Annotated in this window: 34 protein-coding genes; 6 read left to right on the top strand and 28 right to left on the bottom strand. The window is 32.3% G+C overall.

The genetic code is table 11. From position 1 onward, the window contains the following. Positions 1-70: 70 nt before the first annotated feature. A complete protein-coding gene (locus tag K8M07_RS07745; RefSeq protein ID WP_223377450.1) occupies positions 71-766 on the top strand; it encodes a cyclase family protein in 696 nt (231 codons plus the stop codon). A gap of 77 nt (positions 767-843) precedes the next feature. Here the strand turns inward: K8M07_RS07745 and K8M07_RS07740 are convergent, their stop codons facing one another. The 3 genes from K8M07_RS07740 to K8M07_RS07730 all read right to left on the bottom strand — a co-directional run bounded on the left by K8M07_RS07740 (position 844) and on the right by K8M07_RS07730 (position 4,969). Then, positions 844-2,511, bottom strand: coding sequence for a PucR family transcriptional regulator (locus K8M07_RS07740; protein WP_223377448.1), 1,668 nt, complete (start codon positions 2,509-2,511; stop codon positions 844-846). Between the two features lie 62 nt (positions 2,512-2,573). Next, positions 2,574-3,848: an amidohydrolase family protein gene (locus tag K8M07_RS07735; RefSeq protein WP_223377446.1), complete on the bottom strand. Its 1,275-nt coding sequence runs from the start codon at positions 3,846-3,848 to the stop codon at positions 2,574-2,576. Between the two features lie 134 nt (positions 3,849-3,982). Further along, positions 3,983-4,969: a copper amine oxidase N-terminal domain-containing protein gene (locus K8M07_RS07730; protein WP_223377445.1), complete on the bottom strand. Its 987-nt coding sequence runs from the start codon at positions 4,967-4,969 to the stop codon at positions 3,983-3,985. A gap of 186 nt (positions 4,970-5,155) precedes the next feature. Here K8M07_RS07730 and K8M07_RS07725 point away from each other — a divergent pair, with 186 nt between their 5' ends. Then, positions 5,156-6,514 carry a GTP pyrophosphokinase family protein gene (locus K8M07_RS07725; protein ID WP_223377443.1) on the top strand — a complete coding sequence of 453 codons (1,359 nt, stop codon included), beginning with the start codon at positions 5,156-5,158 and terminating at the stop codon, positions 6,512-6,514. Positions 6,515-6,560: 46 nt separating this feature from the next. Here K8M07_RS07725 and K8M07_RS07720 read toward each other — a convergent pair whose 3' ends face one another. Continuing rightward, on the bottom strand, positions 6,561-7,859 hold the full coding sequence (locus tag K8M07_RS07720) for a Na+/H+ antiporter family protein (protein WP_223377441.1): 1,299 nt from the start codon (positions 7,857-7,859) through the stop codon (positions 6,561-6,563). A gap of 320 nt (positions 7,860-8,179) precedes the next feature. On the opposite strand from K8M07_RS07720, the gene K8M07_RS07715 reads away from it, so the two are divergent. Further along, the gene (locus K8M07_RS07715) at positions 8,180-9,001 is read left to right on the top strand and encodes a diaminopimelate epimerase (RefSeq protein ID WP_223377440.1); all 822 of its coding nucleotides are present in this window, start codon (positions 8,180-8,182) and stop codon (positions 8,999-9,001) included. 284 nt (positions 9,002-9,285) lie between these two features. Further along, on the top strand, positions 9,286-10,665 hold the full coding sequence (locus K8M07_RS07710; protein ID WP_223377438.1) for a sodium/glutamate symporter: 1,380 nt from the start codon (positions 9,286-9,288) through the stop codon (positions 10,663-10,665). 103 nt (positions 10,666-10,768) lie between these two features. Here the strand turns inward: K8M07_RS07710 and K8M07_RS07705 are convergent, their stop codons facing one another. From K8M07_RS07705 to K8M07_RS07690, 4 genes are all read right to left on the bottom strand, one after another. Beyond that, entirely contained in the window at positions 10,769-12,100 is a 1,332-nt protein-coding gene (locus K8M07_RS07705; protein ID WP_223377436.1) for a M14 family zinc carboxypeptidase, read from the bottom strand. Positions 12,101-12,309: 209 nt separating this feature from the next. After that, positions 12,310-13,197, bottom strand: a complete 888-nt coding sequence (locus K8M07_RS07700) for a cell division protein FtsX (protein ID WP_223377434.1) — start codon at positions 13,195-13,197, stop codon at positions 12,310-12,312. Then, a complete protein-coding gene (locus K8M07_RS07695; protein ID WP_223377432.1) occupies positions 13,178-13,873 on the bottom strand; it encodes a cell division ATP-binding protein FtsE in 696 nt (231 codons plus the stop codon). The genes K8M07_RS07700 and K8M07_RS07695 overlap by 20 nt, the downstream gene beginning before the upstream one ends. Before the next feature lie 24 nt (positions 13,874-13,897). After that, positions 13,898-15,016, bottom strand: coding sequence for a coiled-coil domain-containing protein (locus K8M07_RS07690; protein WP_223377430.1), 1,119 nt, complete (start codon positions 15,014-15,016; stop codon positions 13,898-13,900). Positions 15,017-15,264: 248 nt separating this feature from the next. On the opposite strand from K8M07_RS07690, the gene K8M07_RS07685 reads away from it, so the two are divergent. Then, positions 15,265-16,692 (top strand): aminopeptidase, encoded by a 1,428-nt coding sequence (locus K8M07_RS07685; RefSeq protein ID WP_223377428.1) that lies wholly within the window; start codon positions 15,265-15,267, stop codon positions 16,690-16,692. Positions 16,693-16,779: 87 nt separating this feature from the next. Here the strand turns inward: K8M07_RS07685 and K8M07_RS07680 are convergent, their stop codons facing one another. From K8M07_RS07680 to K8M07_RS07590, 19 genes are all read right to left on the bottom strand, one after another. Then, positions 16,780-17,364: a glycoside hydrolase family 73 protein gene (locus K8M07_RS07680; RefSeq protein ID WP_223377427.1), complete on the bottom strand. Its 585-nt coding sequence runs from the start codon at positions 17,362-17,364 to the stop codon at positions 16,780-16,782. A gap of 55 nt (positions 17,365-17,419) precedes the next feature. Then, the gene (htpG, locus tag K8M07_RS07675) at positions 17,420-19,300 is read right to left on the bottom strand and encodes a molecular chaperone HtpG (protein WP_223377425.1); all 1,881 of its coding nucleotides are present in this window, start codon (positions 19,298-19,300) and stop codon (positions 17,420-17,422) included. Between the two features lie 233 nt (positions 19,301-19,533). Beyond that, positions 19,534-20,088, bottom strand: coding sequence for a protein disulfide oxidoreductase (pdo, locus tag K8M07_RS07670; RefSeq protein ID WP_223377424.1), 555 nt, complete (start codon positions 20,086-20,088; stop codon positions 19,534-19,536). Beyond that, on the bottom strand, positions 20,037-20,180 hold the full coding sequence (locus K8M07_RS07665) for a hypothetical protein (protein ID WP_223377422.1): 144 nt from the start codon (positions 20,178-20,180) through the stop codon (positions 20,037-20,039). The genes pdo and K8M07_RS07665 overlap by 52 nt, the downstream gene beginning before the upstream one ends. 24 nt (positions 20,181-20,204) lie before the next feature. After that, positions 20,205-21,188: an FAD-dependent oxidoreductase gene (locus K8M07_RS07660; RefSeq protein ID WP_223377420.1), complete on the bottom strand. Its 984-nt coding sequence runs from the start codon at positions 21,186-21,188 to the stop codon at positions 20,205-20,207. 99 nt (positions 21,189-21,287) lie between these two features. Further along, the gene (locus K8M07_RS07655) at positions 21,288-22,004 is read right to left on the bottom strand and encodes a transposase (RefSeq protein WP_223377418.1); all 717 of its coding nucleotides are present in this window, start codon (positions 22,002-22,004) and stop codon (positions 21,288-21,290) included. 128 nt (positions 22,005-22,132) lie between these two features. Continuing rightward, the gene (locus K8M07_RS07650) at positions 22,133-27,610 is read right to left on the bottom strand and encodes a S8 family serine peptidase (RefSeq protein WP_223377416.1); all 5,478 of its coding nucleotides are present in this window, start codon (positions 27,608-27,610) and stop codon (positions 22,133-22,135) included. A 338-nt stretch (positions 27,611-27,948) separates the two neighbouring features. Then, the gene (locus tag K8M07_RS07645; protein ID WP_223377414.1) at positions 27,949-31,056 is read right to left on the bottom strand and encodes an efflux RND transporter permease subunit; all 3,108 of its coding nucleotides are present in this window, start codon (positions 31,054-31,056) and stop codon (positions 27,949-27,951) included. Next, positions 31,056-32,339, bottom strand: coding sequence for an efflux RND transporter periplasmic adaptor subunit (locus tag K8M07_RS07640; protein WP_223377412.1), 1,284 nt, complete (start codon positions 32,337-32,339; stop codon positions 31,056-31,058). The genes K8M07_RS07645 and K8M07_RS07640 overlap by 1 nt, the downstream gene beginning before the upstream one ends. Before the next feature lie 262 nt (positions 32,340-32,601). Then, on the bottom strand, positions 32,602-34,479 hold the full coding sequence (locus tag K8M07_RS07635) for a polysaccharide biosynthesis protein (RefSeq protein ID WP_223377410.1): 1,878 nt from the start codon (positions 34,477-34,479) through the stop codon (positions 32,602-32,604). 19 nt (positions 34,480-34,498) lie between these two features. After that, positions 34,499-35,707 carry a GumC family protein gene (locus K8M07_RS07630; protein ID WP_223377408.1) on the bottom strand — a complete coding sequence of 403 codons (1,209 nt, stop codon included), beginning with the start codon at positions 35,705-35,707 and terminating at the stop codon, positions 34,499-34,501. A 100-nt stretch (positions 35,708-35,807) separates the two neighbouring features. Beyond that, the gene (locus K8M07_RS07625) at positions 35,808-37,622 is read right to left on the bottom strand and encodes an O-antigen ligase family protein (protein ID WP_223377407.1); all 1,815 of its coding nucleotides are present in this window, start codon (positions 37,620-37,622) and stop codon (positions 35,808-35,810) included. Between the two features lie 314 nt (positions 37,623-37,936). Continuing rightward, entirely contained in the window at positions 37,937-38,956 is a 1,020-nt protein-coding gene (locus K8M07_RS07620; protein WP_223377405.1) for a stalk domain-containing protein, read from the bottom strand. A 177-nt stretch (positions 38,957-39,133) separates the two neighbouring features. Then, positions 39,134-41,554 (bottom strand): Ig-like domain-containing protein, encoded by a 2,421-nt coding sequence (locus K8M07_RS07615; protein ID WP_223377403.1) that lies wholly within the window; start codon positions 41,552-41,554, stop codon positions 39,134-39,136. 311 nt (positions 41,555-41,865) lie between these two features. Beyond that, the gene (locus K8M07_RS07610) at positions 41,866-42,993 is read right to left on the bottom strand and encodes a S41 family peptidase (RefSeq protein ID WP_223377401.1); all 1,128 of its coding nucleotides are present in this window, start codon (positions 42,991-42,993) and stop codon (positions 41,866-41,868) included. Beyond that, the gene (locus K8M07_RS07605; protein WP_223377399.1) at positions 42,990-45,950 is read right to left on the bottom strand and encodes an FG-GAP repeat domain-containing protein; all 2,961 of its coding nucleotides are present in this window, start codon (positions 45,948-45,950) and stop codon (positions 42,990-42,992) included. The genes K8M07_RS07610 and K8M07_RS07605 overlap by 4 nt, the downstream gene beginning before the upstream one ends. A 14-nt stretch (positions 45,951-45,964) precedes the next feature. Beyond that, a complete protein-coding gene (locus K8M07_RS07600) occupies positions 45,965-47,440 on the bottom strand; it encodes an S-layer homology domain-containing protein (protein WP_223377397.1) in 1,476 nt (491 codons plus the stop codon). A gap of 75 nt (positions 47,441-47,515) precedes the next feature. Continuing rightward, positions 47,516-49,264 (bottom strand): hypothetical protein, encoded by a 1,749-nt coding sequence (locus tag K8M07_RS07595; protein ID WP_223377396.1) that lies wholly within the window; start codon positions 49,262-49,264, stop codon positions 47,516-47,518. A gap of 20 nt (positions 49,265-49,284) precedes the next feature. Then, positions 49,285-55,548, bottom strand: a complete 6,264-nt coding sequence (locus K8M07_RS07590; protein ID WP_223377394.1) for an IPT/TIG domain-containing protein — start codon at positions 55,546-55,548, stop codon at positions 49,285-49,287. 99 nt (positions 55,549-55,647) lie between these two features. Here K8M07_RS07590 and K8M07_RS07585 point away from each other — a divergent pair, with 99 nt between their 5' ends. After that, positions 55,648-56,817 carry a hypothetical protein gene (locus K8M07_RS07585; protein ID WP_223377392.1) on the top strand — a complete coding sequence of 390 codons (1,170 nt, stop codon included), beginning with the start codon at positions 55,648-55,650 and terminating at the stop codon, positions 56,815-56,817. Positions 56,818-57,092: 275 nt separating this feature from the next. Here the strand turns inward: K8M07_RS07585 and K8M07_RS07580 are convergent. Then, on the bottom strand, positions 57,093-57,671 hold a 579-nt coding region (locus K8M07_RS07580), incomplete at its 5' end, for an LTA synthase family protein (protein ID WP_223377391.1).

Raw genomic sequence — 57,671 nt, 5'->3', positions numbered from 1 at the left:
TATATATAGAAATTTCTCATACCAAATATATAATAAAACTAATAGTATTATGAATGAGGGGGGACGCAAAATGGCACTTAAATTAATCGATTTATCACAGGAAATATTTCAAGGCATGTCCATATTTCCAATGCATCAAAGAACATTCATTATGACAAATATGAGCCATGAGGAAAATATGAAAATGACAGGTAGTCCTACTGTAGGCTTTTCAGCTAGAAACTTGCTTATGAGCGAACATTGTGGAACTCATAGCGATGGAGTATCGGAATTCAAACCAGGAGGACCTACTATAGACACCATGCCAATAGAGTATTTTTGGGGTAGTGCAATATGTATTGATGTAAGCCACATAAGATATCCTAATTATATAAAGCCTAAAGATTTGGAAAGCGCTGTACAACATTCTGGACAAGATATAAAGGAAGGGGATATAGTCCTATTATATACTGGTCATCATGACAGAGCCTATGGCACAGATAAATTTCAAACGGATTATACAGGTTTAAGCTATGAAGGTGCAAAATGGTTAGCAGAAAAAGGAGTAGTAAATATAGGAGTAGATGCTCCCGCCATAGATCAAACTCCAGACGATATCAAATTTTCTGGGCATATGATTTGTGGAGAATATAATATAACTAATACTGAAAATTTGTGTAATTTAGATAAATTAATAAATAAAAGGTTTCTATACATTGGACTGCCACTAAAGATAAGAGATGGTTCAGGTTCACCGATAAGAGCAGTAGCACTTATAGAAGAGTGACAAATTGAAAATCATAGGGCAATTATAATTGCCCTATGATTTTATACTCCAAATCGTAACCAATAATTGTAAATTACCTAAAGTAGTTGACTTATTTTTAATGCTATCTCTAAATTTAATCTATCATTTTCATCATCTAACTTCATACCTGTTATTTCTTCTATTCTATTGACCCTATACAAGATGGTATTATAATGAGTGAATAGATGCTCTGACATTCTTGTTAGATTTCCATTATATTTAAAGTAAGCTTTTAATGTCTTTACTAATTCTGTGGATTTTTTAATATCATAATCCGATAGAGGTTTTAATGTAATATTGTAGAAATCCTCTAACTCATCAGTTAAAAAGTCTTGACATAAAATCTTGAATATACCAAGTTCTTCAAAGGTTATTACCTTTTTATCAGTTAGTTCCTTTCCCGTTCTTATAGTCTTTAAAGCATCAGAAAAGCTTTTATTCACCTTGTCTAACCCTTCATATATTCTTCCCACGCCAATCCTGACATCCATGTTTTTAAATTTCTCTTCCAATGAATCAATTATACAACTATTAAATTCATCTAATCTGCTTTCAAGGTTTTCTCTATTTTCAAATCCCAAAAGGACTTGTACACCATTCAATTTGGTAGAAACTATACCATTCAAGTTCATATAATTCATTATTTCTTCTATAACTGACACAGTAGCATTCGCATAATTCTTCAAATATTCGAAGAAATACTCATCATCTTTTTCACCTTCAAATTTCAACTTAAAACTCATAACCTCTACTACATAGTGAGCACTAGAATCCAAATTGAAAAAATGCGCTCTTTCCAATGCCTTTTTTCTTCTCTTAAAATCTACTGAAATCAAATCCTCAAAGAATTCTGATCTATAACCTATTTCTACTTCCTTAACCGTCAATTCCTGCAATATAAATAGGGCTATAATAGTGGAAGCAGACTCTACAATGGACAAATCAAATCCTCCTAAAGGAGTATTTGTAGACCATGTAAATATGTGCCCATATACATCATCTTTCAATACTATGGGCATAACCATTCTATTAACAAATTTGCCATTTGCTAAAATTCTATTTTCATATAGTCTTTTAGTTCTACTTTTACCATCCTTTGCCTCATAAAAACCTCTTACATCCTGAAAAAGTTCCTTCTTCGTATCATCTCCTAAACCATCCAAATGACTATAGGTTTCGTTAGAAAGCTTTAATTTTAAAACCACAGGATTTCTTATATTTTCATTCACTATTTGAACTACCTCTCCGATACTTTTACCTTCAAGTATCACTTCCATAAAACGTTCATGAACTTTCTCCATCCTTTCCAATAATGAAGCCTGCTTATTAAATATTTCCTTTAATACTGCCATCATTATATCTGATAAAGGTATGGAATGATGAATATCAATCATAGGAAAATTTAATTCATCTGCATATTTTAAAACCTCTTGTGGCAGAGAATTTAAATAAGGAGACACCTTTATCCCAATGCCAGCAAGTTTTTTATCAGATGCATTTCTAATTAATTCTTTTTGCGATTCTATATCATCTTTTGCAATGGAATAAGCTGTAGTCAATAAAAATTCTCCATTTTGAACCCAATCGAATATATCTGGATCTGCAACTATATTAACCCTAGACACTGTATTTCTTATTCCCTTAAATCCTGCAATTATATCGCAGTTCTCCATGACTTCTAACTTAAGCATATCCTCTACACTAATCCCATTTTGTCTAGTCATATGTCACCACCCTCGCCAAGAAAGACCTTTTGTAAAATTATAACATAGCGCGAATTTTCTGTCTATAGAGGTTTATGCACCTTTTCACCATGGATATACCTTTCTATAATATTTCTATCATCTCCTGTGTATATAAACTTTTGAATCCTATCCTGTAGTGTCAGTTTATCTACATCACAGATATTAGAATCATCTATTATTAAGCAATCCAATTCATAACCTTTTTCAAAGCTTCCAACATTACCAAAAAAGCTACCTCCACCTTTTGTTCCTAAGTAGAATACTTCTGAGCTAGTTAAAGGTTTTAACCTTTTATTGGTTTCAATCCATTTTATCTTTGATGCTTGAACAGTACCACACATTATACTAGGAATGCTTAAGCTATTCCCACCAGATATATCTGAACCTAAGCCTACTGGAATTTCTCTATCCAAGAACTCTCTAACAGGCATTATTCCACTAGATAGATTATAATTAGAATATACACAATGAGCAGCGTATACCTGGTTTTTAGCCATTAATTCTAATTCATCTTCTGTATTATATATACAATGAGCCATTATGGTCTTTGTTTGTCCAAACAAATTGTATTGATTATATACAGAACTATAATTAGGTAACCCAGGATGAAGTTCTTTAACCCATTTAACTTCAGACATATTTTCGCTTAAATGGGATTGAACAGGAATGTCATATTTTAATGCTAATTGCCCCAACCCTTCCATAAGTTCTTCTGTACATGAAGGTACGAATCTTGGAGTAATTATAGGTTTAACTAAAGACGATTTATCTTTATATTCAAAAATTATTTCTTCTGTTTCTTCAATGGATATCTTAGTATCCTCTAAAAGTTCAGGAATTGCATTTCTATTCATGTTAACCTTTCCAATATATCCCCTCATATTTGAATCGATAAACAAATCCATCAATAGCTTTGTACTATCCTTATGAATACTGCTATATATGACAGCACTAGTAGTTCCATATCTCCATAAATCTCTTATAAGCTGTTTATACGTTTTTTTAGCATACTCTACGTTATAAAACTTTGCTTCTTCCGGGAAAGTACATGTATTAAGCCATGGTATAAGCTCTTTATCCAACCCTAACCCTATATTATTATATTGTGGAGCATGTAAGTGTAAATCTATAAACCCTGGAATTATCAGCTTATCGGTAAAATCCTTTATAGAATAGTCATTGTATTCATTTCCTAATTGTTTAAGTATTTTTACAACCTTTCCATTCTCTGATATCAAGTATGAGTCTTTATGTACCTGAAATTTATCTTTAGTTGGAGTAAATACTATATCCCCTTTAAATATAACTTTTTTCACATATATCACTCCTTAGGCACTCTCTTATTATAGTATAGTATTTGATTATAAATAAGCATATGGAGAAAGTACACAAAGAAAAAAGCTTTCTATTTAGCAATTGCTAAATAAAAAGCTTTTTCAATACTCAAATATTATTGATCTATTTCAAGAACTCCATCTATTGTCAACCCTATTTCTGCACCAATCAATTCAACAAAATCCAATGGTACAAAAGTTTTTGAATCAGTTAATTCTGGAGCAGTTCCTAATTGTACCTTCTTACGTGCATAATTATAATCATCTTCTCCTATTTTGACAAGAAACCAATGAGCACCCTTTGTTAATTCCACTGATCTTTCCTCTTCATTCCATAAAACTTTATATCCTAAAGTCTCGGCTATCTGTCTAAGTGGTACCATAACAACCTCATCTTCTATCTTGTAAATCGAGTTGTCTAAATCTATTTCCGCTCCATTTATAATCACTTTATCCATAGTCTTCAATTCATCTTCATCCAACACAATTATCTTTTTAGGAACTGTTTGTGCCGGTAGACTTAAAGTTGCTATATTGTAGAAAACTATTGCATTCCTATTCTTTATGTCCTCTATATCTAAACTGTTCCCTTCAGTATCAACTATCACAGTTTTATCATCTGGAGATATCTTTAATATATTATCTGTACTAAGCAAATCTTCATCAAACCTATATACTTCTACATTTGTTGGTTCTTCACTTTCCCTAACTACTAAAACATCACAGCCTAATCTAGCTGGATAACTTTCTAATATTGGAGTACTCTTATGATAATATAATGTTACATCCATTCCCTTTTTCAAAGTATCTTTGCTTACCAAATTCATAGTTTCATCACTTACCAATGTAGCATCGTGAGATATAAAGAACATCATCTTATCATAAGGTTCCTCATTATCATTTTCAACTAAAATAGATAAACTTTCTCCTTCAGAGTTCACTTCACTTATTGTCCCATTAAATGAAGTATACTCCCTTTGTAGTTTTTGTAATTCTTCTGTTTCTTTTACTACTTTATCACTAACTTCAGCGTTGCTCATAAGAGGTGCTAATAATAAACAAACCATCAAAGATAGCGCAATTACTTTTCTCAATAATTTCACTTAAATCCACTCCTTTCCATATATATTTTTAGTATATCCATTTTTAGTTTAAAATTGGTTACAATAAGGTTAAATAAATGTTACAATCCATAGATGAACTTTTAGAATTATAAATTTAACTAATCAGTTTTCTTATTTATGATATAATGGTGGTTAAGGAATAAAATTTCAAGGGGGCCCAAAAATATGCGATTAGAAATATTTGATTTTATAGATCAAACAATCGCCATGGTTGATGATATGAGGGATGTATTGAAAGAAGTAAATAGAGAGTTAGAATACTTTTTTAGAGATAAATTTGCAGACTATGATAATATTTTAAATATAACTTCAAGAGTTAAAACTTCAACAAGTTTAAAGGAAAAGATATTTAGAAATAACTTTTATTTGAAATATAAAACTCCAAGAAGGCTTATTGCGAGCCTCTCTGATTTAATAGGAATAAGAATGGAGTGCAGATTCATAGAAGACGAATCAGATGTATATTCAAAACTATTAGAAACATTCAATGTTCCAGGGGAAGAAGGCTGTTATTATGATGAAGATAACCCTAATATACAGCTTAAACTTGATGATAAACAACCCCAAATACAAAAAAATGGATTTGGCATATATAAAATTGATGGAAAATATATTAGAGAAAATATAGTAATAAAGTTTGAATTACAAATAAAATCGCTGGTAAATGTATTTTGGGGAGAAGCAGAACATAAAGTACTGTATAAGAATTACAAATATCTTCTCACAGAGGACCTATTTAGGGATATAATGTATTCATTAAAGGAAAATTTAAGTATGGTAGACAAGCAGCTTATGATTTTGTTCAACCATCTGAAGGATTTAGATGATACCAATATTGATAAGAAAAAAGAACAACTCGAAACAATTTTGTCTAAGACAATATATGATATGTATTCTGAGAAGACTAAGAAGGAATTTGGTTTTGTTGTGGACTATAGAAAATCCTGTGATGTTATAGTTTCCTATGTATTGAATCAAAATGGATATCATGATCCTATGGCTTATGACAATGTCTACCTCAAAATATTAGCAAGGCTCAATAAATTAAGACAAAATGAAGTATTCTTAGATGAATATATTGAATTTGAAAGAGAAATCCAATATGAAGATAACTTCTGCAAAAAAATTGGAGAAGCTATATTAGAGATAATAAATAAGGATTTCAAATGGAATCTCTTCTTTAAAATCATATTCCAACTAGGACCAGGAAATAACGCACAAGAATTTGAAAAGTTTTTGTTATTTCTAAGAAATAGATTCTTAGACAATTTAGAATTAAGTGAAGGCTTAAATTCTAGATTTAACAGTGTAGAAAAAAAGGAAATAACTCTGTATATAATGAATCTGATCGCAGAAAGTTTCATAAATAATAGAGAAATAGAATTTATAAATGATGATAATATTGATTGTATGAATAACAAAATCAATATTATATTAAAAAAGGTAATGAGCTATAAAATGTGGAAAGAAAATTTCAGCTACTTTACTAATGAGATAAAGATGAAATTAAACGATTATAAATAAACTCCTAATTTGGTGGTTAACCACCAAATTAGGAGTTTTCATTAATTTATAGTACTAATGCCGCAATCGTTCCAAAGATTAATAGTGGTATATTGTAATGGATAAATGTAGGTACAACTGTATCCCATATATGATCATGTTGTCCATCTACACTCAATCCTGATGTTGGTCCTAATGTACTATCAGAAGCTGGTGAGCCTGCATCTCCTAATGCACCTGCAGTACCGATTAACGCTATTGTGGCTGCAGGGCTAAATCCTAATTCTACTGCTAGAGGAACATATATTGCTGCAATTATCGGTACAGTTCCAAATGAAGTTCCTATACCCATAGTTATTATTAAGCCTATCAACAACATTAAAAATGCTGCGATTAATTGATTTCCTCCTGTTATACTTGCAGCTGCTTCAACTAAAGAATTAATTCCTCCAGTTTCTGTTAAAACTGCTCCATATCCAGATGCTATTAACATTACAAAGGCTATAAAACCCATCATCCCAATTCCATCATCTACTAAAGTATCAATTTCTTTAAACTTAAAAGACCCCAAAATCCACATTATCAATAGAGCTGAAAGTATCCCTAACGGCATAGAATCAGTTATTATTTGTATTACGAAAGCTACTACAGCTCCAACTAGAGCTCCTATTTCTGCTTTAGACATCTTAGATGACTCTTCAGAAGTTGCTGCTGTTTCGTCAAAATCTATAGACTTATATTCTCTTGGTTTTCTATATGTTATAAATATAGCTATAAATAATCCTATTATCATACCTATTCCTGGCAATAACATTGATTTCCAAACCATGCCTGTAACCACTTCCATACCATTACTGACAAGGGAATCTCTTATTGTATTGTGAAATATCAATCCAAAACCAACAGGAAGCATAACATAGGGAGCTTTTAACCCAAAAGTTAATGCACATGCGACTCCACGTCTATCAATTTTCAAATCATTCATAAGTCCAAGAAGTGGCGGAATCAATATTGGAATAAAGGCAATATGAACTGGAATCAAGTTTTGTGAAAAACATGAAATAACTGCAATTAAGAATACCAACATAGTCCTTTTATCCTTCATTGCCGAAGATAAACTCTTTGCAAGTCTTTTAGCAGCTCCTGTCTTATTTATAGCTACCGCTAGTGCCCCTAACAAGATATAACTAAGGGCTGTTTCAGCAGTACCGCCCATTCCTCCTATTAAAGTCGACATAGTATCCGTAAGAGACATACCAGAAGTTAATCCTGCTACAAGAGCAGATATAATTAATGCTATAATTACATTAAGCTTCAAAAGACACAATACTACCATTACAATAACTGAAATTACAACTGGATTCATGTAAACTCACCTCTCTTTAAAATTTTATAGCAATTTATCAACCATTTCATGAATTTCCCTATAGGCAATTCTGGTCACTTTCTCCATTAATATAAATGGTATGCAAAAAATCTCCCATTTATATGATTGAAAAGAATATGATTAATATATTTCTTATAAAAGCATAAATATAATCTTCGGAAAGTTGATATTAAAAAACATTTTATCAGAATGTTTAGAAAATGTCAATTATACAATAATGTGCTATCATTTGTCTAAATCAACCAATCGTATTGTATAATATAATTGAACAGAAGAACTTCTAAAGGGAGATGATTATATTGAAATTACATTTTGTCAAGATAAATCCAGTAGAAAACATGACAATATTTGTACTGGATCCAGTTCCAAGAAAAGAACACCTGAAAATCGCTAATAAATTAATGAATTATAACAATATTCATGGTGAACAAGTGGGATTTATAGAGAAAGAAGATTCACATATTAGGCTTCAAATGATGGGTGGAGAATTTTGTGGAAATGCCACCAGATCCTTAGCGGCGTATATGGTCCATAGTGAATATTCTGATGTAAAGAGAGTGCAAAGAGGATATGAAGTATCTTTACGTGTATCAGGAGTTGATAAAATAGTTAAATGTATAGTAACTTCTACAGATAATAAAAATAGCTATTTCTCTCAAATAGATATGCCTTTACCTTTATCTATAGAAAACTATCACTTTTACAAAGATGAAAAGAGAATAAAAACCATAAAAGTAAATATGCCTGGCATAGCTCATTTCATAGTTGATAGCAGTAGAATAAATAATAAAAATGAATTTTATAACATAATTAAAGAACAAATGGATGAAGAAAAATATGATGCCTTTGGGATAATGTATTATGATTATGAAAAAAATTTCTTAAGTCCCTTGGTATATGTAAGGGCAACAAATAGTCTCTATTGGGAAAGAAGTTGCGCTTCAGGAACTGCTGCATTAGCAATAGCCTTAGCATATAAAAAGAAAGATTCTATAGCGAAGAAAATTCAACAGCCTGGCGGAATCCTAGAGATTTCAGCAAACTGGACCGATGATAATATATCAAAAGTTAGATTAAATGGGTTAGTCAATATAGTAGCAGAAGGAATATCGTATATATAAATATCAATTGTAAATTAAAATTTCTAATAATTTAGGAAAATAAATTAATTTACCATCAAAACTTCCATATAGTAAGAAAAATTAATAAAAAAATTTATTCGAAAAAACAATTGTTGAATTGAAAAATGGAGGATTATAAATATTAATATTCCATTTTTAGAATTTTCAAAGTATGTTTTTGACTTTTTTAGTATAATTTTGTAAGCATAATGCTATGATATAATGTGTTAAAATTTTTTACTTACTTATTAATATGACCTTCATACTAAGAAAGGAGTGAAACAATGTTCCCACGTGAAATTATAGAGTCCTCAAGTTTAGATTCCCTATTATTCTATAGTTCGTTATTAGGAATATTACTGTTTGTTGGTGTAGTATTACGACTTAAGTTAAAGATTTTCAAAAAATTCTTTATCCCAGCTTCTCTAATAGCAGGCGTTATAGGCCTTGTTTTAGGAAAATATGGTATAGGATTTTTACCCATCGAAATAACTGAAAGTTGGGGAGCTTTGCCTGGAAAACTTATTACAGTTGTTTTCGCACCCATGTTAATTGGCATGGAACTTCCAAATATCAAAAAGGTAGGAAATATTATAACCCCACACCTATATTTTGGTTTTATAGCAGATCTTCTCCAAATTGCAATCCCTTTTATTATTTCGGCTTTAATACTGGAACCTGTATGGAATGTAAATGAAATGTTTGGTTCTATTGTTGAAGTCGGATGGGCAGGAGGTCATGGTACAGCTGGTGGTATGATTGATGTCTATAACTCCTTAAATTGGGCAGATGGTGGAGATTTAGGACTTACTTCTGCTACAGTAGGTCTATTTGTAGGAATAATAGGTGGAATGATAATCATTAATTATGCAGTAAGAAAAGGATATACTTCAGTTATAAAGTCTGAAACTCAACTTAAAACTAATAAAGAAAGTGATATCATTCATCCTTCTAAAAGGACATCCAACTCCATAGGAACTGTGAATAATGATGTAATTGAATCTTTTGCATTCCACTCATCTTTAATAGCAATAGCTATACTTATTGGTTGGATAATCCAAGGTCTAATAGAAATATATGTTGGTATAGAAATGCCTTTATTCCCAATGGCCATGATAGGAGGAGTATTTGTCCAATTAGCTATACGTAAAACTGAATTTGCTCAAGCCGTTGATGTGAATACTTTACAAAGAATTCAAGGAATTGCTCTAGATTTCTTAATAGCTAGTGCTATTGCCTCTATTAAGATACCAGTAGTTATAAAATATGCGTTTCCATTTTTAATATTAATGGTAGTAGATGGTATTCTACTAATAGCATTTTTCTTTTTCGTAGGTCCAAAGATGTTTAAAGAAAATTGGTTTGAAAATTCTATAATTAACTTTGGATTTCTCTCAGGAGTTGCAGCTGTAGGCTTAATGCTCTATCGTACTGTAGATCCAAATATGGAAACAGACGTTGGACAAGCATTTGCTCTAAGAACGCCTTTATTTGAACCGCTTTTAGGTGGAGGATTAATAACATCAATTCTTCCTATATTAGCAGTAAAATATGGTTCTTTAAAGACGGGGCTAGTTTTTCTAGTTATAACTATAATCTTAGTTATTTTAGCTAAGTTAACAGGATTCCTAAATAAAAATGAAAAAGTTGTTGCAAAACATTAAATAAAGTCACGTAATCGCTTGAAATAAAAATGAAATTGAATGATTATAGATAAACTCCTAATCTGGTGTTCAAAACCAAATTAGGAGTCTTCTTTAAAATTTACTATTTTATATACTCTGGAACCTGTGGTCCTGACCCATAAGGTTCATTTTCAATCATTTTAAGTATTGCATTTTTTGTACCCTTTAACATTAATGATTGTTCGGGTGGTGCTACCCCAACCATTTGTGCCTTAGATGTATTTCTAAACCAAATATCCTCCATACCATTCCAATTTCCCATATAAATCCACTCATCTTCAGGAAGTTCATTGCCCCAAGTACATTGCTCTTCTATTGCTCCATCTTCAACAGGTTTGCCAGGTCGATATATTTCCATAGTATAAGAATGTATACCTAAGCGTCCATATGTCCAATCAATCATTTCTGCAGAGGTAGGATAATCATCAAACGATTGTTTTACATAACTTTTTCTGCCTGTTGCCTTTTCAAAAGCTTTTGCCATTTCAGTTGAAACTTTTTTTAAGAACTCTGCATCTTCTGGTTCTTCGTCTGTATAACACCAAGGATAAAGTACACACTGAATTCCAGTATGAAGAGTTACCATTGCATGTACCGGATGTTTAATTAGAAAATTTTGAACCGCCTTAACTTCAGGTTCACTAGCTGGATTATTTCCTGCACGTGTATAGGCATTTGAACCTTGAACAGGAGTAGAATCTACATCCATATAATTCCACATATAATTGAAAGTACGATTTAGGTCAATATTACTCTGTTTCGGATCATCGCCAGGTATTCCATTTTCATTCCAATCTGGACTTTCCATCCCAATATATTCTCTTTCATAAATCTCTGAATCTTTAGCTCCTGTGTAAATTTGTGCAATTACTCCATCTCCATTGATGTCAGTATAGGGGTCACTAAACACCCTATTATTGCCGTTATGATCGGTAGGCCTTAAATTTTCCCTAGTAGGATATATAAAAGATTGCTCATATCCATCAGGATTTATGATTGGAACAACATAGATTACATAATTATCTAATATATTTTTTACTTCTTTATCATTATTATAATTTGTGACTAACCACCATGCAGTATATGCAGCAGCTTCCCCAGATTCTTGTTCATTACCATGTATATTGCCAAATACAGCTATTTTAGTTTTATTGTCAATATTTTTCTTGTTGCTTGTTAATTCAATACACCATATATCTTGTTCTCTCCAGCTACGGCCTATTGAATATGTCTTTGCGATTTTAGGATGTTCTTTTTCAAGATCTTGTAATAATTTCTCGTGAAATTCAAAATCATGGCGTTTGTCCCAATTTACCTCTACTAAATTTGTATAACTTGAATCTTGTTTAGCTAATACAGTTAATGGAGTTGTAACTAAAACAACTAATAACATGACTGAAATAAATTTTTTCATTCTATCATCCTTTCTAATACATAATATTTAGATTTAAAATTTAATTTCCCAGCACAGTCCCCTTTCGTTTTAATTTATATGTATAGTCAAGTATATTATATTGTTTCAAATATAATAATAGACCAGAATACTAACATTTAAATTAATATTGACAAACTGATAGCCATATTTAGAAACAAATAATATTTCTATTTTAATCTATAACCATCTCATTTATTTCTAGCATTAAATACACCAACTAAACTTCCTATTATCCCTAATATTCCACTAATACCCATAATGAATATTATGATATCTTTAGTTAATTCTTGGCTTGGTAGTAATGGAATGAATGGAATAGCCATCTCTATCTGACCATATCCATATTTTATTGCTAACCGTAATAGCATAGAAGCCAAAACGCCTCCTATTGAAGTTAAAAATACTCCTTCCAATATAAATGGAAAATCTATAAATGTTCGCGGAGCTCCAAGTAATTCTAATGTATTTATCTGTTCCCTATTGTTGTATATCCCCTGCCTTATTATATGGGATACTACCATCAGAGTTGATATTCCAACTGCCGTTATAGCTAATATCCCTATCAATTTAAGTACCATAACTATATCTTGGAGACGGTCTATTACTCTCTTGTTGTCTCTTATATAATCTATATTATCTAAAGTTTCCAATTGATTTAATATGTAATCAGATTCATCAATATGTATCTGCACTTCTATAAATGCAGTAAAAGGATTCTCATCAAATAACCCCAATATATGGGCTTCATCCCCTAATATGTTCTTCATTCTATCAAAGGATTCCACCTTATCAACTATAATAGTATTTTCTACACCATCTATAGAATCTATATCATTTATTAGTCGAGATATATCCTCATCTCCTAAATCTTCTCTATAGTATACATTTATCTCTGCTTCATCTTCTATTACATCAATTACATAATCACTTATGTTCCACCCTGATATTACTAAAGCAAGGATGAAAAAAATTAATCCAATACTCAGTATGGAAAATATATTGGAAAGTAAATCTATACTAAATAAAATCTTTGCTTCCTTTAAGAAATAGCCTAAATTATATACTGAATTCTTCATTAGACATTGTCTCCCTTCTTTCCACCTCAACGTTTCCATTGTTTATCTTAATGAAGGTTCCTTCATCTTTATCTTCTATTAGATGGGTAGCATGGGTAGTTATTATTACTGTGGTATTCTCATCTTTAAATGAAGTAAGTATGTCTAATATGTTAAGAGCATTGTCAACATCTAAATTTCCAGTCGGTTCATCCGCAAGGATTAATGCAGGCTTTCTAGCTATAGCTCTGGCAATAGCAACTCTTTGGCTTTCACCCCAAGATAACTTTTCAATTAAAGACATAGCTTTATGTTCAAGCCCAACTCTCCTAATAGCATCCATCGCTCCTTTCTTCATATTACTCGATGAAAATTCCAGAAATCTCATTCCTAGCATTATATTTTCTAAAACAGTTCTCCCTCTAATCAGTTTAAACTCTTGAAAAACAGGACCTAGATGTCTCCTCAATTTTCTAATATTTGAACTCTGTTCCTTTATTATATTCTGATTCATAACCTTTAAATGCCCTTTCGTAGGATACTCCATCCCCATTATGAGCTTTAGTAAACTAGTCTTACCCGAACCACTCGGTCCTGTTATATACACTATCTCACCGGGTTTAATTTTTAAATTCACATCCTTTAAAGCTATGACATCATTTTCATATATCAATGAAACATCTTTCGCTTCAATCATATTCTATAACCTCCACTAAATACATTAATTTAAATTTATTTGAACAGTCAACTCCATATATCCTTCAAAAGTCTCCACATTCTTTAAAATATTTTTCAATATTAAAGGTTTCAAATTTAATATAAAGTCTCCTTCTTTAAAAAACTCTTGAATAGTCTCGTTATTAAGCAACATTCCATATAAACTACCTTCCTTTACTTCAAATCTTAAAGTTTGCTGATCCAATATAACAAACGAACCATTTAAAACAAGATCCATCTCAGGTAATTCCATCTTAACTCTCTGAGGATAAAAATGTAATATAATATCAGGTAAATTGGGATTATGATTAATTACCTTATTAAGTATATCCTCTTCTATACTTACCTTTATACCTTCAGAAGTAAGCTCATATCTAACCGCACTTTCAGGTAAATTTCCTTCTTCTATAATATTTGAAAATTCCCTAGTCATGTCAGTCATCAAAATTGAAAGCTTGTCCATCATTGACATTACACTATTTAGTTTCTCTTGATAATATTCGAGATCACCTTTTAGGGAGGCTAACTGTCTCTCCAGTTCCTTAATCTTCTGTTCTTCTTTATTCATTGTTATTTCAAGATCATTTTCTGTTTTCTCCAAAAGTAACAACTTTTTATGTAAATTATTCTTTTTAACTAAAAGGTTATTCTTGATACCATCAATTGACTCAAGTAATTCTCCAGTATTTCTGGTTAAATCCCTCAAGGTATTTATTCTCCTAAGCAAATTGGTCACACTATCCGCATCTAATATGATCTCTATATACGAACTAGGCCCCATTCTCTGATAACTCCTGAGTACTTGTTTTAAAATATTAAGCTTTCCTTCATAATTGTTGGTCTCCTGTTCAATTAGGGTTTCTATATTGGCTATCTCTTCTTTCATTACTTCTATCTTTTCAGTAAGCTTACCTTTTTCTCTTTCTAATTCTTCAATCTGTTGGGCTTGAATGAACAATGACTCAAGAATTATTCTCTCCTCATCAGAAATATCCATCAGCTTTTCTTCCATTTCCGTTATCGTATCCCTCTGTGCTATCATTTTAGAAGATGTAACGGTCAACATAAGTACTAAAATCAAAAGCGATATCCAAATTTTTATCCTACTGATGTGTTTAAACATACATTTCACTCCTAATCCACTCTTCTATAATATATTAGACATTAAATTGCTCTTTTCCTTCTTATTAGGGAAAATAAACACAATAATCACTACCTAATTAATTTTATATAAGTATTAAGCACAAAGATTTCAATACTTTCTATATTAAATGAATAAAACTCTTATTCATTTGGTCATGCTATTGACAATAGAAACATATGGATATATCATAATATTTAAAATTTATAAATATATTTGGAGGGATTTAAATGGCTAATAAATCAAAAGGGGAAAAGCTTCAAGAAACTTTGACTCATAAATGGAAAAACGCATGGGAAACATTAAATAACAGCGAAAGAAAAAAGGTTTTTTCATTTAATGAAGAGTATAAAGATTTTTTGAATAAAGGAAAAACTGAAAGAGAATCAGCTAAAGAAATAATAAAGACGGCATCTGAAAAGGGGTACATATCAATAGACAAAATAAAGAAGAAGGGAATCAAACCTACCCCTGGTATGAAAATATATGCAAATAACAAGGATAAAGCTGTTGCATTATTCGTACTAGGAAAAGAAAACCTAGAAAAGGGAATGCATATCATTGGATCCCATTTAGATGCTCCAAGATTGGACTTAAAACAATCTCCTCTTTATGAAGAAGAAGACCTCGCTCTATTGAAAACACATTATTATGGTGGAATAAAAAAATATCAATGGGTTACATTACCATTAGCATTACATGGAGTCGTAATAAAATCAGATGGAGAAAAATTTGATGTTGTGATTGGCGAGGATGAAGACGATCCAGTGTTCTTCATAACTGATCTTCTACCACATTTAGCTAAAGATCAAATGAAAAAGAAAATGGATGAAGGAATTTCTGGTGAAGGCTTAAATATCATTATCGGAAGTATACCTTATGATGATAGTGAAATAGGTGAAAAAATCAAATTAAATGTACTCAATATACTTAATGAAAAGTATGGAATGAAAGAAGAAGACTTTACCACTGCAGAATTCGAAGTAGTCCCTGCAGGTAAATCAAGAGATGTCGGTATAGATAGAAGCATGGTTGGAGGATATGGGCAGGATGATAGGGTTTGTGCATTTACTTCTCTTAAAGCTATATTAGATGTGGATGCTCCAAACAAGACAGCTGTAGCTTTATTTGTGGATAAAGAGGAAATAGGTAGCGTCGGAAATACAAGTATGAAGTCAAAATTCTTTGAAAATGTGGTTTCAGAATTAATTGATCTTACAGAAGAAAACTATTCAGAATTAATCGTAAAAAGGGCATTGGCAAATTCCTCTGTGCTCTCTGCAGATACCCTAGGTGCATTTGATCCCAATTACCCTGATGTCCTAGATAAAAGAAATTCTCCCTTTATAAGTAAGGGGGTAACCATAGTCAAGTATACTGGTTCACGAGGTAAAGGAGAAAGCAATGACGCAAATTCTGAATATATAAGTAAGATTAGAAAAATATTCAATGATAATAATGTAATATGGCAAATGGGTGAACTAGGAAAAGTCGATCAAGGTGGTGGAGGAACTATAGCTTATATACTCGCAAACTATGGAATGGACGTGGTAGACTGCGGAGTAGCATTACTAAGCGTACACGCACCTTATGAAATTGCAAGCAAAGTGGATGTATATATGACATATAAAGGCTATAATGCTTTCCTCCAAGCATAATGCCTCTTGTGATTTAAAATAGGTTTATAAACTCGCTGACGCTCAGAATAGGAAAGTATCATCCTATAAGCATCAGCGAAAAACCTATTATTCATTAATTAGCCTGTATAGCATGGTAACGCCCTGTTCTCTTGTCATATTATCTTTAGGGTTGGTTCCATCAGTTATACCATTGTCCATAGCCCACTCCCATGCTTCAACTGCCCAAGGACTTAGTGGCTCCTGTATTTTATCGTATTGATATAGTTTATTATATTCGATTATCTGTATCAGTTTATCACCATATTTAGGGTCAGTCGCATAGCCTGCTTCATATATGAATTTTACAGCTTCTCTATAGTCTTTAGCTTCTTTAATCCTTTTATATCTTTTAGATTTACCTATCAATTCTAAATAGTCTCTTATGCTATCTTTAATACTATCATATGCTCTAAATTTAGCTTTCTTATTAAAATATTTGCAGCCATCCCATTCCTTTGTTTCCCTTATGGTAATCTTTCCTGTCCAATATGAACCTGCTTTAATTCCAAATATATTATTTTCTATGGCCTTATCTCCCCAACCTGATTCAAGGATAGCCTGAGCTATAACTAAACTAGGCAATATACCGTATTCACGATAATTTTCTTGTGCTGCCTTGCCTACCACTTCTATGAATTCCTTTTTATTCATAATATTTCAACTCCTTTCTAGTTATTATATATAAACTGGAAAGGAATTTTTACTATTAGATCATCAATTTACACATGTTGTCAGTAAACTCTATTGGATCATCTATATCCAATCCTTCAATCAAAAGTGCTTGATTATATAATAAGTTTGTATAGATATTTAGCTTATCCTTATCATTTTCATATGCATTCAACAGAGATTTAAAAACATCATGTTTGATGTTGATTTCTAGAATCTTATCCGCCTTTATGTTTTGATTGTTTGGCATAGTACTAAGCACCTTTTCCATCTCAATTGAAACTTCTCCTTCATTTGTTAAACATACTGGATGGTTTTTTAATCTCTGTGATGCTCTAACATCCTTAACCTTATCGGACAATATGTTTTTCATCTCTTCAAATAGCTTCTTATTCTCATCTTCATCAGAATCATTCATCTTTTCATCTTCTTCCGGTTCTATACCTAAGTCCTCACTGGATACTGATTTAAACTCTTTATCCTTATATTCCATCATCATCTTTATAGCAAACTCGTCTACATCATCAGTAAAGTATAATATCTCATATCCTTTATCCAATACTAATTCAGTTTGTGGTAATCTCTCTATCCTCTCATTGGAATCTCCCGTAGCATAATAGATATATTTCTGATCTTCAGGCATTCTAGAAATATATTCATCTAAGGTTACTAACTTTTTCTCCTTTGAAGAATAGAACATTAGTAAATCCTGCAACATTTTTTTATTTCTACCAAAATCACTATATACTCCATATTTTAACTGTCTCCCAAAGGATTCATAGAATTTCTCATATTCTTCCCTCTCATTATTAAGTAAATTCAATAATTCGCTTTTAATCTTATTTTTAATATTTTTGGCTATTAGTCTAAGCTGCCTAGTATGTTGTAGCGTTTCTCTAGAAATATTTAAAGATAAATCTTCAGAATCAACCATTCCCTTGACAAAACTGAAGTAATCAGGTAATAACTCTCCACATTTATTCATAATCAATACTCCGTTAGAATACAACTCCAATCCCTTTTCATATTCTGTTGTATAGTAATCATATGGAATCTTCTCAGGTATATACAATATTGCATTATACTTCACCATACCCTCTACGCTAATATGAATATATTTAACTGGCTTATCAAAACCATAACGCTTTTCAGCATAGAAATTTTCATAATCCTCTTTACTAAGCTCTTTCTTATTCCTTCTCCATATTGGAATCATACTATTTACAGTCTCTTCTTCAACATATTCTTCATATTCGTCATCTTTACCTTCTTTAGGCTTACGCTTAGTTAGATTCATCTTTATTGGATATCTGACAAAATCAGAGTACTTCTTAACAATAGACTTTAATTTATACTCATCTAAATACTGATCATACTTTTCATCTTCAGTATTTTCTTTTATCTTTAATATAATCTCTGTCCCTACAGAATCCTTACTATAAGGCTCTATACTATACCCATCAGCTCCTTTAGATTCCCATTTATAGCCTTGGTCACTTTCTAATGCCCTAGTTATTACAGTAACAGTATCCGAAACCATAAAAGCTGAATAAAATCCTACTCCAAATTGTCCTATAATATCATATCCATCTTTTAATTTATTAGCTTTTTTAAAATCAAAGGACCCACTTTTAGCAATAGTACCTAAATTCTCCTCAAGTTCTTCTTTAGTCATACCTATTCCAGTATCTAGAACTTTTAAAATCCTGTTATCCTTATCAGAAATAATCTTGACATAATAATCATCTTTATTGAACTTTAATGAAGAATCAGTCAATGCCTTATAGTATATCTTATCTATGGCATCACTGGCATTTGAAATAAGCTCTCTTAAGAATATATCCTTATTGGTATAAACCGAGTTAATCATCAAATCCAACAGTCTTTTAGATTCTGCCTTAAATGCTTTTGTTCCCATAGTAAACCTCTCCTTTATAAGTAAAAATTTATTATATATATCATCTTACATTAGCACTCTTATGCATAGAGTGCTAGCCCATATTTTTTATTTATCATATTCTATATATTAAGTCAATACGTTTACATAAGAAATTTGAATAACATCATATAAAAAACACCCCATTGATATCTCTATCAATAGGGCGTCATCCTTATCCTAGAATAAATAGTTTTCCCAAAATCATTGTTATTCTATGCTCTTTTATTTGCTTTCTCAATATTATCCAAGAATACATCAAGAGGTTGATCTCCTACGAACTCATACTTATCATTTATTACTATTTTAGGAACACTAGATACATTATATTTTTGAGAAAGCTCAAAGAAAGTTTCAGCTTCTATCATTTCCGCATTTATATTTGAATTCTCCAATGCTAATTTATGAGCTTTTCCTACTGCTCCAGGACAATGAGGACAACCAAGTGTAACAAAGACTTTTATATCTATAGGGTTCGAAATGTTGCTAAGCCTTTCTATGGTTTTATCTGTCAAACGCTCTGACTTACCAGAAACTTCAAGTATAGAAGTTACTAATGAATTTATTTCATGACCTGCAGGTATTCCATTAAATTTTATACCTTTATAATTCTCATTATCATCAAGTATTATAATACTTGGCACCAGACTAACATTATATTCTTTAGCTAAGTCTTTATCTACATTTATATCGTAAAGTTTTAAATGTAGTTTTTCACTTATGGAATATATTTCCTCAATATATGATTGTGTTTCCTCACATGTAGACATGCTTCTTTCTTCGTAAACAATACTATGGTTACATCCTTATCCATTCCTTCAAATATCCCTTTTAATTGTGTTCTAGCATCTTCATTTAACATTTTTATAATAACCCTCCTAATTTTTTATAAAGTATTTAAATATCCATTAGCTGATAGAGCGCACTTTGCTCCATCTGCAGCAGCTATAATAATCTGTTTGTACGCACTATCAGTAACATCTCCAGCTGAAAATATTCCTTTAACATTGGTCTCCCCATATTTATCTACAACAATTTCTCTTCTGTCATTTAACTTAATAACATCCTTGAACTGCTCACTATTTGGTATATATCCAATTTCCACAAATACACCGCTAGCAGGTATAGTATAAGCATCTCCTGCGAGTTTATCTAATACATTAACTCCTGTTACCATTTTCTCGCCAACAATCTCCTGTATTTGTGTATTTAAATGAATATCTACATTATCCAACTTCTCTAGTTGTTCAATTAGTATTTCATCTGCTCTAAATTGACTTCGATGTACAAGAGTTACTTTACTAGCAATTTTAGCTAAATCAATAGCTGCCTCCACAGCAGAATTACCTCCTCCTGCTATTATTACTTCAGTACCTGCAAACAAAGGTCCATCACAAATAGCACAATATGCAACACCTTTACCTAAAAACTCTTCTTCTCCTGGAACGTTAAGTTTTCTGGACCTACTCCCAGTAGCAAGAATAATTGATCTTGCTTTATATGAAGAACCATCAGATAGAAGAACCTCTTTTATAGGTGAATCTTCTACTACTCGCAACGCTTCAACAGCAGAATACTTAGAAATAGGAACATCTACGTTGTTAACATGTTCTTGAAATCTTTTCATAAGATCTTCCCCACTTATGGATGAATAGCCTAAATAATTTTCTACAGTGGAAGTATTAACTACTTGACCTCCAACGTCTTTAACAATTAGCCCTACCTTTGCACCCTTTCTCCTTGAGTATAAAGCTGCACTAAGCCCTGCCGGGCCTCCACCAACTACTATAATGTCATAGACTATATTACCGTCCAATCTATTATCTTTTTGTAAATTGTTTGTTAAATTAATATTAACTTCAATATTCATAACATACCTCCTATAACTTTAAAGGGACGGTACTTGAATGTATTAGTAAAAATAAATTCAATTGCCCCCAAATGAAAATTCTAAGTTTATCATATAATACTAATTACAATTTAATATCTTGCAAATAGAAGATTCGGATAGACCACCAAAGATTTCTGCTAATTCTTTTAAAGATAAAGTAGAATTTCTCCTAAATTGTCTTATTAGGTCATTTCTTAAAGATTTATTAGTCATTAGTTCTTCTGTAGTAATCCCTTTACAATCTGCTATTTCGTTAAGCTTATCTAAACCTTCCTCTAGAGTTTTAATGCAATCTTTACATTCAGATATCTCAGTCAAGCAATCATCAGTCTCGGTTAGTGAATTAAAATCTATCTTATCCAACAAACTATTGTCACATATATACCCATCATTAAACAAACAATAACTATTAAATTTATTATTACATTTCTCCTCAGTAGCATGAATTTTATTTAATATTGAAATCAAATGATCTACATCTCTAATCAATACACTTCTATATCTATCCTTAAATATGGGAGCTGAGTAATTTACATACATGGCATACTTGATATTAATCTCTTTCATTATCTTTGAAATATCAGAACCATTAGCACAAATAACGAGATGATATTCATTTGAATCAGAAACACAATAAGCGTAAAGTTTAAAATCATTCACTTTTTTGGAGCTCCTTAGAATAGATAAAAATTTATCTCTATCTAAATCATTACAAAAAAGATCTCTATCTTCAGTACCTACTTGATTAATATAATAAATTCCATATATATCTTTTACTCTAGCAGTTCTTGGCAACTTATTCACACTCCTCAGTTGAATTATATATTACTTATAAATAAAAGTCAAGTACCGTCCCCTAATCAAAATAAGGACTCTGAGATTATCTCAGAGTCCTTATTTTATACCTTATCACATATTATTTACTACATTAACTGGATATTGTTGGTATCCTCTATTACTGTTACCCTTCCATCTGCTATTTCAGATACTCTAGTACCGTCACTATCTATAAATACAACCTCAACTTGCATATCGGCTGCTATTAGTCCTGTTGGTACTGTCCAAGTTTCAGCATATAATCCTTCTGATATTTCAGTCATAGGAATTCCATTATTATCTGCCATTTCAAATGGAAGTAATATTCTGTAGTATCCTTCTCCACTAGTTGGAGCATTAAAACTAATATCCAATGTATCACCTGCTGTAAGCTCTACATCATTCTCTGGCTGAATATTAGTAATAGCTGTCTCTTCATCTTCATCATCTACAATGGTCACTCTTCCTGGAGCTATTTCTGATACCTTAGTTCCATGTTCACTTACATATATTACCTGAATTTGTAGATCTGCTGCTACTAAGCCTTCTGGTACTGTCCAAGTTGCTGAATACACTCCATCAGTTTCAGGCATTGGAGTTCCTAAATCGTCACCTGATGATCCAAATGGAAGCAGTATCCTATAATATCCTGAACCTCCTGTAGGAGCATTAAAGCTTATTTCTAATTCATCTCCTGCTGTAAGTTCTACATCTTCATCAGGTAAGATATTTGTAATAGTAGGTTCTCCTAATTCAACAGATACTGTTCTCTCAACAATTGTTTCATTACCTGCTAAGTCAATTGCTGATACAGTGATTAAATTTTCACCTTCATTTACAATTAATCTTTCGTGGAAGTTACCTTCTTCATCTACTTCTGCTTCCTTCTCATTTATTAATAGCTGTGATAATCCAATATCGTCAGTTACATTTCCTTCTACATGGACAACCTCTTCATTGATCTTAGCATTATCTAGTGGTCTTTCTACTTCCAATGTTGGTAGCACTTGGTCTTTTATTACTGTTACCTCTGGGCAAGGTTCTGTCTCTACTCCATCCATTTCAGCTGTTACCATTATTGTGTTTTCTGCCTCTGGTAATTCTACTTCAGCTGTAAACATCTTATTCTCAGAATCTATAGAAGTTACCTTTTCTCCGTTAACATATACATTGACCTTACCGTCTGCTGTAACTGTTCCTTCTACAGTTATACTATCTTGGTTTGTATAGTTTATCTCTTCAAGGTTTGTTATTTCTGGAGTTGATACGGAATATTCCATGACTGCTCTTATCATGAGTCCTCCAACTATGCCCTCGGATGATATTAATTGGAATTCTCCATCAATGTTCATATATGATCTATCTGCGTATTCAGATGCTTCGTCTATTCCTGTTCCTGGACAACTAGTACCTGGCTTATCTTGTATTGTTGATATATAGAAATCGTCTTCTGTTGAGAATCCAAAGCTTGATAAATCTATATAGTTCCAATCCCCTCTTACTAAATCGTCTATAAATATTGGATCTCCTACCTGTACTGGATTGCCATTTTCATCTATATCATATATTGTAAATCCTAACCTATTTCCTCCTGGACTTGGCCAATCAGTACCCCAGAGGTATATGTTGGTACCTTTTACTTTTCCATATTCATCTGGTGTAAATCTTACTGCCAATCCATTTGGTGCTTCGTTTAATACCAATGCATTTTCTGCAGTTCCATCATCATAGATTATTTCTTCTTCATAACCTACGAATCTCTTTAATCCTAGTTCAACTTCTGTTACTCCTTCATCTTCTACTTCTACAGTAAATTCCCCTGGTTCAAATCCATCTGCTACTACCTTTAATGTATATGTTCCCACTATAATATCTGGTATAGTAAAGTTACCATCTTCATCTGCAACAACTGGCTCTACCTTTGGATCCTCTACTACTGTTATTAAAGCATTAGATGCTGGATCACCATAGTATCTATCAAATACTGTACCTGTAATCGTTCCACGAGGTTTTGGATCTAGTATGAATGTTTCACTTACGATTTCGTCTTCATCTACACTAACTTCTACGTCCTCTGCATAATATCCATAAGCTTCTGCTCTTAGAGTATAATCTCCCTTAGGAACTCTCATACTGTATTCACCAGTAGCAGGATCTGTTTTAACGCTTCTACCTGTTTCTAGTACTGTAATTACACCTTCTTCTACTGGAATTCCAGTACCTCTTGCTAAAGGTGTGTTTGCAACTTCCTCATCTGATACTGTTTCATAATTGTCTGTTTCTACTTTACTTCTTTCTATTTTATAGCTTGGTTCTGCTGGTTCTACATAATCCTCTCTTCTAGCTAATTCTTCTGGATTTGGTTCAAGTTCAATTCCATGCTCTGATTCTGGATTAATCTCTGGCTCTTCCTCTTGAGCTGCTGCCATTACATAGACATCATCTACATACCAACCACTATAATAGATAATCCCATCTGAATGGAAGAAAAATCTTATCTTTATAGTGTCTCCAGCATATTCATTTAATGATATCTCTTCAGTAAACCATTCTTGTATTCGACTACCATATTTTCCTTCTTCTGTTGGTGTAATGTTTACCCATGTTTCTCCGTCATCATTAGAGATCATTACTTGACCATAATCCCATAATGTGCTTGTTCCTTCAAAATCATACCAATGAGTAAATGTTAATACAACATCATTATCTTCAGGTATTTCTATAGCAGGAGATTCAATATATGAATTGTTATTTCCCGTATAGTCTCCATCAAGATTTGTTGCCCATAATTTTTCTCCTGAAGCTGCTGCATTTGGTCCAGAGGTTGGAATTCCCCATTCCCAATCATTAGCAGTTCCTTCAGTCACTCCTGTTACAAATTCTCCATTGTCTTTTTCAAAATCAGTACCAAATAACTCTGTATATGGTACAGCTACTGCACTTGATTCATTGGAATATGAACTTTCATTCGCTGAAAAATCAACTGCAGTTACTACATAGAATTGTTCTACATCATGTGGAGCTTCCATATCTACAAATTTATTGGTTGCTACTTCAGATACTAGAGTATATGGGCCTCCTGCAGTTTCTGCCCTATATACGTTATAGTGATCTAAGTCTCCTTCAGATGAAGGTTCCCAAGTTAACTTGATTCCTCTTATATTCGCCTCTGCATTAAGATCTAAAGGTGCTGCAGGAGCTTCCGTATCCACTCCTACCAATCTAACATTATCAATATACCATCCCTCTCTTTGAGTATAGGAATTGGATATAAATCTAAATGCTACAAATACTGGATTAGTAGAACCAATATAATCCTCAAGATTGACTACTACTTCTTGCCAATTGGATAGATCGCCTGTATATTCTGGCCCTATTTGTGTCCATGTTTCACCATAATCATTGGTTACAAGTACTGTACCATAGTCATAATCATGATAAGTGTTAAGCCAATGATTAAATCTTAATGTTGCCGCTTCTAGCGTATCATCTCTTAAATCTATTGGAGGAGTTATCATCCAATCATCAGCACTATTACTATGATTTGCACCAAGCACTGTACCTGCAAGATTCTCTCCTTCATATGGAACAGGATCGAAATCAGCTACTGCTGGTCCCCATTCCCAATCTCCCTCCATTGTCCAACCTAAAGCATTGTCTTCAAAACCTTGAGTATATTCATCTGGAACTACACCAAAATTTATATCTATGTTATAATCTTGTGTTACTACCGCTTCTCCTGCATAGTCTCTTGCTCTTATCTTGTATACTAATCCATCTCCTAAGAGCATATCGTGAGTTATTGTCCCTGTATAAATACCGTCCTTATGATCCCCTGATATCCTATCCATTGGTACTAAGAACCAATAGGATTTACCTTCTGGTTTTACCAATAATTCTGCTTCTACTACTGATACGTCATCTGTTATTCTTGCTTCAATTTCTATCTCTGAGCCTGCATATACTTCAGTTATCTCTTGCTCATGTTCTATTACTAAATCCTCTAGGTCTTCTCCTTCTTTTAGTACCTTACCTTCTATTATCCCTGTACCTGATGCTACTTGTGATACTGCTTCAAATGCATTAACCATACCGTATCCATATCCAAAGTTTGGTGATTCTGGATATTCATCATCTGTTAATGGGTCTGCTGTTTCTGATAGAATCTGTTCTATGTCTTCTAATGCTAAAGAAGCATTTGCTGACAATAACAATGCTACCGTTCCTGTTACATGTGGTGCTGACATTGATGTGCCTGAGTATCCGCTTGTATATCCCCCTGGTATACATGAGTATATGTTTACTCCAGGTGCTGATATGTTCGGTTTAATTAGCGTTTCATCATATGGCGATGGACCTAATTTTGAAAAGCTTGCTCTTTCATCATTTCGGTTGACTGCTGCTACTGCAAAGCTCTCTGGATAGTTTGCTGGACATGATATTGATCCTGGCCATGGTTCTGGCTCCCCTGGTCTCTGATTCCCTGCTGAGAATACTGGGAATATCTCTGCTGATCTCCAATTTATTACAGCATCTCTATACCAGTCATCGATTCCATCGAGTCCTCCCCAAGAATTATTAACAGCATCTGGTGCTGCTGTTGAATCTCCTCCAGGGTGCAACATCCATTCTGCTGCATCTAAAAGAATCTTATCTGTGGTTGAACCAGCTGTATTAAATACCCTTGCTGTTATCCATTTTGCTCCTGGTGCTACACCTACCGGATTGCTTCCATCTGGTTCTTGTCCAACCATTGTCCCCATTACGTGAGTCCCATGGCTATCTGAATCCTCTGGCAAGTTAGCTCCATATACTGGGTCAAACCAGCTCTTAGATGGATCGGTTTCTCCTGTATTTGGATCATACCCTCTCCACTTATCATGTAGTGCTGGATGAGTCCAATCCACTCCTGAATCTAAAGAACCCACTACTATACCTGCTCCATCAACTCCTAAGTCCCAAGACTGATCTGCTCCTACTCTTGTTATGTTCCATTCTGGCTCTGTAGATGCTTGTTGTATATCTTTAGATGTTAATCGTACATCTCTGTCAGTTATGGATATGTCCATTTGATAAGTATTATTCTTGTAGATCTTTCCTACTTCTGTCATATAGGATATGTTTTCTATTACTTCTTCTGTAGCCTTTACATATACAATGTTGACTAAATGATAGGATTTAAATTCTTCTACATTCCCTTTTTCCTTTTCTTGCTCTAGATAGTTTAACAGATTAGTTTGAGTTGAGTCTGCCTTGTCCTTTAAAGCTTCTACTACACCTTTCCTAACTTCAAGTCTAGTATTATATGGGGTCATCTTTTCTGATACTGCAGATTTTGTAGCTTTAGCAATCATCTTAGTATCAACCTGATCCTCCATATATACTAAAACTTCTGCCTGACCTTCTTTTTCTAAGTCATCCTTAACGTCAGCTTCAATCTTCATTGATGCTTTTTCTTCTAGGTCTACCCTTGCTGAGTTAATCTTGTTCTCTTGTGCGCTAACAATCGATGTAAAGCTTCCCAATACCATAATCATAACGATTATTAGAGATAGCACTTTTGAAACTCTTCTGTTTCTTAACATCAATAGTTACCCCCTTTGGTTTTTATAAACTTATTAACCTAATGTGCACCTCCTTACCTTTAGTCTAGTAAAATATTTTACCTTATCTGTCTTTATAAAAAGTTTACATTAATTGTAATGTCGTGTCAAGTATTGGAATTTATGTATATTATTCCTCACTAGCACATTTAGTCTAAGAAAAACTGTATTATATGCCATTTTACTGTGTATAATGTACAAACATCCTTATAATAATAGTCATAACTACCTATATCTTTCTTCCTTATATTCATTTTATATTAGTACTAAAAAAGCATCTTATGAATATTTCTATTCATAAGATGCTCTAAAATTATTATTTACGCATTAGTAGTATGTTTTTTAAATCTGTTTTTAATTCCTTCAAAGAGTGCATAAATTACTGGGATTATAACCATTGTTAAAAATGTTGCTGCAGTCATACCTCCTATAACTGTAATTGCAAGAGGCGAAAATCTTTCTGACCCTAATGCAAGTTGCATTGCTAGAGGAAGCATACCCGTAATATCAGAAAGTGCAGTCATCATTATAGGCCTAAATCTAGATTTTACTGCTTCTGATATGGATTCATTTAATTCCATTCCTTCTTTTCTTCTTTCTACAATAAATTCTACAAGAAGTATTGAATTGTTAACAACTGTACCAGCCAGGAGAATAAATCCTAAAAGTACAGGCATTGACATATACTTTTCTGTCAATCCTAATGCTGGAGCTACACCTATAACAACAAGAGGTATTGCTGCCATTACTGTAATAGGATGCAAAAAGGACTTAAACTGTGGTACTAGTATTAAGTAAATAAATACTATGGATAATGATAAAAGGAATATCATATCTTGAGCTGAATCTGACATATTTTGCTGTTCGCCTATTATTTCAACTGAATATCCGCTTGGTAGAGGATACTCTTCAATTACATCATTAATATCTCTAGTTATATGACTAAAAGCCCTTGAATGGGTATATCCTAATATATCAATTGTATATTCTAGGTCCTCCCTAGTGATAATATTTGCTCTTTCGTTTAATTCCACTTCTGCAACTTCTCTTAGAGGCACTTTAACCCCTATAGGGGTGTCAATATAAACATCCAACAAACTATCTACAGATTCTTTGTACTCATCCAAATATTGAACTGAAATCCCTACATTTTCCGTTTCTCCTATATCTATATCAGTTCCTACAATACCTTCTATTGAGGTATAGATTTGATTTGCTACCGCTGCATTTGTAAGCCCTAATTCTTGAATGCGTGACTCGTTCATCTTTACATTAAGCTGTAAGTTATCCATATTAAAGCTTTTATATAAATTTGTAGTTCCTTCTATTTTACTAATCTCTTTTTGCAAATTATCTGCAATATCATAAAGTATCTCCTGATCAGAACCGCTTATCTTTATATCTATTGGCGCCTTGGCATTTGCATTTGCAGTTCCTCCTAACTCTTTAACAGAATACCTCTTGATTCCAGCAATTCCTTCTATCTCTCGACGCAGCTTCTCTTGAAAATCCCATATGGTTTCTTCTCTTTCTGTCCTTGGCGTTAAATTAATGGTCATAAGAGCTTGATTAGTACCCATTACTCCAAAATCACCAAGCAAGTTGCTGCCCTTTTCATAACCTATCTGAGCATCATGATTTACAACAATCTGTTCTTCTGCTAGGAAATTTTCAACTTGTTCTACTGCAGCACTTGTTTCTTCTAGCATCGTTCCTGGCTCCATCTCGATTGAAACATATGTCGTTCCACTATCAAACTGAGGAAGCATTTCCATCCCATTACTAATTAAGAACCTTCCCCCTAAAACTAAAAGAAATAAAGCTATTAATAGTGTTTTTATCTTGTTTTTTAAAGCTAAATCCAGAACTTTAATATAAAATTCCCTTAACCTATCCATTATTTTGTTCCAAGGTAATGTAATTCTAGTAATTAACTTCTCCGCTTTTGTAAATTTGAATTTATTAAACATCACCGTTAAAAGCGGTATAATCAAAAGCGCTATTGCTAGAGATGCACTTATTGCATAGATTACAGTTAAAGACAATGGCGTGAACATCTCTCCAACAAAACCCTCTATAAATAAAAGAGGTATTAAAACTATTAATGTAGTCGTTGCTCCTGCAATACTAGGCATCGCTATTTCATTAGTACCTTCTATAGCTGCTAAAGCTATTTCCTTGCCATTTTCTTGCCTATGCTTTGTTATGTTTTCAACAACAATTATTGACGTATCAACAACAAATCCTATACTCAATATCAGCGCCGAAAGGGTAACCATGTCTAATTTCATGTCTGAAAACTTCATTAATGTCAAGGACGTTAAAAATACCAATGGCATTGAAATGGAAACTACCAATGACTGACTAATATTGGAGATAAAAAGCATTATAATAATTATTGTAAATATCATTGACATCAATACGCTAGATGACATATTATCAACCATTTGGTTGGTAAATACTGAATCATCTTGAGCTATCTCAAATTGAATAAAAGGATATTGCTCTTCTAAGATCTTTACCTCTTCTTTAATATCTTCAACAATCTCTACTGTATTAGCATCCGTCGTCTTCAAAACCATCAATGCAATCGATTCATTTCCTTTATGTCTGTAATTACTTTCTAAATCCTCTGTAGATAGTTCTACTTGAGCTATATCCTTTAAGTAAACCATGTTTCCATCTTTTAACGGTATCCTAATATTTTCTATATCATCTATTGAGTTTAAATCTTCCTCAACTCTTACTAACACTTCCTTATTAGCATCAACTAGCTTTCCACCAGGTGCCTTTATATTATTCTGAGCTAAAACTGAAGATACCTGTTGTAAAGTAAGTCCATAGGATGCGAGCTTATTTTTATCAATATTTACTTTAACTAGTGAATTATATCCTCCAAACATATCAACTGAAGCAACACCATCAAGCAATTGTAAGCTGTAGCCAATTTCATCTTCAGCTATTTGTCTAACAGTTCTCATATCTACAGAGTCACTTTTTAAACTTAGCGTAACTACTGGCTTTTGTGATGAGTCAAATTTTAAAATTCTAGGCTCACTAATGTTGGGAGGCAATTTATTTCTAATTCTGCTTACTGAATTTTGTATATCTATCGCTGCTTCGTCAGTATTTATAGCATAGTCAAACTCCAATGTTATTATAGCTATATTATCCTGACTTGTAGATTTTACATTGTAAATACCCTCTAACTGTCCAAATTCATCTTCCATTGGTTCTACTACATCTTTTACTACATCTTGAGATGAAGCACCTGGATATTGAGTAATCACCGTCACAGTGGGAGCATTTGTATCTGGAGACATCTGTGTTTTCATAGTTACCCTTGAATAAATTCCAAAGATTACTATAGCTATGGCAATAGATAAAATGAAATATTTATTTTTAATTGAAAATCCACCTATATTCATTATTTATCTTCTCCTTTAAAAGCATATACCTTAGCACCATCAAGTAATTTTGATAAGTTTGTTACTGCTATTTTGTCTCCTTCTTTTAACCCACTTACGACTTCTGTATTCTCTCCAACGGTAATTCCTGTTTCAATTTCAACTTCTTTGACCACACCATCCTTATATAAATATACAACGTCTTTCCCTTTTAATTTCTTTATTGAATTCTTAGGTATAATTAATTTATCTTTTACTTCATTTGTCACTATTCTTGTATTTGTGCTATTCCCCGAAAACAATAGGTCAGGCTTCTCATTTTTTATTGGACCTATTTCTACCATGCCTATTCTAGTATTAGGATTAATATTAGGAATAACTTTACTTACTTCTGCCGTTATTTCATCGTCTACACCATTCATTCCCAACAAAGCCTTACTTCCTATTGACATCTTGCTAATATCACTTTCAGGTACATTTATTTTTACAATTATTTCTTCGTTATTATCTATCGCAACCAAAGGTTTACCAACAGCAGCTAAATCCCCTACATTGCCTTCAACCATTTTTACAACTCCATCTATAGGTGCTTTTATGAGAGTATCTCCTATTTTATTATTTAGTTCATTTATTGATGAATTCAATTCTTCTATTTGTTTCTCTGCCATATCTTTCTCATGTACTAATTGATTATATTTATCATCTATGGTTGCCTCTAATTCCTCAAATTGAAGACGTGCTGTATCTGTTTCCTGTTGAATTTTATCGTATGCACTCTTTGAAATTGCTCCTTCATCATATAACTTCTCATGTTTATCTCTTTCTTCCTTTAAAAATTCATAATTTGATTGAGCATTCTCCAGCTTTTTAATCAATGGATTTGAATCATAAAACTCATCAACTTTATCAACTAAATAGTTATAATTAGTCTTCAAAGTTTCTAGTTTTTTCTGTGATGTTTTAAGGCTTGCATCAAGTTGACTATCATCAATTTTAACCAATAAATCACCAGCTTTTACTTTAACTCCTTCTTCAACATAAACTTCAACTATCTGTCCTGCAATAGTTGGTGAAATAGTTGTAGATTTCTTAGGCTCTATTGTTCCAATATAGTTTATGGATTCAACAATATCACCTTTACTTACATTTTCTAGCTTAACTGGTATCCCAAGATCTGTCTCAGTTTCTGTGTGTGTTGTAACACTTTTACTGTCTACAGTATCCTTAATGTTTTTAAAAATTATTATACCTCCTACAATTACAAGTGAAGCTAATATAATAATAAAACTCTTTCTTTTGTTCATAACTTAATCACTCCTTGCATTAAAGTATTATTTAATATCTTATCTTCAATTATCTATATAGAAAGGATTCCTTTACTTCTGCCACATTTGTAATATTTAAAATTTTTATGTATGTTAGTACTTACTTATATAATATCTATATAATACATCTATTAAATAGTTTTGTCAATAGAAATAAAAAATGCAAAAAAACATCTTATGAATATTTCTACACATAAGATGTTTTAGAAATTAATTAGTATGTAATCTTTCATCACGTTTACTATTCTTTAGTTGCCGCTATTTCATTATTGCATAGTTGTTCATTTACACAGTCCTTATTTTTATATGTTGGCACCATGTTTTCCAGGTATTCCTTTAAATCATTATCTGTTTCATTATGTATTATATCATCTAATCCATTTAAATATTTTAATAGTAGCTTATAATCAAAGAATGTAGGCTTACCTATGAATATTTTATTGTGTTCAGTTGAACTAATCCCTTCTTCATCTAACAATAACTCCTCAAATAGTTTCTCACCAGGTCTTAACCCTATTATTTTTATTGGAATATCTACATTTGGTTCAAATCCTGACAATTTTATTAAATCCTTTGCTAAATCCATTATCTTAACAGGTTCTCCCATATCCAATACAAATACTTCTCCGCCTTTAGCCATGGCTCCTGCTTGAATTACCAATCTTACAGCTTCAGGAATAGTCATAAAATACCTAACTACCTCTGGATGAGTTACTGTGACTGGCCCCCCTTCTTCTATTTGTTTCTTAAAGAGGGGAATAACACTTCCATTACTACCTAAAACATTCCCAAATCTTACAGCTACAAACTCTGTATTGCTTATTTCATTTATAGACTGTATGATCATTTCACATATTCGTTTGGAAGCCCCCATCACATTGGTTGGATTTACTGCCTTATCTGTTGAAATCATAACAAACCTTTTAACTCCATATTCGTTTGCAGACCTAGCTATATTCAAAGTTCCAAACACATTGTTTTTGATCGCTTCCTTGGGACTATCCTCCATAAGAGGAACATGCTTGTGAGCAGCTGCATGGAATACAACCTCTGGATTTTCCTTTTCCATTATTTCATCTATTCTATGTTTATCTCTAACTGAAGCTATAACTGTTTTAAGATTCAAATCATCATGAGTCCTCAATAGCTCATTCTGAATTTCATATGCGTTATTTTCATATATATCCAGTATAATCAATTCCTTTGGTTTAAATCTTGCAATCTGTCTACATAATTCAGAACCAATAGAACCGCCACCACCTGTAACCAATACTACTTTTCCTTTTATATAATAACTTATTTCCTCTACATTCAATCTTACCTCATCTCTGCCTAGAAGGTCTTCTATCTGAACATCCCTTATCTTTTTGATACTTACATCTCCATCAATCAATTCATACATGCCAGGAAGTATTTTAAGTTTACACTTGGTTTGTCTACATACTTCAACAATCTCTCTTATTTCATTTCTATCGGCTGAGGGTATTGCAATTATAACCTCATCTATCTCCATTTCCTCAGCTAATCTAGGTATATCATCCCTCCTACCTAATACAGGAACACCCCGAATTATTAGGTCTTGTTTTTTAACATCATCATCAATTATTGCAACTGGCTTACTATTTAATTGGGTATGGTTATTATACTCCCTTATGACCATGGCTCCTGCATCTCCACCACCAATTATCATAATCCTTCTATAACTGCCTTTAGGTATGATAACACCATTTTTTATCTTTCTTAATGCCCTAACACTAAATCTCATACCACCAACGAGCATAACATCCAATATAGTAACCATTATGTACACAGATCTAGGAAGATGGGATTGCATAATGACCAGAAAACTTAAAGCTCCAGCATTTGCAACAATACACGCCGCCGTTATATTAATCAATTCATCTATACTGGCATATTTCCATATGCTTTTATATAATTTAAAATAATGAAATACCGCTAGTTTTATCATAGTTAGAAGGATTGCATTACTTATATATGTTTCTAAATACCTTAATTCAATATTCCTTTCAAATCTTAAATACAACGCTAATAGATAAGATAGATTTATCAATACAACATCAAAGATCAATAATAATATGACTTTTTTACTTTTTTGCATAATAAAAACTCCCCTGTTATTAAATTTTCTCCTTATTCAATTTTGTATCTTCTGTACTTTGCCAATATTCTACGAAAAAGGTTATAAATACTCCTACCATAACTCCCAATACTAAAGCTATTGCTATATTTAACATCTTTCTAGGCGCAACAGGATTATTTGAAGGATGTGCACTAGAAATAACTGAAATACTTGCCTCTCCTATTTCTGTTGACCCAGTTACTTTAAGTTCTTCATATTTTTCTACAAAAGCTTCATATGTTGTCTGCGCAATATCTACCTTTTGCTCAATTAATCCTTCCTTATGTACTTTATCTTGAAGTTCTATCCTTAAGTTTTCTATATCCTCTTCCATGTCCGCTATTTTATTCGTCGTGCTTTTTATTCCTGCTTGCACTTCAGCTAAATTTATTTTTAAAGCTTTCTCAGTGTCATCAAGTACCAAATTCATAGTTCCAGAGCCACTGGATGATTGCCTTATAGTTAAGCTATTGGTCCTATTTGGTTCACTTTTTGCTGTTGCAATGGCCGATTCCAATTCATCTTTTCTAATAGTCAAATCATTCAACTGAGTCTTATAATTTGTAATTTGTTTTAACTTTGCGCCTAATTCCAATTGAAGTTCATCAGCATTTCTAGGCTGAGATAATAGCTCCTTTTGTTCCAATAAAGCCTTATCATACTTTTCCTTCTCTATTGCCATCTGTTTCTCTATGTCTTGAGAAGCCTTATTCGTTTTCTCTTTAACATTACTCTCTACTATAGAAATAAAATTTTCTCCTACCTTGTTAACGATTTTAGCAGCTTTTTCTGGATTAGTATGTTGCATCTTTATAGTGATTAATTCTGTGTTTTCAACTGTTTCAAGAGTTATACTGTTTGCTAGGGAACTCACTGAATATTCTTCTTGCAAGTCTAAATCCTCAATCGTCTTTTGCATAACTTCAGGTGTCTTTATCTGTTGTCTATAGGTTTCTAAATTCATACTTGGATATTGAGATATAGTATCCAATACATTATTTAGATTGTCATTACCATTTTCATCATTATTTTGGATCTGTTCACTCAAATTTGATGCCATCAAGATCATCTTTGCTTCATATTGTGGACTTAGTACAAAAAAGCTTAATATACTAGCTGCTAATACTGCAAATGCAGTAATTAAGATGATTAACTTTTTTCTTTTAATAAGTATTTCTATTAGTTCTCTTAAACTGATTTCCTCCATATGTGATCCTCCATATCTTAGTATTAATTTCCATGTATTACTATTTCATATTTTACACTAAAATAGGGATAAAAACAAGGTTTTATCCCTATTTATGTAGCTATTTATTTTCAATTCTTTCTTTCTTTAATTTAATATTTATTCCTATACCAGTACCTAATAATATCCAAAATACAGGTGCTACTGAAATTACACTATCATTTAGTACACTTACCATCAAGTAACTACAAACAGCAAAGAATATTGATATACCAGCAGTTTCATATAGATTACCATAATCCTTCTTATCTATATATAATTTAATGCTGGAGACAATATACATAAAAAATATTGCTAATACAGCTATTAAAGAGATAACTCCTGTGTTGATTCCAGTTTGTATATAATAATTATGAGGTTTATCTACTAATATATTTATCCTGCTCATCCCTATTAGTTTACCGAAATAGTCATCATTAGGGAAATGTAAAGCATAAGTGTCTGGCCCATATCCTAAGAGGAATGTATCCTTAAACAACGGTAAAGACCTAGACCAAATATATCCTCTACTAGATGCCATCCTTTCTCGTCCTTTAAATCCCCAGCTTGGAGCCTTTTCCAAGTCTGATAATTCCCCTTTAGAGCCAAGGAATTTAAACTCCCCATCATCTACTACTAAGTCAAAATTCCTCCAACCGATATTGGTACGTATTTGAGATCTTAATAGAGGCGTACCTTCGTAAACATACTTCGTAAATACATGCTGGTTATAAGGTTCTTCTGCAAAAGTAATCTTATTTTCTTTTTCTGTAATTTCTAAATCATCATTGTTCTCATTTTTAAAATGGTACCCTTCATCATCATATGAAATGTTTATTTCATAATCCTCAATAGCTATAGTAGCTCTATTATCCTCTAAGTTAATGTCCTTTAAACTGTTGACTTGAACCGTGCCTATAGAATCCTTTACAGCTAACAACCGCTTCTGTAAAAGTCCATCTGTATATTGGTTAGCTCCATAGAATAGCCCACCTAGAAGGGCTATTATCACTAATGATGCTTTCCACCTTTTAATAATCAAACTCCTGAATATAACAATTAAAAGAACAATATATAAACCAAGACTTATTATTCCTGTTCTAGAACCAGAGCCAAATAGATTTATAAGTGATAAAATGCTTACTATTCCAAAGAATACTTTTGTAAAAACATCTTTAGCCAATATCAACATGGTAGCTGATAGAGGAAATATAATACTCATATAGACGCCTACATAGTTTGGATTAAATAGGGTTCCATATATTCTCTTACTTCCACCAAACTGAAATTTCATACTATCCATGGAATCTGCAAAGCGAGAAGGGACTATCAAACTCTTTCCAAAATCTGAAGCAAATAAATCATAACCTGCATATTGAAATATGCCAATAACTGATAATATTATGGATGATACTCCTAGTGTATATAACAGATATTTAACTTGTTTTTCATTATCTATCATATTAATAGCTAAAAGTAAGCAGAGCATATATCCTATAAGCACATACATATTCTCATACCTATCCATGAATCCTTGTAATGCTACATCCCTATGTGTTGCAAATATGGTGGATAGAATTACAAAAGCAGTATATACAATCATTGGATAATAGATATTGGTTTTCTTTATGTATATATTCTCATAGAAAAAGTATTTTATAAGAAATATTGCTGTTCCAATGGATGTAAATACTATAAACCATACCATCTTATAATAGGAGAAAAAGTCTGCATTTACCTCTTGTCCAACTTTAAATGCAGCAGAAGCACCTTCAAGAGGTACTGCTTTTAACCTTACTACTAAGGGGACTATACCTACTATTAATATTAATGACAATATTGATAAAGAAGTATAGCTATATTTTCGTGAACTGAGTTTCCTTTTGCTTTTCTGCATAACTGATACCTCCAGTACGATTAATGTTAAAGTTATAATATATATTATACCATACTTCAACTTGATTTTATATAAGAAGAACTTCTAACGAAGCATTAAAGGTAGCTTTTCTTAAAACTCATTTACGGAAAGTTCTAAGATCAGAAAAAAGTAACACTTCCCTACTAAATAAAAAAAGCCATATATTAAACTTTAATTAATATATAGCTTTAATTACAGTATTTTATTATTCATATATAGAAATATCACATGCCATCATGTTCAATCAACATATAGGTTTCACTAGAGTTTTGTATTATTTTATTTTTAAATGTTTACCTAAATGTTCCATAATTTGAGTTATAGGATCTTGTATAACGTCCTTGGGATTTATTACCTCTATAGATTTCTATATCTACATATTTATCAGGATAATCATAGTTTATTTCATCAGCTATTATATCTAGCATATCTTCTATATCACTAGTTCTAAGGTCTTCCCATTCATCACGATAGTAATTTGAAAATGATATAACCATGCTTACAGTAGATGAACTTACATTAAAATCATCAACCTCTGCATCATCAATATACTCGTCATAAAATACGTCAGCCACTAATTCATCTAAATAATCAATACCAGTCCCTGATGAAGAACGTCTAAATGAAACACTTATCCTACCATTCTTTCTTTGGCTAAATGTCATTAGATCATTTTCATAGTAAGTATCATATACAGAACCAGTGATATCTAAGTTTGGGAATTCTTTAGCTATTATATCTGTTATATCTTCTACTAATCCCCTTTTAACACTAGTAGTCATCCTATTCCAATTATTTCTATCAGTAGAATTAGAGAAATCAATTTCTACAGTTACACTTATATTGTTTCTAGTTTCCTTCAGTACTATATCGAAGTATACATCCTCATAAATACCGAATTCTTTATTTAATTTTTTCTCTAAAGCTTCAATATCCGTTTCCTCTACTACATCTTTTTTTAAATCTTCTAATTCTTTTTCTAACTTAGTTATTTTTGCCTCATAAGCATCTGATTTAGTGTCTATAATCTTTGCAGTATGAGTGCTGTTATCATATTCAATTTCTAGACCCATTAAATCTGCAATAGCCCTTACAGGCACATAAGACCTTTCACCCACCACAAAAGCAGGCGTATCATATTTATTCTCGATTTCTTGAGTAACATCTTTGCCATCTACCTCAAACTTGATTCTTCCATATGTAGCTGTTAGTTGTTTGGTATAGATATTGTTTGCAGCTACAACTACTGTAGTTATAGACATTACCAATACCAGCATAATAACTAATGCTTTTTTAAACTTAGAGTTAAACATAGTATCCCCCCTATAAATTTACTCTTATATATTATTATACCACTGTTATATGAGTGATATCAAGGAAATATGACTTGTTTTGACATGAAAAAAGAGAATCAATCATTTAAGATCGATTCTCTTGGTTTTCTTTGTTACTTACTATAGATTAGTAAGTTTGTTGGATGTTGATGTTTATTATTTGTCTTCTGATTCTACAACTACTTTTACAGTTAGGTTAATTTCTTCAGTTACATTTTTATAATCTTTATGAGTTAATGTTACTGTTGCTGTATATTTGTCATCTTCACCCTCAACAGGCTCCACATCACTTACTTTTACTACTACTGAAGAATCATCAACTATATCTTTTACTTTATCTTCAACCGCAGTCTTAACAGCATCTTCTTTATCTACATCTTCTTCTGATATTTTTACTTCTAAAGCACCGTCAGTTGTTGAATTTTCAACTTTATCCTTTGCATCTGATACTACTTTTTCCGCTTCTTCTTCAACATTAGTTTTACCTTCATCAAAATCATACACTACATCTTTTGCTAATTTGTTACCATCTTCATCTCTCAATATTGAAGATATTATTAATGTTTTGTATTCTCCATTTTCTACTTTATCTTCTAAGTCTGGAACTTCTAATACTATAGTCTTTCCATCGTTTTCAACGTATACTTCGCCTTCTATATCTCTTAAATTTTTTGTTCCACCATATGCTAATGTAAATATATAGTTAGAAAGTTCTTCTGCAACATCTAAATCTACTGATTCATTTAATTTTATTTCTATTTCTTCATCGTCATGAGATACATCAAGTACTTTAAAATCTCCAACTGATCCTGGTGTTGTAAAGTCTACATAGTAAACATACATTTCATTTCCATCTTCGTCTTCAAAGTCTTCTACTTCTAGAACGTAGTCTTCATCAACTTTTAGATCTGTTAGGTAGATAGTTACTTTATCTTTATTTATATCGAATTTTACATCTTGATCTACTTTATCTTCATCAACTTCTTCTAGCCATAAAGTATATTCACCTTCACTATCTTCATCTATATATTCATCAAAGGTTAATACAACTTTAGCGTTATAGTCATAGTCACCCTCAACCTCATCATCATAATATATATCATAGTCAATTACTTCTGGCTCTAAGTCGTCATCAACTTCTACTACATCTACTTCAGTTGCTGGCATAGCTACTCCAGAGTGGTTTTCTACATCTCGAATCACCAATGTATCTCTTCTAGAAAAGTCTCTGTTAAATTTATATTCTACTTTGTTACTATCTACTTTTTTATAACCAGTTGCTTCAACTTCACTTCTTCCTACTTCATATAAAGCATTATCTTCATCAAGTGATTCGATATAAACGTCTTTATCAAACTCTACAGTCACTACCTTCTCACTTGCTTCTGCACCCAATACTACTGGCGCCTCATCATCTTCTACGATATCAATATCAAAGTCTTCACTTGATGATTTGAATCCAGCGTAGTCTTCTAAACTTCCTACTGTTAATACTGCTTCACCTAAATCAAATGTTCTGTTACCATATGGTGTTAAAATAATATCTCTACCATATTTTTCAACTTCCATAGTTACCTTTTTACCATCTAGTAAGAAATCTCTTGCATGTGCTTCTTCAATTGGCTCATTTGTAATTACTTTAATACCATATTCTCCTAGAGCTTCAACTTCTACTACATATGGTGCAGTGTTATCTTTAACATAAAAGTCATATCTTCCGTTAAGCTCTTTGTCTAATCCTCTAATTATTAATTCTTCTTTTTCTCCATCATCTAATTTATCTTTTACTGTTAATCTAATAACATCATCAACTAATTCAGCATTTTCTACTGAGTTTCCAGGAATTCTGTAGTTAGCTTCATTTTCTAAATTGCCACTTGCTAAATCAGCACTTGATAATGCTACTTCAACTTCTTTTAAGTTGTCAGCATATACTTTTTCTACTTTTAGTTCGTCTGGTTCTGGCATTTCAACGCCTAGGTTTTCAGCTAAAGTTTCTTCTGAATCCTTCATAGTTGTTCCAAGAGTGTTTACTGTTAATACAAACATTTGACCTCTAGTGATTATTGAATCGTTATCAAATTCATAGTCACCTAATAGTCCTAGTTCTTTAGCTAGTTCTAGAGCTCCATCATAGCCTTCATCATCAGCTACGTCTTCGCCATAACCTAATGCTCTTAATAGAACTGTTGCATAATCTTGAGCAGTTACATCTTCATTGAAACCAAATCTTTCGTCTGTATGACCTTCGATTAGTTCGTTAGCTACTGCCCATGCTATGATTGGTCTGTAATATGGGTCACTGAAATCAGTAAATGTTAACTCATCTGTTGGGAACTCTTCTGCTTCATCTTCTGCCCCCATAAGTCTACTGATCATCACAACCATATCTTGTCTTCTAAAGTTATCATCTAACTTTAGTTCGCCATTGATTCCTTCAATGACACCTTCGTCCATTAGAAATTCTCCAGCTACTTCCTCTATTGCTGGTTCTTCTTCTGCTTCCTCAGCAAGTACGAAGGAGAAACTTCCTAGGATCATTACCACTGCTAATAATAGTGATAGTTTTCTCTTCATTTTTCAAAGACCTCCTTTAAATTTTATTAAATTTCTTGCCTTTATAAATGCAAATATGTATGTGTTATTTGCAATCTATAAAGTATTATAGCATTAACCAATTGTTGGGTCAATAAGTTAACTGCTATTGTAACCTATTTGTAATATAACGGAGATGGATAATTTCTCCATTATATTAACAATTATACTACAAATCTTGCTGGAATACTATTACAATTATATTACAAGAACATTACAGACTATTGAAAGTTAAAAGGCAAAATCCTTCATGCCCTTCAGAATGACATCAATATGCCTGAATGAATATCATATCATTTTGTCAATAAATCTACTGCTTTTTGTAATTGTATATCCTTTGTCCTACTATTATTAATAACCTTTATATCTGGTATTATTCCTTTATCATTTATATTTCTTCTCTTTGGTGTTAAATATTCTGCTATAGTCAATTTCATTCCATCTCCATAAGGTAAAGGCATCATTATTTGTACTGTTCCCTTTCCATAAGAGGGAACCCCTATAATAGTACCTGAACTTGTGTCTTGGACTGCCCCTGCAAATATTTCTGATGCGGAAGCTGAGTATTCATTCATTAAAACCACTAAATTATATTTGGGCCTTTTTAAGGTAGAATAATAGGTCTGCTCTATATCATCTTTATACCTTATGTGAACTATGGGACCCTCTGGTATAAACAGTTTCAAAGACCTTACTGCTTCCATCAGAAGTCCTCCAGGGTTATTCCTTAAATCCATGATTATATCTTTAACATCTTTATCATCAAATTCATCTAATACCTTTTCCAAATTTTCATAAGTGTGCTGGTTGAATTCACTTATTCCTATATATCCTATACCATTATCAAGTACACTATAGTCTATTGGATTCACCTGTACTAGTTTTCTCGTTATGTTATAGATCAAATTCTTTGAACCTCTTTGAATTTTTAGCTTTACTTTAGTTCCCTCTTCTCCTTTTATGAGGTCTGACACTTCCTCAATTGAAAGGCCTTCTACATCTTTTTCATCTACTTCAAGGATTATATCTCCTGACTTCAGCCCCTCATCATAGGCTGGGCTATCTTCTATAGGATCTACCTCTATATTGCCGTCTACCTCTGTAATATATATTCCTATGCCTACAAAATCCCCTGCAGTACTTTCCATCAACTGTTGAAATTCCTCTTTAGTATAATAACTACTATTAGGGTCAATGCTATAAAATAATCCTTTTACTGCACCTTCTATCAATTCTTCTTCAGTAATATCATAGACATAATTAGTCTGTATTACCTTCATCAGTTCTTCCAGATAGTACATATCCATAGGTGGTGTTTCAGTATTTTCTGATGCAGATGTTGGAACTGGGATTGATATTAAAACTGCTATTAATAATGAAATAAGTGCTCCTTTGAAGTTCTTATGGTTTCTATTTGTCATTGTAAACCTCCTTGTAATTTCACTTTGCTCAGAATGGCTGTAGTTGGTTCTCCGTATCTTGTTAGGGTGTAGTAGTGTCCAGAGTTTTCTATAGCAAAGTCCTTATTTAAGACTTCTAATCCCTTTGGAGCATATAATTTTATCTGTTGTAAACCTTTCCCTTTTAACTCAATTAGAGTTACATCCTCTTGATGTACTATTTCTACTGGTCCATTCACTCTTACTATATGAGAACTATCCTCCTCTTGGGACAGATATATACTTACATCCCTATTAAGTCCTACATATATATCCTCACCATCTCTTAAGAAGATGTCTGCATCTACTGCAAATTTACTACCTTTAAACTTTTCTCCTACTTCAAATTTAATTCCTGCTATATCCTTATCGGATGAAATATTAAATGAAAATTTATCTACATCCACATTTTTAATTACCTCTATATTACTATTCATTACTGATTCAAATATGTCAAACATCTGTGGTTCTGTCATAAAATTATAATCTTCTCTATCTCTTATATAGTCTAAGACTTGAGCTTTGTACCTTAAATTATTTAAACCATCTTCCTCATTTGCCGCATATTCTATATGATAGAAATGGGTTATGGGTAAATCCAATGTAGTATAGCTATTGTAAACTTCTTTAAATGTAGGTACATGAGATGATGGTGAAAATAATATGAAATCCTTAGTATCCCATTTACATCCCAATTTAAAGGGGATTGTCCATATATAATCTCTTGAAAGGCTAGGTTCTCCAGCCTTGATACTTGCCCTAAATCCTAAATTCCACTTTATCCCTGCCTTCATCTGATTATAAAAGGACTGAGTGTTTGAAATATTGTTCACGTCCCAGGTATGCTGATTTGTGCCTACATTCATCCAGGAAATACTATAGTATTCAAAAGCCTTTTTTTGAAGTTCTAATTCCTTCTCCTCCTGATAGGAAGATTTATATTTATTGAAATATACATGAGGATATATGTCTATATTATTTTTATTTACATAAGCTATGGATTCTTTTAATTCCTTTTCATATGGAAATAATGGTGAATCTATAGGGGTAGGCATTCCAAACTCTGCTTGTCCCACTAATAAATCTGTATTCCCATCTCCATTCAAATCTGCAAAGGCCGGTACGGAATAATATCCTCCCCATAGCTTTTTATCTCCATGTTGATTGTATGTATTCCCTTCCACATATCCATTATCTATTAAATTTGGAAATTTAATTTCATATTTCTTTATATACCCAGTTGAATTTCCAACTAACAATTTATTTTGTTTATTTCCATCTATGTTACATAGAGTAGGAGCTGCGTAGGTTCCCACATTTATATTCTTATCCTTTCCGTTCTTTAAGGCTATTCCATCTTTATTAAAGGTCAATACATTATCAATCCATTTCCCTCTATAAAAATAAATTTCTCCTGCAGCATTTCCAACTACTAAATCTGGAGTACTGTCTCCATCTAAATCTCCTATGGTTGGAGTAGCATTCTTTAAACTTTCATCTTCCAATAACACTTTATTCATCTTAAAGGTTAAATTGCCTTGGTTTAAATATAAAAATATCTTCCCTTTAGAATTTCCTACAATTATATTCAAAGTCCCATTTTTATTTATATCATATAATACCGGTGTAGAATATTTGCCTACATTTATCGGATTTCCGGTTTGATCCTTCAGTTTAACCTTATCCTGATACATAATGCCTTCGTCTTTGCCTAAGAATAGATATAAATATCCATCTTGACTGCCAGATACTATGTCAAGTATATTATCTCCATCTAAATCACCTACTGATGGATATGCCCTATAGGGAAGTTTTAATTTACCTCCTAGACTTTTATATTCTTCATATTGTTTTAATGATACATATTCATTATTTTCTGTTATGAGGTGCCTTCCCGATGAATAATGAGAATTTTCCTCTTCTCCTATAAATTTAGGATCTTCATTGGTTCCTATATTGGTATGGAGTACTATGCTTTCCTTCCACGTTCCCCATTCATAAAGAGACCTGGCTAATGAAAACGAAGGTATTTGCTGATATTCCTTCAGTATCTCTATCCATTTTTCCATCGTACCATTTTCTATTGCTGATGATACCTCAAAGTGATTTTGCCATGCCATAGCTGGTCTACCATATGGCCCTAATACCTTTTTAGCAGCAAATCCATATAATTCTTTGGACACAAAAGCTGGAAACTCATTTCTAAATAGATAGTTTCCTGTAGCAAATGTAAAGCTAAAATATTCTTGATCTTCCTGCTTTTTAGTCATATCAAATCCTGTTATATAATCATCATTAGGAAGCATACTATTTGAATAGAATACATATCCTTTACCTATTTGATTTAACCCATAAAGTACTAAATCCCCACTATGGGCTAGAGGGATTGAAGTAGATGGTATAAATCCATGACCTTTATTTAAATTATCTAAAGTGTTGTCGTCATAGTATTTAACTAAATCCTCATGAAATAGTCTTAATGCGGTTTGAATTCCAGATAGATTTTTCCTTACTTCAGGAAATTTCAACTCTTTAGGAAATTCTTCTAATTCCTTAAAGCTTTTTGCGCCTAAGAATTCTAGAGGAAATTGATTATAGAATTCATCTTCTAAAAATAGAAAGCCTCCATCTCTTACAAAGTCCATTATTTCTTGTTTAAAGTTGTTGAATTTTCCCTTTCCTATTACTGACTTGTCTAAATAGATTATATTCCATTCAGATAGATCCATTTTATCCAAATTATCCAAAGAAATAGGCTCTGTAGACAGATTAGTTAATAGAGATTGTTTATAGTTTTGATATATATCCAAAAAACTTGATGTGTCTTTATCATATACTATTAAAGTTGTTACCTGTTGATTTTCTTGTGTTGGTGCTGCATATGAGATTCCAGATATTAGAAAAATGAGTACAGTCAATACTGATATAAATCTTTTCATCTATCGTATTCCTCCTAGTTATTTAATAGGTTTTCTCTATAGTCTGATCTCAGATCTTTCTGCATGTAATTGATTAAATCCACTATAAGCTTTGATACTTCTCCCTTTGTAATCAATCTGTTAGGGTAGAAGTAATCCCCTTCTTCTGTCATTCCCAACTCCTTTGCCACATATACATAGTCCTTTGCCCAATTAGGTATAGATACATCGTCCTTGTAACCTGTTGTATAGTTTTTGTTTATGGGAGCTAAGTTTTCCAAGCCCAATAATCTCATCAATGTTGTATAGGCTTCTGCTCTAGTTATGGATTCATTTGGATAAAAGTAACCTTTATCTATGCCTTCCATAATTCCCTTTTTAGCTGCGATCTCAATATAGTCAAAATTTCTATGGTCTCTATCCACATCTTTAAATATTGGTGGTTCAGGTTCTTCTTCTCTTCTTCGCCTTCTTCTCGATGATTGTTCTTCTTCCTGTTTTTCTATAGGTATATCCATAGATTGCACAATAGCCCGAGCAAAATCCCCTCTGCTCATAGGGGTATTGGGTCCTATATATGTACTGTCAATAGGTAGAGCATCCATACTGGCCAATAGGAATAGTTCCTCTTCCCATTGATGACCTATTATATCCTTAGATGCAGGTATGGATAATCTTTCTGGTACAGGAACTGTATTCATTGAAAACGAATCCTGTCCTATATTTCTTCCAATTAGTACAGCATTACCATCTAATCTAGGTAGATCATAGGAATACTTTAAAACATTCTCATGTCTTTCTACTATATTTTGTCCTCCTCTGAAACTGGTCTGAATTGGAACATTTTCTTCGTATGAATAATCCTTTGTCATGTTGTATGACGTTTCTACAGTAGCTACGCCTTGCCAATTATCTTCTGTATTTAATCTATCTTCATATTGAATTACATAATCTATGGTTTGAGTTTCAGTGGATGACCAAGGACTTTCATACCCTACTGATTTTCCCCTGGTTTCTACTGTTACTGTATTAGTCTCCTCCCTATCTATTGTATAGGTCTTTCTAGCTAATACATCTCCAGCAAAGTAGCCTAGAATTGGCCTTTGATGAGTTACTGTACTTTGATTCCATTGATAATCCTCATCTTTTGACTGATATCGAGTATCCCCTATATCTATAGTTTCTTTGAAACTGTCCAAAGTTCTGGTGGAGGTAATCTGGTTACCATTTGGAGTCAACGTAGCTGTAACCTTAATTGTTCTATCCAATTCAGCTTCCTCTAGTAGATTTGCTAATTCATATCTATAGGTTTCCGTTATTGTATTGTCTCTTTCCTTTACCTTTATATCCAAGGTGCCTTCCATTACTATAGGTTTACCTGTTATAAATATTACTTCCTTGTAGGTATTCTCATTTTGAATACCTCCTTCGTATCCAGGAATATTTATGGCTATGGAAGGTGCAGATGTTAATAGTAATATGAGTATTAATAATAGTGTGATTTTTTTCATGTAATACCTCCTCCTTTATTTTTGGTAACATTTTAACATGAGCTATCATTTCAACGTAGTGAATAACCTCGTTTTTTAATTTTCAAGCAATATTACATAGCCAGTATCATGTGAAGACTGTTTATTCTTTATTATATAAGCCTTGGTTCCTGGTCTTATGGTATATAGCTTATCTTGTGGTATTGGTAAATCGTTTAATAGTATCACTGCTTGATCCAATTCTATTGTTTCATCGGATCCATTCTCCCATCTATCGTTCAATGTGTTATAATTTTTAACTTCTGTAAATGTAATATTGTTTTCGTCATAATCTATTTCCCTTATCTCTCCTATGACTGAATAATCCATTTTGATTCTGTATCTATATTTATTTATATGAGGTGTTATATTCATTGCTAATAATTCCTTGCCAAAGTCAGATTCTCTTACTACAAAGTATGCAGCCTTATTCTTGTAAAAATTGTCCTCTACCCTATCTCTTAATTCCTCATCTTCAATATCATTTAAGTCGATGAATCTTGATTTTATGAAATAATTGGCTGGAATCCGCTCATTTAATTCACTATCATATATCAATGTATCATCTGTAAGTCCAAATCTTTGGGAGTCATCTTGTTCTACCCATTTATTATCTTCTGTCAATTTTTGATAATCCAGTCTATAGTTAATCTTTCCTATTTCCACTTCATATTCGAATATGTCCTCAATCTTACCTCTATATATTGATATCTTGGTTCCATCCAATCTATCTTCTAACATGGATGTGCCTTCTATTGCTACCAAGTTGGCAATAGGGCTTCCTTTTACTATGTCCGTATTTACAAATACATCTTTATATCTATTGATATTTAACACATCTACTAGACGGTCATCCTCAATGACTATTGTCCCAGGATTAAAGTGAATTAGGTTTTTATCTACTATCATCTTGCCCGTACCATATTCTATATTTTCTATTGGAGATTGATACATCCTCGATGCTCCGTTTTTTACTTGGAGTTTTGCTACACTTAATTTGCCATAGCTCGAATCGAATGCTACATAGATTTCTTTATTTCTAAATTTATTTAAATCCTTTAAGTCAATTTCTTCTCCACCATTATATAGATTATTATCTTCGACTTTGAGTTCAACTACATGGTTTCCATAGGGTATCCATCCCCGTCCTTCTTTATATGTATAAGGGGACATCAAATGTAGTTGTTCTTTTCTTTCATCTACTGAGTATATCTTCCCCCTCAATACTCCTGTTATATGTTCTTCTTGGTCTTGAACTCTAATGGTGCTTACCTCTGATCTATATATATCATCGAAGGTTAACACTACCTTATCTCCTTCTTTTACTTGATTTATGTTTATTATTCCACCGTTTTTATAGATAGTGGTATATGGAGTTATTCTATATTTTTCCCTATCATCCTTGCCCTTTATCTCAATGGTGTCTTCTGTTAAAAACAATATCCTTCCTGTTCTAAATCTGCTTCCTGGCATTATGTATCCATTTCTTCCCGGATCCTCCTCTGGATAGGCTATTACCTTTTTAGCTTCATCTCCTTCCAAAATCACATCCACTTCTTGTCCAAAATATAGATCATAGATGGCTTGTTGTACTTCTTCTACTTCGATTCTTGTTGATGGAAGAATGTCTATAGTGTGTGTCTTTCCATCATAATCCAATATTGTGATGGTTTCGTCATTATAGTTTATATCCTCAATAGATCCTTTAAGTATGCTTCGGGTTGTGGATGCCCCAAAGCATACTGTTGATATTATGGTAATCAGAAGGGATAAAGTTGTAATCGCAACTAATAGTCTCTTTTTCATAGTCTTTGCTCCTTTGTATTTTATCTATCCGCTAATAATATATACTTACCTGAAGTTTTTACATCAGTCCAATCTGAATCTATTCGCGTATACTGTCCTGTTGGTTCATTGAATTTATATAGTCTTGTGTTTACTGTGTTTGGATAGCTTAACTTGTCCTGTTCTAATGTTAACCTTGCTGGTCTTACTAGATTATTGATTTCCATTGTTTCCTTTTTATGTTGATAATCAAATGAAATATTATATGCTTTTGATGCTAATTTCTTACCTCTTGGTATGTGATACTCATTCAATCTATCAATGTGAATATTTATATATGCATCTTGATCACCTGTATCGTTTTTACTTACTTCCAATGTATATAGGTCCTTTACGTTTATCATTGTTGTCATGGTACCATCTCTTATTACCAATTTGTTGCTTTCCCTTGCATATTCTATTGGCACAGATACGGTAAGTTTATCGTAATTCTTATATTGTGATAATCTAAAATCCACTACTCCTTTTCTTATGGTTTTAGAACCTATCGTTTGTATTACCCTGCCACTTATAATTTCCTCTTTGCCTTCTCTTTCTATTTTTTCCTGTTCTTCATCCAACTTTTGTTCTTTTTCTTTTAACTTATCATCTTCACGTATGGTTAATGTCTTTACTTTAACTGTAGCAAATTCTAAGGCTGAACCGTATTCATTTAATGCTCGTACCATAAACCTATATTCAGTATTTGGTTCTAATCCCTTTACCAAAAATTCTGCTTCAGTGGTATCTCCTATGAATGTATAATCCTTATCCTTTGATAGTCTTCCATATATTTCGTATCTTGTAGCTTTGTTCAATACATCATCATCGGATTTAGACCATATCAATTGCACTGTGGATTCGTACCCTGGTATTCCTTCAAGTACCAGTGGTTTATTAGGTACCGGTATTTCATAATCAAAGTCATCATAGGGGTCGGATATACCTCCATCTAGATTTATGATTATTAAATCATTGTTCTCCAAATCCGTAGCTTTATTAAATCTCACCTTTATAACATTATCATCTTCTACTGTTACTGAAGCTGCTTCCATACCTCCTACTACTGCCACTTGTCTGTTGTTTCCTTCTTCATCTACTTCTAGAATTCCTTCACCTTTTATATTCATATCATCTTCTATATCATTTATATCTACTATCCTTCCACCTACTATTACCTTGGCTCCTTGCATGAACATATCTCCTGTTAATGTCACTTCTGTTTCTATATCATTGGTGAATATCTTGTTTGGAGATACGGTTTTTATTTTTGGCTTGGATATATAAGTAAAGTAAATCTCGTCCCTAGTGATAGATCCATCTGGATTCTCTATTCTTATTTGAACTGGACCTAATCTATCGGATTTAGGTGCTGTTACTTCTATAGTTCTGTAGTCTATATAATCAATATCTTCAACTTTCACATCTCCAAAGTAAACTTTTAACTCTCCATTTGGAAACTCTTCCATTTCCTTTCTAAAATCATTTCCTATAATCTTAACCTTAGTACCTCCAGTTGCTAAACCTTCTGTTGGTTCTATAGTATATACTTCAGGATTTGAGCCTCCTATTATAAACTCTATATATATTGGTGGTGTATTAGTTGTTGAATCTGCAGTTCCTCCATCTGTATTTTCCACTACTACCTTCTTAAGAGACTCCGCTTCTCCTTCTGGAACTGGTGGCATAACAAATGTCAATTGATTTGGGAGATTGTATTCTATATCTTTTTCTGTTATTGTCAATAAATCCTCTATTTTTATTATTGCACCTTCCCTAAAGTCCGTCCCATGAATAGTTACTATATTTCCACCTTGATAATCTACTTTTAATACTTCTACCTCTCCATCTATCTCTTCTCTATATTCCAATATAGGTTTATCTCCACCGTTTTTCGTAATATTAGTAATCTTTGGATTGCTGTCTGGATGTTTAAATTCAAATTCCCACTCAGCTTGTCCATTGTCTGGGTTTATTACAAATACTGGTGTCAATCCTGCTCTGAAGTACACTGGAGTAATAGCTGTTATTTGTGTATTGTTTTTGTACTCAGATACAGGTGCAAAATTTGCTGATGCAATTAATCTATTAGTATCTACTACTATTCTTATTAACTGCTCATAAACATAATTTTCATCACCATGTTTGAAATCCTTAGTGTTTATAAATATTTCTTCACCATCATATCCTTCATAGGTAAATGTATATTTTATATCATCGTCTTCAAGTGTAGCAATTAATCTTCTGTTAATTGTATTATATTGTATTTCTATACTTCCCTCTAGGTCAACACTTGCTCTATTAGAACGTAGGACTCCACTGTTTTCATGTTCCCTTGGCAAATTTTGATTAGTATTACTTCCAAATCTTATAAGAGGCATATGCTCAGTTTTCTTAACTATTTCACCTGTATCATTAGCTTCTACTAATGTAATAGTATTATTTTCTAAATTGGAACCATAAATACCAATTTTAGTTCCACCACTTATATCTCCTACACTTGGTACTATATTGTTTATAGTTGGATTTGATGCATTGTATGTGTACCTAACTTTGTTGGATATTCCAGAATCATTGTTTACAACATATAGGTCTACTGTTCCTGCTTCATTTGGAGGCACTACTACCTGTAGATATCCTGTTCCATGGTTTACTATTTCAGCTTCTTTGTATCCAATATATACTTTTGGAAGTAAAATAGATGTTAAATATTCATATTCTGGATTATATTTTGATTGTTCTCTAGTATCTGGTGCTTTATCATCATATTCTCCATCACCATCTATATCATCAAATTCTTCATTTTCTTCATCATATTCTCCATCTCCATCCAAATCTATAAATGGCTCGAAATCTCTAAAGTCAGAACCAAATATCTCTAGTATATATCCTCCTGCTGCTGAACCTTCTGTAGGTAATATACTTGTAATCTTAGGATTACTAGTCGGAACTAGGTATGTATATCCTCTAATAATTCTATCCTCTACTTCTACTGGATTTTCATAGGATACACTATATGTTCCTCCATCAGGATTTACTAATACTATAGGTACTGTAATCCTATCAGTTCCTTTTCCTTTAATATCCTCTATAGTAGGAGGCACTTTTACTTCCATTATTCTACCACCAGGTAAAACATTTACATCTTCTGTTGGAACTTCTTGTCCACCTATGAATACTTTAGTTTTGTCTTCTCCTGTATCCATAAATCCTATTCTTTCATCTGAGTTTGCCTCTGGCCCTAAAATACGGATTATATTTCCTCCAACATCTGGTCCACTATCTGGTACTATATCCTCTATAACTGGTCTAGTACTTGAAGATGCAAAGAAATAGAAGCCATCTTCTATAGTTTCAGACTTTGTATCTGGGTTTACAATAGATACATCATAAACCCCTTCTCCTGTCCAAGGAGATAAATTTAAGTTTGGTACTTTAAATGTTAATGTGTTAGAGTCCACAAATTGTACCCTATTACCTACAATATTTTCATTTTCATCTATTTTAAATGGAGTGTAAGCTTGTAAGGTTAAATTATCAAATCCAATTTCTCCATTGTCATTTATTGTTATTTCATGGTTATCTGCATAAAACTTATCATTTTCTGGATTATAAGATATATCGTAGCTAATTCCCTCTCCAGCTTCTATAGAGAAATTATCCCGTACATCTTTTCTTATGACATAAAATTTATTGTTTGTTTCATCATATAGTATGACACTGTCATATCCGTCTCCTAGTATCACTTTTGTTGCGTTACTATACTTAAATATAGGTCCTTTTCCGTAGTTTTTTAATTCTATTCTGTTTTGTTCTCCTCTGTTATACTGATTTATGTCATAACCATCCATGAATACCCTTGTCCCTATTAGCCTATAAATTAAATGTTCGTCTACTTGTTCTATATCATTGATTACTACTGTTGGGTCTGGTGCTAGAAAGTTTTCCCCTTTTACTGTTACTAAAGTATTAGTAGTACCTTCTTTAGGATTTATAAAGCTTAATTCTGGTTCAGTATAGGTTTCAGTATAGGTAAATACATGACTAGCTATACCTCCTTCTGGATTAATTACCTGCAACAAAGTCTCTCCAACTCTTGTTCCCGGAGGTGCATTGAAGGTAATCTGTTTCATATCTCCTGATATATGTATATTTGTTACTAGATTATTGTCTATATATACTCTAGCTCCAGGTCTAAGATTAGAACCAGTAATAGTTACTTCTTCTCCTCCATCTATAGATACTAAACTTGGTCTAACATTATCTATAATTGGAAAATCATTTCGGTCTATTTCTATGAATTTAACCAAATCTTCAAAATGATAATTAGAGTTTGAATACTCTTTACTCAACCTAAGAGGATTCCTAACAGATAGAATTCTGCTTTCTTTATTTGTAATTGGAAAACCATCTTCTCCCGTTATCAACTCTATTATTATTCTGTTTCCTATCTCATTACCTGTAGTTCCATCTACTATTTGTCCATTATTAAGAACTTCATACTTTAGAGGTTTGTATTTCCCATCACCTTCTTCAGCATTTGGATTTATAACTGTACCTCCTAAAGTTATCTCAGGATAATTAATCTTTTCTTCTTCTCCATCTTCATATCTGGTTACTAAAAAATTGCTTCCTTCTATTGTTAGCATTAATCTATCTATGCTACTGTCTATATAATATTCATTTCCTATATCTTCTACAGGAACTATATTCGGTACTACACTATCTACCTCTGGTATCTCTGTTGATGGATAATATGTAAATCCATTTTTTACTACTGCTTCCTTTAGCATATTTGCATTAAATTCGCTATTATTAATTCCTTCAATCCTTGTGGTAACTCTTACGACTACATCTTCAATTTGAGTTTCATCTACATCAAAAGTTTTAGTACTGACTATGAATGTATTTGGGTCGTTTTCATTTTCTAAGTTATAAAGAAATCCATCTTCTTTAAATTTTAATACATCGCCTATATCGACTTCAATCTCTCTTGTTACTTTTACATCATGTGTAATAGGATTACCTGCTTCATCTTTCAATTCTAATGTTCCCTCACCATAATCTATTACAACTTGATTTGAAGTTACTATTATGTCTTCATCTATTAAACCTTCTTCCGGCTCAAATCCTGGAACATTGTGATTTACAAAATAATTTCCATTGATTCTTACCTCTGTAGAAGTACTAGCTGGTGCACTGCTTGGTTGAATACTTTCTATTCTGGGTTTTTGAGAGATAGTCACTACTTGGTATTGTTGAGGTAATTCATATGAACTACAAACACCTATATCTGGATCTTGTGATTGAGCATTTGTAAAGATTACATAATATGGTCCTGAACTTAGATCAGGTACCTCTACAGTAATTATGTCATCATCATTAGAATTCCTACTCATGAAAAAATTCTTTGCCATATTTTCTTCAGTAAATTCTGGAACATTTCTATCTTTTATAAAGTAGATATCATATTCGCTACTTGGAAATTCATCCATTGTAAATTCTACTCTAGAACCAGGCTCACCCATGGTAGGGAACATAGTTACACCGCTTATATTTAAGTCTCCAGTTATTGTGACTGCATCTTTATATACATAAGAAGTTTGTAGATCAAATTTCTCATTATCAACATCGGCTTTTACTACTATATCATTAATCCCTCCTGAAAATTCTTTATCCTCATCTGGTTTAAGTCTTATTTGATTAGTACCCTGGACTTCAGCTTGTACTGGTATTCCTCCTACAGTTATTTCATAATTGCTAAATCCATCTAAGCTTCCACTCATGTTTAATATAATTTCCCCACCTTGTTCTACTAAAGGTGTAGCTACATTCATAATCTCTGGCACTCCAGCTTCATTTATACCAGAATACTTAGTAGATACATCTCGATATTGAGGTGGTTCTCCTTCTGATATTTGCCCTTCTACTATGGCATTTTGAATTACCCATCGAGGGTTTAAATCAGACTGTACTATAGTTTGTCCTACTACTTTTAGATTATCTGGTGTGTGCCAATTATCATCTTCTAATTGCAATTGTAATCCTTTATTAACATATAGTTCTATCCCAGGGTCTTCTATGGTAATCATTTTCTTAGTTCGATTGAAATTTGTATAAGTATTAGTTATTGTCACTTTGGCTGCAGGTTCTGCTACATCTTCGCTATAGCTTACAGGTATATTAAATATCATCTCACTCAACAATATGCAGAACAACAATATGTATGAAGTTATTCTTCTAAATCTAATTCTTCTTCCCAACATTCATCACCTCGTATTCGTCCATTAGCCTTTAACTATATTTATCGACAGAATGTACATAAATCTTTAAAACTTTTCCCCAATTTATCTAAAAGTTATACAATGGATATAGCACAGTATTTATATATAAACCCTACCTTGGATTTGAAAAACAATAGAATAACTATAGATGCTAATGGAATTTTAATAAGTGATGATCATTACGGAGAAATTGACAAATTGATTTCATTTAGAAATAGTAGAGATTATCTATTAAACATTCAAATAGAAAATCTTGAAAAACGAAAAGAACTGTATAAAAAATTAAAAATCCCCTATAAGAATATTGGTAATATATCGTCCCTTGAAAGTCATTTAGATAGATATTTGGATGAAATAGATGATTTGACTGTAGATATAGATATAAAAAAATCCTTTGGCAATAGGCTCAATTTAACATTTAGCTTTCCAAGGAATAAAACATATAAATGGTATAGACTACATAGAAAAGATGTTGAGGATTATATATGGAATGTATATTCTGCAATATTGATCTTATATAATGAAGATGTATCAATAAGAGGTGAGATTGAGAATCCATATTATAGTAAGAATTCCAGTTCCTCTAATAGAAATTATGTAACATTCACAACTGAAGATAATGACCTGGACTTTGATTTTTCCAGAAGTAAGTTAAGAAGAGATTATAGAATTGATGCAGATTATTTAGCTGATATGTTTAATAAGGAATTGGATAAATACAGCAATTATGAATTTAAATACGAAGCTGATCAAAGTGGATATAATGTAGATTTATATATAGAGGTAGATTCTAAGAATTTCTTCAATAAAAGTATATACAAAAAAATTGGATATTTACGAAAGTTAAATTATGAAATAAGAAGAGTAAACCCTAACGTATCAATAGATGGAGTAATTTATTATGATGATAATGATACTATAGAATTCAATATTGAAGATAATATAATAAGATCAGTAGATTTACTTACAGAAACTGAAAACTATCTTGATAGATTATATGGAGACTTCTCATATAGACGATACGATTTTGAATTGGAATACAATATATATGAAACAGACAAAGATGAGTTAAAATTAGTGGTACAAACAGACTTTTCCATAACAGATGATGAATGGATTGAAGCAGGAGATACTGGAGAGAATAGATTGAACAATGAAGTCAAAGATGCCATTGACTACATTGAGGATATTTGGGACATGGATGTAACTGTGGAAATTGTTGACGAAAACATGACTCCCATCACATTCTAATCTTCAAATAAAAGTGAATTGAAATGGTTTAAAATTGCTGAAAAGTATACATTTAATAATGTTTAAGACATATTATAAAGATAAGACCGACATATGAAAAATTTGATTGAAGTATCCGACTAAAGAAAAAAATCGGTAGGTTTGTGCTGTTTGAGCGATAGCGAGTTCACAAACCTATTTTTTTCTGTGTCGTGATACTTCACAAATCTTGAATCGGCGAGTCGTTCTTTATAATATGTCGTGACTTTTTAGTAACCTTAGGTATTCAATTTACTTTACTTTAACTTCTTTAAAAAATCAGTTTTCAATATAAAATTCGATTTGTTTATCTCTTCTATTGCTTTCTCATAGATATATTTGTAGTCATTTACATTCAATAATTTCTTAGTTTTCATATTGTATACTCGGCTGTTTTCAAACATTCCATCTCTTGACATTTCCAAAAATATTTCATCAGTTATTACTGAACCCTTAAGAGCATATGTCTGTTGGGCTACAAAGTTTTCCCCTTGATAGTTTAATAGGTCTTTTCCGAACATTATTCCCTTTTCATTTTCATAACCCATTATATTTAATATTGTAGGCATGAAATCCAGTTGGCTACCTACCGTTGTTATGGTTTCATTGGCTTCCGAATTAGGCATATGAATTATCAATGGAATATTCATCATATCATCTAAATCATATTCATATCCTAAATAGTCTGTCATCAATTGTTGTTGATCCTTGTCTAAACTGCTTATAGCAAAATGGTCTCCATACAAAGCTATTACTGAATTGTCGTAATAGCCTTCTTTCTTCAAGTCCTCTATAAATTGTCCTAATGCCTTGTCTGCATAGTGTATGGATTGAAG

This window comes from Schnuerera sp. xch1 (assembly GCF_019931165.1).
Lineage (GTDB): Bacteria > Bacillota > Clostridia > Tissierellales > Tepidimicrobiaceae > JAIOUP01.
The sequence above is the reverse complement of the archived record's forward strand: the minus strand, read 5'-3'. Positions and strand labels throughout refer to the sequence as shown.

Bases quoted from the DNA above. Each gene is read 5' to 3' on its own strand.
- K8M07_RS07745 (WP_223377450.1), top strand. From the start codon at position 71: ATGGCACTTAAATTAATCGATTTATCACAGGAAATATTTCAAGGCATG.
- K8M07_RS07740 (WP_223377448.1), bottom strand. From the start codon at position 2,511: ATGACTAGACAAAATGGGATTAGTGTAGAGGATATGCTTAAGTTAGAA.
- K8M07_RS07725 (WP_223377443.1), top strand. From the start codon at position 5,156: ATGCGATTAGAAATATTTGATTTTATAGATCAAACAATCGCCATGGTT.
- K8M07_RS07720 (WP_223377441.1), bottom strand. From the start codon at position 7,859: ATGAATCCAGTTGTAATTTCAGTTATTGTAATGGTAGTATTGTGTCTT.
- K8M07_RS07710 (WP_223377438.1), top strand. From the start codon at position 9,286: ATGTTCCCACGTGAAATTATAGAGTCCTCAAGTTTAGATTCCCTATTA.
- K8M07_RS07705 (WP_223377436.1), bottom strand. From the start codon at position 12,100: ATGAAAAAATTTATTTCAGTCATGTTATTAGTTGTTTTAGTTACAACT.
- K8M07_RS07700 (WP_223377434.1), bottom strand. From the start codon at position 13,197: ATGAAGAATTCAGTATATAATTTAGGCTATTTCTTAAAGGAAGCAAAG.
- K8M07_RS07695 (WP_223377432.1), bottom strand. From the start codon at position 13,873: ATGATTGAAGCGAAAGATGTTTCATTGATATATGAAAATGATGTCATA.
- K8M07_RS07690 (WP_223377430.1), bottom strand. From the start codon at position 15,016: ATGTTTAAACACATCAGTAGGATAAAAATTTGGATATCGCTTTTGATT.
- K8M07_RS07685 (WP_223377428.1), top strand. From the start codon at position 15,265: ATGGCTAATAAATCAAAAGGGGAAAAGCTTCAAGAAACTTTGACTCAT.
- K8M07_RS07680 (WP_223377427.1), bottom strand. From the start codon at position 17,364: ATGAATAAAAAGGAATTCATAGAAGTGGTAGGCAAGGCAGCACAAGAA.
- htpG (WP_223377425.1), bottom strand. From the start codon at position 19,300: ATGGGAACAAAAGCATTTAAGGCAGAATCTAAAAGACTGTTGGATTTG.
- pdo (WP_223377424.1), bottom strand. From the start codon at position 20,088: ATGTCTACATGTGAGGAAACACAATCATATATTGAGGAAATATATTCC.
- K8M07_RS07665 (WP_223377422.1), bottom strand. From the start codon at position 20,180: ATGTTAAATGAAGATGCTAGAACACAATTAAAAGGGATATTTGAAGGA.
- K8M07_RS07660 (WP_223377420.1), bottom strand. From the start codon at position 21,188: ATGAATATTGAAGTTAATATTAATTTAACAAACAATTTACAAAAAGAT.
- K8M07_RS07650 (WP_223377416.1), bottom strand. From the start codon at position 27,610: ATGTTAAGAAACAGAAGAGTTTCAAAAGTGCTATCTCTAATAATCGTT.
- K8M07_RS07645 (WP_223377414.1), bottom strand. From the start codon at position 31,056: ATGAATATAGGTGGATTTTCAATTAAAAATAAATATTTCATTTTATCT.
- K8M07_RS07640 (WP_223377412.1), bottom strand. From the start codon at position 32,339: ATGAACAAAAGAAAGAGTTTTATTATTATATTAGCTTCACTTGTAATT.
- K8M07_RS07635 (WP_223377410.1), bottom strand. From the start codon at position 34,479: ATGCAAAAAAGTAAAAAAGTCATATTATTATTGATCTTTGATGTTGTA.
- K8M07_RS07630 (WP_223377408.1), bottom strand. From the start codon at position 35,707: ATGGAGGAAATCAGTTTAAGAGAACTAATAGAAATACTTATTAAAAGA.
- K8M07_RS07625 (WP_223377407.1), bottom strand. From the start codon at position 37,622: ATGCAGAAAAGCAAAAGGAAACTCAGTTCACGAAAATATAGCTATACT.
- K8M07_RS07620 (WP_223377405.1), bottom strand. From the start codon at position 38,956: ATGTTTAACTCTAAGTTTAAAAAAGCATTAGTTATTATGCTGGTATTG.
- K8M07_RS07615 (WP_223377403.1), bottom strand. From the start codon at position 41,554: ATGAAGAGAAAACTATCACTATTATTAGCAGTGGTAATGATCCTAGGA.
- K8M07_RS07610 (WP_223377401.1), bottom strand. From the start codon at position 42,993: ATGACAAATAGAAACCATAAGAACTTCAAAGGAGCACTTATTTCATTA.
- K8M07_RS07605 (WP_223377399.1), bottom strand. From the start codon at position 45,950: ATGAAAAGATTTATATCAGTATTGACTGTACTCATTTTTCTAATATCT.
- K8M07_RS07600 (WP_223377397.1), bottom strand. From the start codon at position 47,440: ATGAAAAAAATCACACTATTATTAATACTCATATTACTATTAACATCT.
- K8M07_RS07595 (WP_223377396.1), bottom strand. From the start codon at position 49,264: ATGAAAAAGAGACTATTAGTTGCGATTACAACTTTATCCCTTCTGATT.
- K8M07_RS07590 (WP_223377394.1), bottom strand. From the start codon at position 55,548: ATGTTGGGAAGAAGAATTAGATTTAGAAGAATAACTTCATACATATTG.
- K8M07_RS07585 (WP_223377392.1), top strand. From the start codon at position 55,648: ATGGATATAGCACAGTATTTATATATAAACCCTACCTTGGATTTGAAA.